Annotated in this window: 53 protein-coding genes, 1 tRNA gene and 3 pseudogenes (1 of these 57 cut by a window edge); 21 read left to right on the top strand and 36 right to left on the bottom strand. The window is 62.4% G+C overall.

From position 1 onward, the window contains the following. Together AC2FNS_RS16010 and AC2FNS_RS16005 are read right to left on the bottom strand one after the other, a co-directional pair. Window positions 1-465, bottom strand: the 5' portion of a protein-coding gene (locus AC2FNS_RS16010) for an alpha/beta fold hydrolase (RefSeq protein WP_496711269.1). The gene continues 348 nt to the left of window position 1, outside the view; the window shows 465 of its 813 coding nt (coding positions 1-465); its start codon is at window positions 463-465; the stop codon falls past the left edge of the window. Continuing rightward, window positions 462-1,064: a 2-hydroxychromene-2-carboxylate isomerase gene (locus tag AC2FNS_RS16005; protein ID WP_496711270.1), complete on the bottom strand. Its 603-nt coding sequence runs from the start codon at window positions 1,062-1,064 to the stop codon at window positions 462-464. Before AC2FNS_RS16005 ends, AC2FNS_RS16010 begins: the two co-directional genes overlap by 4 nt. Window positions 1,065-1,171: 107 nt before the next feature. Between AC2FNS_RS16005 and AC2FNS_RS16000 the strand changes: the two genes are divergently transcribed. Further along, window positions 1,172-2,191 (top strand): ribose-phosphate pyrophosphokinase, encoded by a 1,020-nt coding sequence (locus tag AC2FNS_RS16000; protein WP_496678622.1) that lies wholly within the window; start codon window positions 1,172-1,174, stop codon window positions 2,189-2,191. Between the two features lie 85 nt (window positions 2,192-2,276). Here AC2FNS_RS16000 and AC2FNS_RS15995 read toward each other — a convergent pair whose 3' ends face one another. The 7 genes from AC2FNS_RS15995 to AC2FNS_RS15965 form a co-directional block, all read right to left on the bottom strand. Next, on the bottom strand, window positions 2,277-2,627 hold the full coding sequence (locus AC2FNS_RS15995) for an H-type lectin domain-containing protein (RefSeq protein WP_496678624.1): 351 nt from the start codon (window positions 2,625-2,627) through the stop codon (window positions 2,277-2,279). Window positions 2,628-2,740: 113 nt separating this feature from the next. Beyond that, entirely contained in the window at window positions 2,741-3,151 is a 411-nt protein-coding gene (locus tag AC2FNS_RS15990) for a F0F1 ATP synthase subunit epsilon (RefSeq protein WP_170365421.1), read from the bottom strand. Window positions 3,152-3,163: 12 nt separating this feature from the next. After that, window positions 3,164-4,588: a F0F1 ATP synthase subunit beta gene (gene atpD, locus AC2FNS_RS15985; protein WP_490359724.1), complete on the bottom strand. Its 1,425-nt coding sequence runs from the start codon at window positions 4,586-4,588 to the stop codon at window positions 3,164-3,166. Window positions 4,589-4,608: 20 nt separating this feature from the next. Then, window positions 4,609-5,484: a F0F1 ATP synthase subunit gamma gene (locus AC2FNS_RS15980; protein WP_496678626.1), complete on the bottom strand. Its 876-nt coding sequence runs from the start codon at window positions 5,482-5,484 to the stop codon at window positions 4,609-4,611. A gap of 12 nt (window positions 5,485-5,496) precedes the next feature. After that, a complete protein-coding gene (gene atpA / locus AC2FNS_RS15975) occupies window positions 5,497-7,035 on the bottom strand; it encodes a F0F1 ATP synthase subunit alpha (protein ID WP_496678627.1) in 1,539 nt (512 codons plus the stop codon). Beyond that, window positions 7,036-7,596: a F0F1 ATP synthase subunit delta gene (locus AC2FNS_RS15970; RefSeq protein WP_496678628.1), complete on the bottom strand. Its 561-nt coding sequence runs from the start codon at window positions 7,594-7,596 to the stop codon at window positions 7,036-7,038. It lies immediately after the preceding gene. 314 nt (window positions 7,597-7,910) lie between these two features. After that, a complete protein-coding gene (locus AC2FNS_RS15965; protein WP_496678630.1) occupies window positions 7,911-8,645 on the bottom strand; it encodes a class I SAM-dependent methyltransferase in 735 nt (244 codons plus the stop codon). A 61-nt stretch (window positions 8,646-8,706) separates the two neighbouring features. Here AC2FNS_RS15965 and gloB point away from each other — a divergent pair, with 61 nt between their 5' ends. The 3 genes from gloB (at window position 8,707) to AC2FNS_RS15950 (ending at window position 12,255) form a co-directional block, all read left to right on the top strand. After that, entirely contained in the window at window positions 8,707-9,474 is a 768-nt protein-coding gene (gene gloB / locus AC2FNS_RS15960) for a hydroxyacylglutathione hydrolase (protein WP_496711271.1), read from the top strand. A 177-nt stretch (window positions 9,475-9,651) separates the two neighbouring features. After that, entirely contained in the window at window positions 9,652-11,976 is a 2,325-nt protein-coding gene (clpA, locus tag AC2FNS_RS15955) for an ATP-dependent Clp protease ATP-binding subunit ClpA (RefSeq protein ID WP_496678633.1), read from the top strand. Between the two features lie 141 nt (window positions 11,977-12,117). Next, a complete protein-coding gene (locus AC2FNS_RS15950) occupies window positions 12,118-12,255 on the top strand; it encodes a hypothetical protein (protein ID WP_496711272.1) in 138 nt (45 codons plus the stop codon). A 42-nt stretch (window positions 12,256-12,297) separates the two neighbouring features. Here the strand turns inward: AC2FNS_RS15950 and AC2FNS_RS15945 are convergent, their stop codons facing one another. The 3 genes from AC2FNS_RS15945 to AC2FNS_RS15935 all read right to left on the bottom strand — a co-directional run bounded on the left by AC2FNS_RS15945 (window position 12,298) and on the right by AC2FNS_RS15935 (window position 15,822). Continuing rightward, window positions 12,298-14,040: a peptidoglycan -binding protein gene (locus AC2FNS_RS15945; protein WP_496803911.1), complete on the bottom strand. Its 1,743-nt coding sequence runs from the start codon at window positions 14,038-14,040 to the stop codon at window positions 12,298-12,300. A 3-nt stretch (window positions 14,041-14,043) separates the two neighbouring features. Further along, window positions 14,044-15,222 carry a biopolymer transporter ExbB gene (locus tag AC2FNS_RS15940; RefSeq protein ID WP_496678638.1) on the bottom strand — a complete coding sequence of 393 codons (1,179 nt, stop codon included), beginning with the start codon at window positions 15,220-15,222 and terminating at the stop codon, window positions 14,044-14,046. Between the two features lie 69 nt (window positions 15,223-15,291). Further along, entirely contained in the window at window positions 15,292-15,822 is a 531-nt protein-coding gene (locus AC2FNS_RS15935) for a gamma-glutamylcyclotransferase (protein ID WP_496711275.1), read from the bottom strand. Between the two features lie 67 nt (window positions 15,823-15,889). Between AC2FNS_RS15935 and AC2FNS_RS15930 the strand changes: the two genes are divergently transcribed. After that, the gene (locus AC2FNS_RS15930) at window positions 15,890-16,891 is read left to right on the top strand and encodes a DUF2125 domain-containing protein (protein ID WP_496711276.1); all 1,002 of its coding nucleotides are present in this window, start codon (window positions 15,890-15,892) and stop codon (window positions 16,889-16,891) included. On the opposite strand, the gene AC2FNS_RS15925 is transcribed toward AC2FNS_RS15930, so the two are convergent. From AC2FNS_RS15925 to AC2FNS_RS15910, 4 genes are all read right to left on the bottom strand, one after another. Next, the gene (locus AC2FNS_RS15925) at window positions 16,888-17,745 is read right to left on the bottom strand and encodes an extensin-like domain-containing protein (protein ID WP_496711277.1); all 858 of its coding nucleotides are present in this window, start codon (window positions 17,743-17,745) and stop codon (window positions 16,888-16,890) included. The genes AC2FNS_RS15930 and AC2FNS_RS15925 overlap by 4 nt on opposite strands. Then, window positions 17,742-18,662 (bottom strand): prephenate/arogenate dehydrogenase family protein, encoded by a 921-nt coding sequence (locus AC2FNS_RS15920; RefSeq protein WP_496711279.1) that lies wholly within the window; start codon window positions 18,660-18,662, stop codon window positions 17,742-17,744. The genes AC2FNS_RS15925 and AC2FNS_RS15920 overlap by 4 nt, the downstream gene beginning before the upstream one ends. Continuing rightward, window positions 18,659-19,744, bottom strand: coding sequence for a histidinol-phosphate transaminase (gene hisC / locus AC2FNS_RS15915; protein ID WP_496678645.1), 1,086 nt, complete (start codon window positions 19,742-19,744; stop codon window positions 18,659-18,661). Before hisC ends, AC2FNS_RS15920 begins: the two co-directional genes overlap by 4 nt. Before the next feature lie 64 nt (window positions 19,745-19,808). Then, window positions 19,809-21,224, bottom strand: a complete 1,416-nt coding sequence (locus AC2FNS_RS15910; RefSeq protein ID WP_496803910.1) for an aminotransferase class V-fold PLP-dependent enzyme — start codon at window positions 21,222-21,224, stop codon at window positions 19,809-19,811. Between the two features lie 103 nt (window positions 21,225-21,327). Between AC2FNS_RS15910 and AC2FNS_RS15905 the strand changes: the two genes are divergently transcribed. Continuing rightward, the gene (locus tag AC2FNS_RS15905) at window positions 21,328-21,789 is read left to right on the top strand and encodes an Lrp/AsnC family transcriptional regulator (protein ID WP_496711281.1); all 462 of its coding nucleotides are present in this window, start codon (window positions 21,328-21,330) and stop codon (window positions 21,787-21,789) included. A gap of 55 nt (window positions 21,790-21,844) precedes the next feature. Here the strand turns inward: AC2FNS_RS15905 and AC2FNS_RS15900 are convergent, their stop codons facing one another. From AC2FNS_RS15900 to AC2FNS_RS15885, 4 genes are all read right to left on the bottom strand, one after another. Continuing rightward, complete coding sequence (locus tag AC2FNS_RS15900; RefSeq protein ID WP_496711282.1) at window positions 21,845-22,087, bottom strand: hypothetical protein; 243 nt, start codon at window positions 22,085-22,087, stop codon at window positions 21,845-21,847. After that, complete coding sequence (locus AC2FNS_RS15895; protein WP_496711283.1) at window positions 22,084-22,335, bottom strand: YqhA family protein; 252 nt, start codon at window positions 22,333-22,335, stop codon at window positions 22,084-22,086. The genes AC2FNS_RS15900 and AC2FNS_RS15895 overlap by 4 nt, the downstream gene beginning before the upstream one ends. Window positions 22,336-22,434: 99 nt before the next feature. Further along, window positions 22,435-23,055: a 30S ribosomal protein S4 gene (gene rpsD / locus AC2FNS_RS15890; RefSeq protein WP_005981478.1), complete on the bottom strand. Its 621-nt coding sequence runs from the start codon at window positions 23,053-23,055 to the stop codon at window positions 22,435-22,437. Between the two features lie 227 nt (window positions 23,056-23,282). Further along, the gene (locus AC2FNS_RS15885; RefSeq protein WP_496797482.1) at window positions 23,283-23,759 is read right to left on the bottom strand and encodes a hypothetical protein; all 477 of its coding nucleotides are present in this window, start codon (window positions 23,757-23,759) and stop codon (window positions 23,283-23,285) included. 408 nt (window positions 23,760-24,167) lie between these two features. Here AC2FNS_RS15885 and AC2FNS_RS15880 point away from each other — a divergent pair, with 408 nt between their 5' ends. After that, a complete protein-coding gene (locus AC2FNS_RS15880) occupies window positions 24,168-24,299 on the top strand; it encodes a hypothetical protein (protein ID WP_496711286.1) in 132 nt (43 codons plus the stop codon). A gap of 155 nt (window positions 24,300-24,454) precedes the next feature. Here AC2FNS_RS15880 and AC2FNS_RS15875 read toward each other — a convergent pair whose 3' ends face one another. The 11 genes and pseudogenes from AC2FNS_RS15875 to AC2FNS_RS15825 form a co-directional block, all read right to left on the bottom strand. Then, the gene (locus AC2FNS_RS15875) at window positions 24,455-24,604 is read right to left on the bottom strand and encodes a hypothetical protein (RefSeq protein WP_496727593.1); all 150 of its coding nucleotides are present in this window, start codon (window positions 24,602-24,604) and stop codon (window positions 24,455-24,457) included. A 202-nt stretch (window positions 24,605-24,806) separates the two neighbouring features. Continuing rightward, window positions 24,807-25,064, bottom strand: coding sequence for a hypothetical protein (locus AC2FNS_RS15870; RefSeq protein WP_496727594.1), 258 nt, complete (start codon window positions 25,062-25,064; stop codon window positions 24,807-24,809). A 12-nt stretch (window positions 25,065-25,076) separates the two neighbouring features. Continuing rightward, the gene (locus AC2FNS_RS15865) at window positions 25,077-25,358 is read right to left on the bottom strand and encodes a NapC/NirT family cytochrome c (RefSeq protein WP_496727595.1); all 282 of its coding nucleotides are present in this window, start codon (window positions 25,356-25,358) and stop codon (window positions 25,077-25,079) included. Then, entirely contained in the window at window positions 25,355-25,774 is a 420-nt protein-coding gene (locus tag AC2FNS_RS15860; RefSeq protein WP_496711293.1) for a NapC/NirT family cytochrome c, read from the bottom strand. Before AC2FNS_RS15860 ends, AC2FNS_RS15865 begins: the two co-directional genes overlap by 4 nt. Window positions 25,775-25,804: 30 nt before the next feature. Next, window positions 25,805-26,215, bottom strand: a pseudogene (locus AC2FNS_RS15855) (nitrate reductase cytochrome c-type subunit). A 39-nt stretch (window positions 26,216-26,254) separates the two neighbouring features. Continuing rightward, window positions 26,255-26,890: a quinol dehydrogenase ferredoxin subunit NapH gene (gene napH, locus AC2FNS_RS15850; RefSeq protein WP_496711294.1), complete on the bottom strand. Its 636-nt coding sequence runs from the start codon at window positions 26,888-26,890 to the stop codon at window positions 26,255-26,257. 20 nt (window positions 26,891-26,910) lie between these two features. Beyond that, window positions 26,911-27,159: a hypothetical protein gene (locus AC2FNS_RS15845; protein WP_496803909.1), complete on the bottom strand. Its 249-nt coding sequence runs from the start codon at window positions 27,157-27,159 to the stop codon at window positions 26,911-26,913. After that, on the bottom strand, window positions 27,156-27,575 hold the full coding sequence (locus AC2FNS_RS15840; RefSeq protein WP_496711296.1) for a 4Fe-4S dicluster domain-containing protein: 420 nt from the start codon (window positions 27,573-27,575) through the stop codon (window positions 27,156-27,158). The genes AC2FNS_RS15845 and AC2FNS_RS15840 overlap by 4 nt, the downstream gene beginning before the upstream one ends. Before the next feature lie 27 nt (window positions 27,576-27,602). Continuing rightward, a pseudogene (locus AC2FNS_RS15835) lies at window positions 27,603-29,836 on the bottom strand (molybdopterin-dependent oxidoreductase). After that, window positions 29,833-30,120: a chaperone NapD gene (locus tag AC2FNS_RS15830; RefSeq protein ID WP_496711297.1), complete on the bottom strand. Its 288-nt coding sequence runs from the start codon at window positions 30,118-30,120 to the stop codon at window positions 29,833-29,835. Before AC2FNS_RS15830 ends, AC2FNS_RS15835 begins: the two are co-directional and overlap by 4 nt. Next, on the bottom strand, window positions 30,117-30,332 hold the full coding sequence (locus AC2FNS_RS15825; protein WP_496683424.1) for a 4Fe-4S binding protein: 216 nt from the start codon (window positions 30,330-30,332) through the stop codon (window positions 30,117-30,119). Before AC2FNS_RS15825 ends, AC2FNS_RS15830 begins: the two co-directional genes overlap by 4 nt. A 593-nt stretch (window positions 30,333-30,925) precedes the next feature. Between AC2FNS_RS15825 and AC2FNS_RS15820 the strand changes: the two genes are divergently transcribed. Beyond that, complete coding sequence (locus AC2FNS_RS15820; protein ID WP_496711298.1) at window positions 30,926-34,213, top strand: adenylate/guanylate cyclase domain-containing protein; 3,288 nt, start codon at window positions 30,926-30,928, stop codon at window positions 34,211-34,213. Window positions 34,214-34,240: 27 nt separating this feature from the next. Further along, complete coding sequence (locus tag AC2FNS_RS15815) at window positions 34,241-35,413, top strand: hypothetical protein (protein ID WP_496687194.1); 1,173 nt, start codon at window positions 34,241-34,243, stop codon at window positions 35,411-35,413. Here AC2FNS_RS15815 and AC2FNS_RS15810 read toward each other — a convergent pair. Beyond that, on the bottom strand, window positions 35,410-39,069 hold the full coding sequence (locus AC2FNS_RS15810; RefSeq protein WP_496797801.1) for a flavoprotein: 3,660 nt from the start codon (window positions 39,067-39,069) through the stop codon (window positions 35,410-35,412). The genes AC2FNS_RS15815 and AC2FNS_RS15810 overlap by 4 nt on opposite strands. Window positions 39,070-39,380: 311 nt before the next feature. Here AC2FNS_RS15810 and speB (AC2FNS_RS15805) point away from each other — a divergent pair, with 311 nt between their 5' ends. Then, window positions 39,381-40,346, top strand: coding sequence for an agmatinase (gene speB, locus AC2FNS_RS15805; RefSeq protein ID WP_496711300.1), 966 nt, complete (start codon window positions 39,381-39,383; stop codon window positions 40,344-40,346). 17 nt (window positions 40,347-40,363) lie between these two features. Here the strand turns inward: speB (AC2FNS_RS15805) and AC2FNS_RS15800 are convergent, their stop codons facing one another. Then, a complete protein-coding gene (locus AC2FNS_RS15800; protein ID WP_496711301.1) occupies window positions 40,364-40,903 on the bottom strand; it encodes a ZrgA family zinc uptake protein in 540 nt (179 codons plus the stop codon). A gap of 228 nt (window positions 40,904-41,131) precedes the next feature. Between AC2FNS_RS15800 and AC2FNS_RS15795 the strand changes: the two genes are divergently transcribed. The 9 genes and pseudogenes from AC2FNS_RS15795 to speB (AC2FNS_RS15755) all read left to right on the top strand — a co-directional run bounded on the left by AC2FNS_RS15795 (window position 41,132) and on the right by speB (AC2FNS_RS15755) (window position 52,032). After that, window positions 41,132-42,403, top strand: a complete 1,272-nt coding sequence (locus AC2FNS_RS15795) for an imelysin family protein (RefSeq protein WP_496711302.1) — start codon at window positions 41,132-41,134, stop codon at window positions 42,401-42,403. A 193-nt stretch (window positions 42,404-42,596) separates the two neighbouring features. After that, window positions 42,597-43,081: pseudogene (bfr, locus tag AC2FNS_RS15790) on the top strand (bacterioferritin). A gap of 16 nt (window positions 43,082-43,097) precedes the next feature. Beyond that, window positions 43,098-44,588, top strand: a complete 1,491-nt coding sequence (locus tag AC2FNS_RS15785; protein WP_496711303.1) for a di-heme oxidoreductase family protein — start codon at window positions 43,098-43,100, stop codon at window positions 44,586-44,588. A gap of 3 nt (window positions 44,589-44,591) precedes the next feature. After that, window positions 44,592-45,602 (top strand): imelysin family protein, encoded by a 1,011-nt coding sequence (locus AC2FNS_RS15780; RefSeq protein ID WP_496711304.1) that lies wholly within the window; start codon window positions 44,592-44,594, stop codon window positions 45,600-45,602. A gap of 3 nt (window positions 45,603-45,605) precedes the next feature. Next, window positions 45,606-46,694 (top strand): DUF1513 domain-containing protein, encoded by a 1,089-nt coding sequence (locus AC2FNS_RS15775; RefSeq protein WP_496711305.1) that lies wholly within the window; start codon window positions 45,606-45,608, stop codon window positions 46,692-46,694. Window positions 46,695-46,793: 99 nt separating this feature from the next. After that, window positions 46,794-48,683, top strand: a complete 1,890-nt coding sequence (gene speA, locus AC2FNS_RS15770; protein WP_496683395.1) for a biosynthetic arginine decarboxylase — start codon at window positions 46,794-46,796, stop codon at window positions 48,681-48,683. A gap of 23 nt (window positions 48,684-48,706) precedes the next feature. After that, window positions 48,707-49,918 (top strand): saccharopine dehydrogenase family protein, encoded by a 1,212-nt coding sequence (locus AC2FNS_RS15765; protein ID WP_496711306.1) that lies wholly within the window; start codon window positions 48,707-48,709, stop codon window positions 49,916-49,918. 105 nt (window positions 49,919-50,023) lie between these two features. Next, window positions 50,024-51,193: a carboxynorspermidine decarboxylase gene (gene nspC / locus AC2FNS_RS15760; RefSeq protein WP_496711307.1), complete on the top strand. Its 1,170-nt coding sequence runs from the start codon at window positions 50,024-50,026 to the stop codon at window positions 51,191-51,193. Then, entirely contained in the window at window positions 51,190-52,032 is an 843-nt protein-coding gene (gene speB, locus AC2FNS_RS15755) for an agmatinase (RefSeq protein WP_496711308.1), read from the top strand. Before nspC ends, speB (AC2FNS_RS15755) begins: the two co-directional genes overlap by 4 nt. Here the strand turns inward: speB (AC2FNS_RS15755) and AC2FNS_RS15750 are convergent. From AC2FNS_RS15750 to AC2FNS_RS15740, 3 genes are all read right to left on the bottom strand, one after another. Continuing rightward, window positions 52,029-52,619: an HD domain-containing protein gene (locus tag AC2FNS_RS15750; protein WP_496711309.1), complete on the bottom strand. Its 591-nt coding sequence runs from the start codon at window positions 52,617-52,619 to the stop codon at window positions 52,029-52,031. The two genes, speB (AC2FNS_RS15755) and AC2FNS_RS15750, sit on opposite strands and share 4 nt — an antisense overlap. 82 nt (window positions 52,620-52,701) lie before the next feature. Then, window positions 52,702-53,841 carry an LPS export ABC transporter permease LptF gene (gene lptF / locus AC2FNS_RS15745; protein ID WP_496711310.1) on the bottom strand — a complete coding sequence of 380 codons (1,140 nt, stop codon included), beginning with the start codon at window positions 53,839-53,841 and terminating at the stop codon, window positions 52,702-52,704. Between the two features lie 127 nt (window positions 53,842-53,968). Next, window positions 53,969-54,044 (bottom strand) — tRNA-Trp (locus AC2FNS_RS15740). A gap of 142 nt (window positions 54,045-54,186) precedes the next feature. Between AC2FNS_RS15740 and AC2FNS_RS15735 the strand changes: the two genes are divergently transcribed. Next, complete coding sequence (locus tag AC2FNS_RS15735; RefSeq protein WP_496711311.1) at window positions 54,187-54,888, top strand: lysophospholipid acyltransferase family protein; 702 nt, start codon at window positions 54,187-54,189, stop codon at window positions 54,886-54,888. Window positions 54,889-55,309: 421 nt separating this feature from the next. After that, window positions 55,310-55,606: a hypothetical protein gene (locus AC2FNS_RS15730; RefSeq protein WP_496711312.1), complete on the top strand. Its 297-nt coding sequence runs from the start codon at window positions 55,310-55,312 to the stop codon at window positions 55,604-55,606. Window positions 55,607-56,182 lie beyond the last annotated feature (576 nt).

Below are 56,182 nucleotides of genomic sequence, written 5' to 3'. Positions count from 1 at the left end.
CAGGCGGGCGGCCCGGGGCGCGTCGCCTTCAGCAAGGGCGGCTTTGTAGGGCTGAGACTCGGCCGCGTGTTGCGCCGCAAGCGCAGGCGCGTCTTGGTGGGCGACGGCAAAGAACACGGGTTCGATCAGAACGGCGCTGCGCACCAGGTCCGGGTATTCGATGGCCAGCCGCAGCGCGACCATCGCACCGAAACTATGCCCGATCACGTCCATCGGCTCGCTCAGCTGCGCCCGCGACAGGGCTGTGGTCAGGTCGAAGAAATCTCCCTGCCCGTCCCAATCCGGGCTGCGCCCGTGCGACAGCATGTCGGGTGCGATCAGCGTGGCTCGGTTGCCCAAAGCGGCCGCCAGACCCGACCACGCACCGGAATGCGCGATCGTACAATGCAGCGCCAGCACCTTTCGGGTGCCCGCCCCAAGAGTGCGAACGTGAACGGGCGGCAGCACGGGCTTGGCCTTGGTCATGCCTTGAGCGTCGCCAGATGCTGGTCCAGATCCTCAAGCCGGTCCTGCCCCCAGAACCTTTGGTCGTCTTGCGTGATGTAGAAAGGCGCGCCAAACACGCCGCGGTCCACCGCTTCTTCGAGATTGGCGGCGTAGGTCTCGGCCCCGATCAGCAGGCCGCTGTCGGCCAGCGCCGGGTCAAAGCCCGCCCCGGCCAGACAGTCGCGGATCACGTCATCCTGCGCGATGTCCCTGTCCTCGGCCCAGCAGGCGCGCAGAAAGGAATGGCACAGTTTGCCCACGTCGCCCGATCCATCCTGAATGGCCGCGATGATGGCGTATGAGGACGGCGCTGCGTTGGTCGGCCAATGTGCAGGTTGCAGGTTGAACGGCAGGCCCGTCTTCTTGGCTTGGCGCACCAGTTCCTGCGCACGATACTCGATGCGCGACGGGTGGCGGTCCTTGGGGGGCACGCCGCCGGTGCGCCCGAACAGCGCTATGATGTCAACAGGCTTGTACGCGATAGTGGCGCCGTGCTTGGCCGCGATCTCCTCCAGCCGCAGTCCGGCGAGGTAGGAATAGGGCGACAGTGTCGCAAAAAAGTATTCAATGTCGGCCATGTGCACTTTCTCCACCCTGTTATCTTTGCGTGACGTTAAGGCCATGCTAAGCGGTGTCAACATCACGAATCTGTCACATTGCCACTGCTGCCCGGGGACCTCAGCCGATGCCGACACGTCACGAACCCAAGCTTATCGCTGGGAACGCAAACCTTCCGCTTGCCGAATCCATTGCACGCCGCATGAGCCTGCACCGCGGTGTCGAGCAGGGGTTGGTCGATGCCCGCGTCGAACGCTTCAACGACGGAGAAATCTTCGTCGAGGTGTTCGAAAACGTCCGCGGCGAGGACATGTTCATCATCCAGCCGACCTCGAACCCGGCCAATGACAACCTGATGGAGCTGCTGATCATCGCCGACGCATTGCGCCGGTCTTCGGCGCGTCGGATCACGGCTGTGATCCCCTATTTCGGCTACGCTCGTCAGGACCGCCGCACCAAGGCCCGCACCCCGATCAGCGCCAAACTGGTGGCCAACATGCTGACCGGTGCCGGGATCGAGCGGGTTCTGACCATGGATCTGCACGCCGCCCAGATCCAGGGCTTTTTCGACATCCCAGTCGACAACCTCTATGCCTCGCCGATCTTTGCGCTGGACGTGAAGAACCAGTTCAAGGACCGGCTGGACGAAATCATGGTCGTCTCGCCCGACGTGGGCGGCGTGGCCCGTGCCCGCGAACTGGCCAAACGCATCAACGCCCCGCTGTCGATCGTGGACAAGCGCCGCGAAAAGGCCGGAGAAGTGGCCGAGATGACCGTGATCGGCGACGTGACCGACAAGATCTGCCTGATCGTGGATGACATCTGCGACACCGCCGGGACCCTGTGCAAGGCGGCGCAGGTCCTGATGGACAACGGGGCCAAGGAAGTGCATTCCTACATCACCCATGGCGTCATGAGCGGCCCCGCCGTCGAGCGGGTATCGAACTCGGCGATGAAATCGCTGGTTCTGACCGACACGATCCAGCCCACCAAGGAAATCCAGGATGCCAAGAACATCCGCACGGTTCCGACCGCGCCGATCTTTACTCAGGCGATCCTGAACATCTGGAACGGAACCTCAGTGTCGTCCCTGTTCGAAGACAAAACCCTGACCCCGATCTACGAGACGCTGTACCACACGAGCTGACCGGGCGGTCGCCTGGACCTTCACGACCCCAAAGCGAAAACCGCTCAGCCGGTTTTCGCTTTTTTTCGTTGCCCGACAAAGCCGGTCACGAGATGTCCCAGTCATCCGGATGCGAAACCTCGCCGGTTGCCGTCCATGCGACCCGAATTCGGGCGATGCGGGTGTCGGACCATGTGCGAAACACAGCGTCAAAACCTTGCGGGGTGATGTTCTCGGCCAACAATTCGGCGCGCAGCGCCGAAGACGTATCGACATCCCAAAGAGAAACGCCAATCTGCACGACCGGGGCCGAGCGGAAAGCTTCGTTGAAGCGAATGGCGGCGCGCCGCTCGCGCGGCCCTTCGCCTGTCCACATATCGCCGCCGTCGGCGAATTCCGAAAACAAGACCGTCTCGCCTTGGTCAATTCCAATAGGGTGAGTCAGAAATTTCTTCATCATTCTTCTTTGGCTTGAATTTCCGAAGCTTAGCCCTGCACCCTGACAAAATCACGACAAAAAAACGGCCCCGCAGCAGCAGGGCCGTTTCCAATTCCGATAGTGCAGTGGCCTTACAGGCTCATATGCGTTCCCAGCGCTTCCATGTCGGCCAACAGCTTGGCTGCCTCGTCGACAATGGTCTGCTCGCCGTTTTCCTTCGCCGCCTCGTGCGAGGCGCGTGCCTCGGCAATCAGCTCGTCCAGATGGGTGCGGGTCACTTCGTCAACCGGGATGGCCTTTTCGGCCAGCACCGACAGGGCATCGCCGTTGATCTGGGCAAACCCGCCGGTGACCAGGTATTCGCTGGTCCCTTCGGGCGCTTCGACCTTCAGGATGCCCGGACGCAGCGTGGTGATCGTGGGGGCATGATCGGGCATCGCCGTCATGTCCCCGTCCGCGCCGGGAATCTGGACCGCGCTGGCCTGAAGCGAAGCAAGGCTCCGCTCCGGGCTGACGAGGTCGAATTGCATCGTGTTTGCCATCGGGGATACTCCTTAGGCAGCTGCTGCGGCCATCTTCTCGGCTTTGGCGATCACTTCATCGATGCCACCAACCATCAGGAAGGCCGCTTCGGGCAGGTGGTCGAATTCGCCGGCCACGACACGCTCGAACGAGTCGATGGTAACTTCCAGCGGAACCTGAACACCCGGCGAACCGGTGAAGACTTCGGCCACGTCGAACGGCTGCGACAGGAAGCGCTCGATCTTACGGGCGCGGGCCACGGTCAGCTTGTCCTCTTCCGACAGTTCGTCCATGCCGAGGATGGCGATGATGTCCTGCAGCGACTTGTAGCGCTGGAGGATCTGCTGAACGTCGGTCGCAACCTTGTAGTGACGCTCACCGACGATGGCCGGGTCAAGCAAGCGCGAGGTCGAGTCAAGCGGGTCCACGGCCGGGTAGATACCCTTTTCCGAGATCGCACGGTTGAGAACGGTGGTTGCGTCCAGGTGCGCGAACGAGGTTGCCGGCGCAGGGTCGGTCAAGTCGTCCGCGGGCACGTAGATCGCCTGCACCGACGTGATCGAGCCCTTCTTGGTCGAGGTGATGCGTTCCTGCAGGGCGCCCATGTCGGTGGCCAGCGTCGGCTGGTAGCCCACAGCCGAAGGAATACGACCCAGCAGAGCCGACACCTCGGAGCCCGCCTGCGTGAAGCGGAAGATGTTGTCGACGAAGAACAGAACGTCGGTACCGGACTGGTCGCGGAACTGCTCGGCTAGGGTCAGACCGGTCAGAGCAACACGGGCACGCGCCCCCGGAGGCTCGTTCATCTGGCCGTAGACCAGGGCCACCTGGCTTTCCGACAGGTTGTCGGGCTTGATGACGTTAGATTCGATCATCTCGTGGTACAGGTCGTTCCCTTCACGGGTCCGTTCACCAACACCGGCGAACACCGAGAAGCCCGAGTGCACTTTCGCGATGTTGTTGATCAGCTCCATGATCAGAACGGTCTTGCCCACACCGGCGCCGCCGAACAGACCGATCTTACCGCCTTTGGCGTAGGGGGCCAGCAGGTCAACGACCTTGATGCCGGTGACCAGGATTTCCGACTCGGTCGACTGTTCGTCGAACGAGGGGGCGGGCTGGTGGATGGCGCGGGTTTCAGTCGCTTCGACCGGGCCTTTTTCGTCGATCGGCTCGCCGACCACGTTCAGGATGCGGCCCAGGGTGGCGTTGCCGACCGGCACCGAGATCGGTGCGCCGGTGTCAACAACCTCGGCCCCGCGGACCAAGCCTTCGGTTGCGTCCATCGCGATGGTACGGACGGTGTTCTCACCCAGGTGCTGGGCAACTTCCAGCACCAGGCGCTTGCCGTTGTTTTCAGTTTCCAGCGCGTTCAGAATTTCAGGCAGCTGATCGTCGAAGTGCACGTCGACGACGGCCCCGATGATCTGTGTGACTTTGCCTTTTGCATTCGCCATGTTTCGTCTCCGGTTTGTCTCTACAGCGCTTCGGCGCCGGAAATGATTTCAATCAGCTCGTTGGTGATCACGGCCTGACGCGAGCGGTTGAACTGGATCGTCAGCTTGTCGATCATCTCGCCCGCGTTGCGCGTCGCGTTGTCCATCGCGGACATCCGTGCACCCTGTTCCGAGGCCCCGTTTTCAAGCAGAGCCGAGAAAATCGCCGTGGCGACCCCCTTGGGCAGCAAATCGGCCAGAATGGCCTCTTCGCTGGGCTCGTAGTCGAACACGGCGCCGCTGTCGTCCCCTTCGGCATCCTCGAACGAGGCGGGGATGATCTGCTGGGCCGTCGGGATCTGGGTCACGACGTTCTGGAACTTCGCGTAGAAGATCGTGGCAACGTCGAATTCACCCGCGTCGAAACGCGACAGGATGTCCTTTGCGATGTCCTGCGCATTGGCATAGCCGATGCGCTTGACTTCGCTCAGGTCGATGTGACCGACGAACAGGTCGCCATAGTCACGCTTGAGCGCGTCGCGACCTTTCTTGCCTACGGTCAGGATCTTGACCGTCTTGCCCTTGCCGCGCAGCTCGTCCGCCTTGGCGCGGGCCAGGCGGGCGATGTTCGAGTTGAAGCCGCCGCAGAGCCCACGCTCGGCCGTCATCACGACCAGGAGGTGGACATCGTCGCTGCCCGTGCCGCGCAGCAGCTTGGGGGCGCTGTCGCTGCCCCCGACCGATGCTGCCAGCCCCGCCATCACGGCATTGAACCGCTCGGCGTAGGGGCGCGACTGTTCCGCAGCTTCCTGGGCGCGGCGCAATTTCGCGGCCGCGACCATCTGCATGGCCTTGGTGATCTTGCGGGTCGATTTGACCGACTCGATCCTGTTTTTAAGGTCCTTAAGACTTGGCATCGCCGCGTCTCCTTAAGCGAAGGTTGCGGCGTATTCGTCCAGCGCAGCCTTGATCTTGTCGGCAGCCTCGCCCTTGATCTTGGGATCTTCGTCGGTGATCCACTGCAGCAGATCGGCATGCTTGCCGCGCAGATGCGCCAGCAGACCGGCCTCATAGCGGCCAACGTCCGAAACGTCGATCTTGTCGAGATAGCCGTTGGTACCGGCGAAGATCACGCAGACGATTTCCGCGTTGGTCAGCGGCGAGTACTGCGGCTGCTTCATCAGCTCGGTCAGACGCGCACCACGGTTCAGCAGCTGCTGGGTTGCGGCATCGAGGTCAGAGCCAAACTGCGCAAAGGCAGCCATTTCGCGATACTGGGCCAGTTCCAGTTTCACCGGACCGGCAACCGACTTCATCGCGTTGGTCTGAGCCGACGAACCCACGCGCGAAACCGACAGACCGGTGTTCACGGCGGGGCGGATACCCTGATAGAACAGCTCGGTTTCCAGGAAGATCTGGCCGTCGGTGATCGAGATCACGTTGGTCGGAATAAAGGCCGACACGTCCCCACCTTGGGTTTCGATGACCGGCAGGGCGGTCAGCGAACCGGCGCCGAAGTCCTCGTTCAGCTTGGCCGAACGCTCCAGCAGGCGCGAGTGCAGGTAGAAAACGTCGCCCGGATAGGCTTCACGCCCCGGCGGACGGCGCAGCAGCAGCGACATCTGACGATAGGCGACGGCCTGTTTCGACAGGTCATCGTAGATGATCAGGGCGTGGCGGCCGTTGTCGCGGAAGTATTCAGCCATCGCGGTTGCGGCATAGGGTGCCAGGAACTGCATCGGCGCCGGGTCGGACGCGGTTGCGGCCACGACGATCGAGTATTCGATGGCGCCGGATTCTTCCAGTTTCTTCACCAGCTGGGCCACGGTCGAACGCTTCTGGCCGATGGCCACATAGACGCAGTACAGCTTTTTCGATTCATCGTCGCCGGCGGCGTCGTTGTAGACCTTCTGGTTCAGGATGGTGTCCAGAGCCACGGCGGTCTTGCCGGTCTGACGGTCACCGATGATCAGCTCGCGCTGGCCGCGGCCGATCGGGATCATAGCGTCAACCGACTTCAGGCCGGTCGCCATCGGCTCGTGCACCGATTTACGCGGGATGATGCCCGGCGCCTTGACGTCGGCGACGCCGCGCTGCTTGGCATTGATCGGGCCCTTGCCGTCCAGCGGGTTGCCCAGGCCGTCAACGACGCGGCCCAGCAGTTCGTCACCAACCGGAACGTCCACGATCGACTTGGTGCGCTTGACGGTGTCACCTTCCTTGATGTCACGGTCCGAGCCGAAGATCACGACACCGACGTTGTCGGCCTCGAGGTTCAGCGCCATGCCCATGATGCCGCCGGGGAACTCGACCATCTCGCCTGCTTGCACGTTGTCCAGGCCGTACACACGGGCGATACCGTCACCGACGCTCAGCACACGGCCGATTTCGGCCACTTCGGCTTCTTGACCAAAATTCTTGATCTGGTCCTTCAGGATCGCAGAAATCTCTGCAGCTTGGATACCCATTTATCCGACCTCTTTCATTGCATTCTGTAGGGAGTTGAGCTTGGAGCGGATCGAGCTGTCGATCATCTGCGAGCCCACTTTGACGACAAGACCACCGATGAGGCTTTCATCGACGGTCGCATGGATGGTCACGTCCTTGCCCACGCGCTCGGACAGTGTCTTGGACAGCTTTTCAAGCTGGGTCTTGGTCAGCGATTTGGCCGACACGACTTCGGCAGTGATTTCCCCGCGCTCCTCGGCCAGCATCTCGCGCAGGACCTTGATCAACTGCGGCAGCACGAACAGCCGGCGTTTCTGCGCCATCAGCGCCAGCGTGTTGCGCAGGATCGGGTTCAGCCCCATCTTTTCGGCAACGGCAGTGATCGCCTTCTGCTGGTCGGCGCGCGAAATCAAAGGTGAAGAAATCACGTCGCGCAACTCGGCGCTTTCGCTCAGGGCCTCCGACAGGTCGTTGATGCCGGATTCCAGGCCCGCAAGGTCATTGTTCTCTTTTGCGATCTCGAAGATCGCCGTGGCATAGCGCTTGGCGATGCCCGTGGAAATCGAAGCTGGTTCGGACACGTCCACCCTTCCGATATTTTAGGCCCCGGATTTGCACGGCAACAGCCAGCCCGGGGGCGTGAAGAAACCCCGTCCTTGAAGGGCGGGGATCAAAATCACCGGGGATGTAGCAGAGCCAATCCAACCTAGCAATATGTTATGCCGGATGGCAGTTTATCCACAAAACCTTTGATTTCATGCACTTACGTCAAGTGCGACCCTTTGAACCCATCTAGCGCGGTGAAAAATGTTACCAGGTTGCGGGTTTTTGCGATTCCTGTGGCCGATTTCCCTCAGCTTTTCGCCTCTGTGCCTGACCTTCCGCGCCTAGGCCATCACGCCGGCTTCAACAGCCCGTCCAGCGCTTTGATCGGGCGTTTTTGCCGATCTTTCGTGACGCTGCCGCTGGGAGGAAACACCTGCTTGCCGGCCTCGACCATCAGCACCCCGCCGGCCATGATCGTCGGAATGCGCTGGCCGGCTTTCTCGATCAGACTGCCCGAGCGCAGCCAGAAGCGCCGAAACGACGGCGGCATGTAGAGGGCCGAGCAGTGTTTTTCGGGCAGGAAATGGTGAGCCCGCAGCTGTTTGTCCAACTGGGTCGCCGAGTACGGGTGGCCATACCCGAACGGCGTGCGATCGGTCCGTGACCACAGCCCGGCCCGGTTGGGCACTACGAATATGGCGCGTCCGCCGGGGCCCAGCACGCGCCAGCATTCCTCCAGCAACTGGCTGGGCCGTTCTGAGGTTTCCAGCCCGTGCATCACTACCAGCTTGTCCACATGTCCGGTCTCAATGGGCCACGCGGTTTCTTCGGTCAGCACCGACACATTGGGCATTCCCGCGGGCCAGGGCATCACCCCCTGCGGGCCGGGCATCAAGCCCACCACACGCCGCGCATCCGCCAGATACGGACGCAACAGCGGAACGGCAAAGCCGAACCCCGCAACCGTCTGTCCTTTGGCCTCGGGCCAAAACTCGACCAACCGCCCACGAATGGCGGCCTGCGCGGCCCGCCCCAACGTGCTGCGATAGTAGAAGTTTCTCAGATCCTGCACATCGAGATGCATTGCGGACACCTGGTCAATCGGCTTAGCTGGCCGCAGTCTAGCAACGAAAGGGCAAAAGGCCATGCCTCTTGAAATCGTCACCGTTCCGTGCCTCAGCGACAACTACGCCTTTCTGGCCTATGACGCGACCACCGGCGAAACGGCCCTGATCGACGCCCCCGATGCCGGCCCGATCTTGTCCGAACTCGACGCACGCGGCTGGCGCCTGACCCATGTGCTGCTGACCCATCACCACTGGGACCACGTCGATGGCTTGGCCGACATACTGGACCGGCACCCAGCCCAGGTCGTCGGCGCCGCGGCCGACGCGCATCGTCTTCCCAGCCTGGATATGCAGGTGGCCGAGGGCGACCTGTTCGAAATCGGCGGCGAACCTGTCGAGGTCTTTGACGTTTCGGGACACACGGTGGGCCATGTTGCCTATTACATGCCGCAAAGCCATGCGGTGTTCACCGCCGACAGCCTGATGGCGCTGGGCTGCGGCCGCCTGTTCGAGGGCAACGCCGAGCAGATGTGGTCCTCGTTGTCCAAACTGGCCGCCCTGCCCGACGATACGCTGGTCTGTTCCGGGCACGAATATACCCAGTCCAACGCGCGGTTTGCCTTGACCGTCGATCCGGAAAACCCCGCCCTGCAACGACGCGCTGCCGAAATCGACGCGGCGCGGGCGGCAGGCCGACCGACCGTTCCGTCATCATTGGGCCTGGAAAAGGCAACGAACCCGTTTCTGCGCGCCAGGGATCCCGCGATTCAGGCGCATCTGGGCATGGTCGGCGCAGACCCCGTCCAGGTTTTTGCCGAGATCAGGGCTAGAAAAGACCGTTTTTGATGCCTAAATGCCCTTCATCACGGACACGGTCGCAGTAAATGTGACTGTCAAGTGAAAGAAAACCCTTGAAGCGTCGGCCTGATCAACCAAACTCTAATAGTATGAGGTCATGGTTGGGATGGGGATCCGACCCATTCTCGAACCCCCTGTCCGGCCCAATACTAGAGGAGCACCCGCGTGCCTTCATTCTCGAGCACACTTGAACAAGCCATCCATGCGGCCCTGGCGGCGGCGAACGAACGGCGTCACGAATTCGCAACACTGGAACACCTTCTGCTGGCGTTGCTTGAGGAGCCCGACGCGGTGCGCGTCATGAAGGCGTGCAGCGTGGATCTGGAAGAATTGCGCCGGTCTTTGGTCGAATTCATAGACGAAGACCTGTCGAACCTCGTCACCGACATCGACGGGTCCGAGGCGGTGCCGACCGCGGCATTCCAGCGCGTGATCCAGCGAGCGGCGATTCATGTCCAAAGTTCGGGTCGGACCGAGGTGACCGGTGCGAACGTGCTGGTGGCCATTTTCGCCGAGCGTGAAAGCAACGCCGCCTATTTCCTGCAAGAGCAGGACATGACCCGCTATGACGCGGTGAATTTCATCGCGCATGGTGTGGCCAAGGACCCGGCCTATGGCGAAAATCGCCCGGTCACCGGGGCTGATCAGGGCGAAGAGGAAACCCAGTCCTCTGCCGGCGAAGCCGACCAGAAGGAAAGCGCGCTGGGCAAGTATTGCGTGGACTTGAACGCCAAGGCCCGCGCAGGCGATGTCGATCCGCTGATCGGTCGCGCCGACGAGGTCGAGCGCTGCATTCAGGTTCTGTGCCGCCGACGCAAGAACAACCCGCTGCTGGTGGGTGATCCGGGTGTGGGCAAGACGGCGATTGCGGAAGGACTGGCCTACAAGATCGTTCAGGGCGACGCGCCCGAGGTGCTGTCGAACACGACCATCTATTCGCTGGACATGGGCGCGCTGCTGGCCGGCACGCGCTATCGCGGCGATTTCGAAGAGCGGCTCAAGGCCGTGGTGACCGAGCTTGAGGACCACCCCGACGCCGTGCTGTTCATCGACGAGATTCACACCGTGATCGGTGCGGGTGCCACGTCGGGCGGGGCCATGGATGCCTCGAACCTGCTGAAACCCGCGTTGCAGGGCGGCAAGCTGCGCACCATGGGCTCGACCACCTACAAGGAGTTCCGACAGCACTTTGAGAAGGACCGCGCGCTGTCGCGCCGGTTCCAGAAGATCGACGTGAACGAACCCTCGGTCGAGGACAGCGTGAAGATCCTGCGCGGCCTCAAACCCTATTTCGAAAAGCATCACGACATCAAATACACCGCCGACGCGATCAAGACCGCGGTCGAGCTGTCCGCACGTTACATCAACGACCGCAAGCTGCCCGACAAGGCGATCGACGTGATCGACGAGGCTGGTGCCGCTCAGCATCTGGTGGCCGAAAGCAAACGGCGCAAGACCATCGGCGTCAAGGAGATCGAGGCCGTGGTGGCCAAGATCGCACGCATCCCGCCCAAGAACGTCACAAAGGACGATGCCGAGGTTCTGAAGGACCTTGAGAACTCGTTGAAACGGGTGGTGTTCGGGCAGGATCAGGCAATCGAAGCTCTGTCCAGCGCGATCAAGCTGGCGCGGGCCGGTCTGCGCGAACCGGAAAAACCCATCGGCAACTACCTGTTCGCTGGTCCGACCGGTGTCGGCAAAACCGAGGTCGCCAAGCAGCTGGCCGACCAACTGGGCGTGGAACTGCTGCGTTTCGACATGTCGGAATACATGGAGAAACACGCGGTCAGCCGTCTGATCGGCGCGCCTCCGGGTTATGTCGGCTTCGATCAGGGCGGACTGCTGACCGACGGCGTCGACCAGCACCCGCATTGCGTGCTGCTGCTGGACGAGATTGAGAAGGCCCACCCGGACGTGTTCAACATCCTGCTGCAGGTGATGGACCACGGCGAGCTGACCGATCACAACGGCCGGACGGTGAATTTCCGCAACGTGGTTCTGATCATGACCTCGAACGCGGGCGCGCAGGAACAGGCTAAGGCCGCCATCGGCTTTGGCCGCGACCGGCGCGAGGGCGAGGATACGGCCGCCATCGAACGGACATTCACGCCCGAATTCCGCAACCGTCTGGACGCGGTGATCTCGTTCGCCCCGCTGCCGAAAGAGGTCATCCTGCAGGTGGTCGAGAAATTCGTTCTGCAGCTCGAGGCGCAGTTGCTGGATCGTGGCGTGACCATCGACCTGACCCCGAAGGCTGCCGAATGGCTGGCTGACAAGGGCTATGACGACAAGATGGGCGCCCGCCCATTGGGTCGCGTGATCCAGGAGCACATCAAGAAGCCCCTGGCCGAAGAGCTGTTGTTTGGCAAGCTGGCAAAGGGCGGCGTGGTTCGCGTGTCGGTCAAGAAGGGCGAGTTGGATCTGGAGATTCTCGGCCCTGAAAACCCGCGGATTTCCGGCAACAAACCGCCACTGTTGACAGCGGACTGACCCCGATGGGACATCAGACATGGGACCCGGCAGCGCTGCTGCCGGGTTTTTTCATTCGTTGCTCCCGTTTGGCGGGCCCAGCGACGGATCGGCACCAGCCAACCGTATAATCCGAAACAGCCATCCAATTCGGAAAACGGTATGACCCGCCAAATCGCAATTATCTGGACAATTGCCCTTGCGACCACAGCCATAGGCTGCATTGCCATGGCAGGAACCGGCCCAGGCGATGCGCCTGGGACCATCGCGACTTTTTTCTTCGATATGCAACTGCATTGAGGCGGACAACCGGCTGCCGACGTCCGTTCGAAATTCGCCGTGTCAGCGTTCGGTCAGCTTCAGCTCGATCCGGCGGTTTCTTGCGCGGGCTTCGGACGTGTCGGCGTTATCCACGGGCTGAAACTCACCAAACCCGTTGGCGGCAAGCCTATTGGGCGGGATTCCCAGTTCGTCGACCATGTAGCGCACGACCGACAAGGCCCGCGCCTGACTGAGCTCCCAATTATCGCGATACCGCCCGCCGGGCGTCACCGGAACGTTGTCGGTATGACCGTCCACACGGATCACCCAGTTTAGTTCCGATGGGATTTCTGCCGCCACGCCGCGCAGGATGTTGGCAACCTTGGCGACTTCGCGCTTGCCGTCTTCCGACAGGACGGCCGACCCCGGCGGGAACAGAACCTCGGAAGAGAACACGAAACGGTCGCCCTCGATGCGCACACCCTCCTGGTTGCCCAGAACGTCCCGCAGCCGGCCGAAGAACTCGGAACGATAGCGTTGCAGATCCTCTGCCTGCCGCGCAAGCTCTTGGTTCTGGCCGGCCAGTTTCTCGGCCTCGGCCTCAAGGCGGATCCGTTCCGCCTCTTCCAGAAGCCGCCGTTTCCTCTCCTCCGAAGCAGCCCGCGCCAGCGCCGCGTTCAGGTCCTGCCCAAGCGTCTGAATCTGCACCTCGGCGGCAGCGTTGCGTTCCTTGTAGTCATCCAACAGAGCCTGCAGCGACCCCAATTGATTGCGCAAAGCGGCTATCTGCTGGTTCAGCAGAGCCGTCTGGCGCTGCGCCTCGGTCGAAATGGCCTTTTCCTCGGCCAGCGTCTCACGGGCTATCTCCAACAGGGCCACGCGCTCAGCGGCCAGCCGCCGTTGTTGGTCGGCCTCTGTCTCGGCCTCGGTTCGGGCGGCCAGCGCCGCCTCCAGCCGGGCCTTGAGTTCCTCGGGGTTCAATTCACCGAATTGCCGCTCCAGCTCGGCCTTGGCGGCCTCGGCCGCCGCCAGCAGAGTCAGGGTTTCTTCGGCCTCCTTCCGCTGCGCCTCGAGCGCCAGCGTCATCGCCGTGAGTTCGGCATCCGCGTCCTGCAGTTTCTCACGCAACGCTTCGGCGGCCGCAGCCTCGGCCAAGCGGGCGGCTTCTTCGTTGGTCAACCGGGACTGCAACTCGGAAATCTGTGCCGCCTGCTCATCGCCGGCCTTTTCCAGATCCGCCACCATCGCCTCGAGCGCCTCGCGCCGCGCCGCCGCCAGCCGCGCGGCCTCGGTCTGGGCGTCGATCTCGTTTCGGCTTTGCGCCAGCGCCAGGTTCAGCGCCTCCTGTTCGGACAGCAACTGTTGACGTTGATCTTCCAACGCGCCGATCCGGGCCTGCGTGCGCTGCTGTTCGGCCAGCAGGGCGGCCACCTGCGCCTCGAACCCGGTGATCCGCGTCTGGGCGGCCTCCAGTTCGGCGGCGCGCTGGTCCCGCTCGGCGGTCAACGAAGACACCAGCGCCTGTGCCTGTGCCAGATCCTGTTCCGTCTGCGACAGGGTTGCATTCAAGGCGCCCAGGCGGGCCTGAAGGCGACTGTTTTCCCGCTCTTCCAGCCCCAGCGCGTCGGCCAGCGCCGCAACCTTGTCCGACAGCAGGGTCAGTTCATCCTCCTGCCCCGAAATCGTTTCGCGCAGAACGAACTGCACCACCATGAAGATGGTCAGCACGAAGGTCAGCACCATCAACAGCCCTGTCATCGCATCAACGAATCCGGGCCAGACCGAGCCCTGAAAACGCTGACCGGTGCGGCGGGACAGGGCCATGATCTAGTCTCCTCCCGGGGCCGGTCGCACCCCCCCGCGCGAGGAGGTCAGCGCCTTGATCAGTACCTCGAAATCCTTGCGCAACTCGTTCATGCTGTCCTGGCGGCCGGCCGAAATCTCTTCAAGAATGCGCAGCAACTGCACGTCCATCGACCGCAGGCGCATGCGGCTTTCAGCATCGATCCCCTCGCCCGCGCCATGTTCGCGCATGTGGTCCAACAACGCCTCTTGCCCCAGCGCCACACGTTCCAGCGCGGCGGTTACGTCCTCGCCCTGCGCCTGGCGCTGGTTCATCTCGGCAATGACCTCGACCAGGCTGCTCAACCTGGCCGAGACCTCGGCCCGGTCTTCCTGCTGGGCGACGAACAGATCCTGCAGCGCGTCCATCTGTTCTGACATCGCATCCAGAACCGGCGTCAGAACGGCCAGTTCTGCGCCGCCTTCGTCGCCGGCAGCAAACCCCACCCGGGTGATCGAGGACAACCACTCCTCAAGCTCGCGGTAGAACCGGTTCTGGCCGTGGCCCGCAAACAGCTCGAGCAGCCCGACGATCAACGACCCCGCAAGCCCCAGCAGCGATGATCCAAAGGCCACGCCCATGCCCTGAAGCTGGCTTTCCAGACCGGACATGAGACGGTTGAACACGGCCAGGCCTTCTTCACCTTCCTGCGGGTTCAGGCTGCGGATCGTATCGACGATGGCCGGAACGGTCGTGGCCAGACCGAAAAAGGTGCCCAACAGCCCCAGATAGATCAGAAGGTTGGTGATGTAGCGGGTGAACTCGCGCTCTTCCTCGATCCGCACGGCCACCGAATCCAAAATCGACCGGGCCGAGCTGGCATTTAGCTGGGACCGCGCCCCGCGTGACCGCAGCAGCGACGCCAACGGGGCCAGCAATTGCGGTGTCTGGGCGTCCTCGCGGACGACGCCGCCAACGAAGGCCTCGATCCAGCGAACCGAACCGATCAACTGCGTCACCTGATAGAAACAGGCCAACACCCCGATGACAAAGACCAGAAGGATGAATCCGTTCAGATAGGGGTTCGCTTCGAAGACCGGCCGCACATAGGGAAGCGCCAGGAACACGCCCAGCCCCGAAAGACCGATTGCGATCAGCATCATCACGATTTGCCGGATCGGTTGCGAGAAATGTGGTCTCGCGCCGTGCTGTGCCTGCGCCATGCGCGTTGTTCCCGGTTTTTGCCTGCTTTGTCGAGAATCTACAGAATTTCCGCCGGCGACGCCAAGGCTTTATGCGGTCAGGCTGCGCACGCGTCGCGACAACCACTCGAGTTCCGGGTCGTGCAGGCCGATCTCGGCCAGATGTGCGGCGGTGTTGTACAGATATTCGGTGTTGGGGCCGCGCCCGCCGACGGCCACGGCTATGATCTGCGCCTGCTCTTCCAACGGCAGACCGCCGCAATACTGCACATGGTCGGGGTCGATCACATAGGTCACCGCATTCACGGTTCCTCCGGCATCCAACTGTACGTCCAGCATCTTTTCCACATAGGCCGACGAGATCAACTCCCGCTCGCGCAGTTCGTCCAGCGTGCGCGCCTCGTGGCCCCGCTCGACCGCCAGCGCCAGGCCCTTGCAGTGCGCACTGGGATGTTCATCCAGCGCCAGGACCAGCCCGGGGTTTTCTTCGGTTCCCCGGTGGTGGATCGACCGCATGCAGAACGACCGGGCATAGCCATGCAGCGTCGCGTGTTCGCGCCGGGCTACCGGAAAGCCCGGATTCCACAAAAGCGACCCGTATCCGAATACCCACATCGTCATAGTTCTGGCCCTTGCCCGTTTGGGCCTATAAACATCAATTCCGAGGCAGGAAAAAGGGCCATTCCCCATGCGCCGACTGATACGAGTTCTGATTTTTCTTGCGGTCGTCTGGAGCGCGTATTGGGCCATCGCCGGGTACGGGTTGCGCAGCGCGATCACCGGATGGTTCGACCATCAGCAGGCCCGGGGCTGGCTGGCGGATTTCGCACAGGTCCATACCTCGGGCTATCCACTGCATCACCGCACCCGGTTGGACAGCCCGGCGCTGGCGGATCCGGCGACAGGCACGGCCTGGAGCGCCGACTGGATCGAGTTTCAAAGCCCCGCCATCTGGCCCGGGCGGCAAGTGTTGCGGTTTGCCGACACGCCGCAGAGGCTGTCGTATTTCGACCAGACGGCGACCATTCAGGCCCGGGACCTACAGGCCGAACTTCACCTGCGACCGGGCGTGGCGTTGGAGTTGGAACGGATGGCCCTGTCAGCGGGTCCGTGGTCGGTCATGCGCGATGGAACCGAGTCCGCGGCCGCCGGATCGCTGCATCTGATGATGGAGCAGGTCGAGACACCTGAGAGCTATGCCGTCAAGATCAACTCGGATGCGTTCTCGCCCGGGGACGATCTGCGCGCACTCATGCGCTCGGCCACGTCCCTGCCGCAGGCGTTCGAGACGCTGAAGCTGGACATGAACGTAACCTTCGACAAAACCTGGGACCGTTCCGCGCTGGAGCAACGCCGTCCGCAACCCCGCCTGATCGACCTGCACCTTGCCGAGGTGCAATGGGGCGAACTGCGGCTGCTGGCAACCGGCGCGTTGGAGGTTGATGAACAGGGTATCCCAGTCGGCGAAATGGCGATCAAGGCCGAGAACTGGCGCGACATGATCGCCATGGCCAATGCTGCGGGTGCCCTGCCCGATCAAGCCGTTGATCCGGTCACGCGGGCACTGAACCTGCTGGCCGGACTGGGGGGTAATCCAAATGCGCTGGATCTGCAGCTGAATTTCCGCGACGGGTTCGTGGCGCTCGGCCCGTTGCCGTTGGGGCCTGCTCCGCGCCTGATCCTGCGTTAGCGGCAGTAGGGGCCGCGGCGGTAACGGGCGGTATCCAGATGGAAATGATCCCGGTGATAACGGTCGGAATTCGGCCCCAGAACCGTTCCGAACGGCCCGCACGCTCCGCGCCAGATCTTGGTCAGCTGCTTCTTCGAGGGGTTCTTGCGCCACCCGTCCAGAACTGTCACCACCTCGCCATCGGCCATTTTGAACCCCGAGATATCAATGGCCCGACCCTTGCCATGTTCCGAGATCCTGGCGCCTTTCCGGTTGTTCCGGGTGCGGCAAGCGTAGTGTGCGGCAACCTGCAGTTCGACCACTGGACCGCGCCGTTTGAACGTCGGTTTGACGGTCTTGTCGACCCATTTGTTCAACGCGATGGCCGTGCCGCAATCCATCTTCGACGGCCGGCTGAGCGCCACGCCCGACACGGACGTGATTTGGACCGCTTCCTTGATCCCGCAGGCCTGGATCTTGCCGGGTACGGTGCCGACCGGCTTGCCCTGTATGGCAATGTCGCCGCACACCGATCCCTTTTGCAGTTTGCGTTTCCTGAAAAGGATTTCCTGTTCCAGCGTTTCGGGTCGCAGATAAGGTTTCAAGGACGAATCCGGCGCGAGGAACGGCAGTGCAGCCGGGCGCGCGGCAACAGCCAGAAACTGAGCGGAAACGGGCCGCAACACGGGTCGCGTCCTTTCTGAAACGGTGATCGGGGTTGCGGTCCCTGCCGGGACATAGGCCGCCGTGACCAGGTTCGTGTCGGGCACAGGCCGTGCAATCGGAACCAAGGAAGAATCGGGCGCCGCGGCGCTGGCAGCCTGGGCCAGAACCGCCGCCACCATCGACAAGATCGTTCCCCGAGCCGCCCTCATGACTTGGCCTTTACCCGTCCGAAATCGGGGGCGTCGGTGTCCTGACCCGCGTCGATGATGCCGCGCCGGATCGCCCTGGTGCGGGTGAAATAGTCGAACAGCTGCTGACCATCGCCCGTGCGAATCGCGCGCTGGAGGGCAAACAGCTCTTCGGTAAAGCGACCGAGGATTTCCAACGTCGCGTCCTTGTTGGTCAGGAACACGTCGCGCCACATGGTCGGGTCCGAGGCCGCGATCCGGGTGAAATCACGGAAACCGGCGGCAGAGTACTTGATGACCTCGGAGTCGGTGACGCGCCGCAGGTCGTCGGCCACACCCACCATCGTATAGGCGATCAGGTGCGGCGCGTGGCTGGTGACGGCCAGAACCAGATCGTGGTGATCAGCATCCATCTCGTCGACATTGGACCCCATCCCTTCCCACAAGGCGCGCAGGCGGGCGATGGCGCCGGTGTCAGACCCTTCGACCGGAACCAGCAGGCACCAGCGGTTGTCGAACAGCTCGGCAAAGCCGGATTCGGGGCCGGAATGCTCGGTCCCGGCCAGCGGGTGGGCGGGGACGAAATGCACGCCTTCGGGGATATGCGGACCGACATCCTGAATAACGTGCCGCTTGACCGAGCCGACATCCGACACGGTCGCGCCGGGCTTTAGCACCGGCGCGATGTCCTTGGCGACGGCGCCCATCGCCCCGACCGGAACACACAGGACAACCAGATCGGCGCCCTCGACCGCCTCTTGCGCGGTGTCGCAGACCCGGTCGCAAAGCCCGATGCGCCGCGCAGTGTCGCGGGTGGCCTCGGACCGGGCATAGCCTGTCACCTCGCCCGCCAGCCCAGCGCGCTTGATCGCCCAGTACATCGAAGAGGCGATCAGGCCCAACCCGATCAGCGCCACGCGATCATAGATCTGGCTCATGCGGCGCCCCCTTTGAACGCGGTGATGGCCGCAACCACGCGGCGACAGGCCTTTTCGTCGCCCACGGTGATCCGCAGTGCGTTGGGCAACTTGTAGCCCGCAACCCGGCGCACGATCAAACCTTTCGATTGCAGATAGGCGTCGCAGGCCTCAGCCTCGGCCTGATCCACGAACCGCGCGAGGATGAAATTGGTGCAGGACGGATCAGACGGAACGCCGATCTTGGCCAGTTCGGCCGACAGCCATTCGCGCAAGCGCGCGTTCTCTGCCCGACAGAACTCGACATATTCCACATCGGCCACGGCGGCCTCCGCTGCTGCGATGGCCGTCAGCGACAGGTTGAAGGGCTGGCGAACGCGGTTCAGCACGTCGATGATTTCGCGTTGCGCATAGCCCCAGCCGACCCGCATGCCGCCCAGCCCGTAAATCTTCGAGAAGGTGCGGGTCATGATTACGTTCTCGAACCGGTCCACCAGACCGGCGCCGCCGTCAAAGCCCGGTACGAATTCCGCGTAGGCGCCATCCAGGACCATCAGGCAGGTCTGCGGCAGGCCCTCGGCCAGGCGCGTCAGTTCGGCGTCCGAGATCATGGTAGAGGTCGGATTGCCCGGGTTGGTCACGAAAACGATCCGGGTGCGGTCGGTCACCGCGGCGAGGATCGCATCGACATCGACCTTGCGGTCGCGCTCGGGCACCTCGACCGGGGTCGCGCCGGCCATACGGGCGATGATCGGGTACATCGAGAATCCATGCTCGGTATGGATCACCTCGTCCCCCGGCCCGGCATAGGCTTGGGCCACGAATTGCAGCACTTCGTCACTGCCCACGCCACAAATGATCCGGTCGGGGTCCAGCCCGTGCCGCTCGCCGATCGCGGCGCGCAGGTTGTAGTGATCGGTCACCGGATAGCGATGCAGCATCGTGGCGCTGTCGCGCACGGCTTCGATCGCCTTGGGGCTGGGGCCAAAGGGGTTTTCGTTGGAACTCAGCTTGATGACGTTTTCCACGCCCTCGACATGCGACTGGCCGCCCTGATACAGCGCGATGTCCATGATGCCGGGTTGTGGGGTGATCTTGTTCATGAGGGGCTCCGTTCGTTGCGCCCCTCATACAGGTCTCAAGGCCTTGGGAAAAGCGGCAATTCCGTCACGCCGCCTTGAAGCGGGCGGTTGCCGGATCGGCGGCGTAGAACGGGGCGTATTCCTGCGTGCGGCGCGACAGGTCATTGACGCTGTCGATGATGAACTTAACCGTGTCCTCGGTCATCATGTACGAGAAGTTCAGCCGCACCCAACCCGGTTTCTTCATCTCTTCCCCGGCCGACAACGCCGCATGCAGCGCCTCCGAGGCCGCCTTGTCGATACCCAGCAGCCGATGCGCATAGGGGCCGGCGCAGGCACACCCGCCGCGCGCCTGAATCCCGTAGATGTCGCTGAGCATCCGGGTGAATAGCTGTTGGTGCACCGGTTGCCCGGTGTTGTCGCGCACCAGGAAGGAAAAGATCGGCAGGCGGTGCGGGTGATCCACACCCAACAGTGTCAGGTTCGGGTTGTCACGCCATCCCTCCAGCGCCATGCGGTTGTACAGCGCCTCGCGCCGGGCGATCTCGTCGGTGCCCACGGAATCCTTGACGATGAAGGCCAGGGCTGCGCGGATGTCGCCGATCACGTTCGGGGTTCCCGCCTCCTCGCGGGTGGCCAGATCGGAGCTGTAGTCGTGGCGCCAGGGCGAAACGAAGCTGACCGTGCCCCCGCCCGGCCAGCTGGGACAGGTGCGGCGCACGGCGCTCTGGGTCACGATCAGAACACCCGAAGCCCCCGGCCCTCCCGGAAACTTGTGCGGAGAACCGACGATGGCATCCTTGCGCGCTTCGTCCGGCCCCATATCCATCGGCAGATAGGGCCCACCCCCGGCGTAATCCCAGACCGCGCGCGCCCCGTGCCGTTTCAGCAGCCGCGTCACCGGATCGGGGTCGGTGATCACGCCCGTAACGTTCGACGCCGCCGAAAATGACCCGATCACCAGATCCGAATCCGAATGCTCGATCAGCGTCTGTTCCAGCACCGCCATGTCCGGCCCGCCCTCGGGGCCTTCGGGGATCTCGATGACCTGCGCCTTGCTCTCGCGCCAGGGCAGGATGTTCGAATGGTGCTCGTACGGGCCGATCAAGACAACCGGCCGGTCAGCCTCTTGCACTCCCATCAAACTGACCAGCCGGTTGAGCCCCGCAGTGGCACCGGACCCGGTGAAGATCACCGCGTCATCTCCCCTCGCGCCAACGATGCGGGCTATTTCCGCGCGCGCCTCGCGGCGCAGTCGCGTCATGTAGGAACCGCAATAGGAGGCCTCAGTGTGGCTGTTCGCATAGAACGGCAACACCTGCTGGGCCACAAAATCCTCGACCTGCCGTAATGCGCGGCCCGAGGCAACGTAATCCGCGTACACAAGCGGCACGTCCCCATGCAGACCCGGGATCAGAACGTTCTCTCCGATCAGCCCGTCGCGCAGGGTCGACTTGCGAGTGGCGGCTTGGATTTCTGCACGAAAATGGGACAGGGTCATGTCATTGGCTCCATACTGCGCCTCTGAATATGATCGGGTTTTCGCGAGAAAACTTCACCTTTCTTTGCTTGAATTACCGCGATTATGGGTCATATGATCCATTATGTTCGGAAAAATAGATCAAATTGACACACGCCTTCTTCGCGAACTGCAAAAGGACGCGACTCTGTCCCAGCGGGAACTGGCCGAGCGTGTCGGCCTGTCTCAAAACGCGTGCTGGCGACGCCTCAAGGCGCTGAACGACGCGGGTGTGCTCACGGGCTCAACAGCCCGGATCGCGCGCGAAAAACTGGGGTTGAACCTGGTGGTGTTCGTGATGCTGCGCACGCGTCACCACTCGGCTGAGTGGCTGAAGGCCTTTCGCAGCCATGTCCTCACCATTCCCGAGGTTGTGGATTTCCACCGGATCGGCGGCGACTATGACTATCAGCTCAAGGTCGTCACGCAGGATATGGCGAGTTATGACAAGGTTTATCAGCGCCTGATCGAGAAGGTCGAGTTGGACAGCGTGACCTCGTATTTCGCGATGGAGGCCATTGCCGAAGGACGACCGCTGCCTCTGTAAACTCTGCGTGGCCGAGGCCGGGCCGACATACGGCCCCGCCGGCCCGCGCGGGGTGTCAGTGATCCGACGCCCGGCCGTTCTTGATTGTGCCGTGATTGGCCGGGACGGCCCGCTCCTTCAGCCAATCCATACCCCCCAGCAGAAGGCCCGAAGCGACCAGAACCGCATGAATCGCAGAAAACCACCGGATCTGCTTGGCATCAACAGGCGCATCCTTTTCCTTGCTGATCTCCATCAGCAGCTTCAGAAGATGGATCGCCGAAATTTCCACGATCGAGCCCAGAAGTTTGATCTTCAAGCTCGGAAAAATCGATCTTGTCCAACCAGGCCGACCAGACACGGGTCGATCAACGTCAGAGTCGTCAGGATCGCGGTTTCAGCGCTCATCTCCATGGCCTGCGGCAGATAGTGGGCAAGCTCGCGCAGGAACACGACCATCAAAAGACCGATGGTTAGGCCCAGGCCTAGATAGAGCGGCGCCATGAACCAACGCAGCGCACAGATAGTTCGTTCGAGGATATGCTCGATGCTGAGTTTGGCGGGCACGGGACCCCCTTTCCTTGACAGGAAGCGCGCACGGACTTGACAACGAAAAGGGCCGCACGCCTTGCAGCGTACGGCCCCAAATTCGCGAATGCCGCCGTCTTAGTTCTTGGCGTAGAATTCGACGACCAGGTTGGGTTCCATCATGACCGGGTACGGCACGTCGCCCAGCGACGGGGTGCGCACGAAGGTCGCGGTCATCTTCGAGTGGTCGACATCCAGGTAATCCGGCACGTCACGCTCGGCCAGGGCAACCGCTTCCAGAACGACGGCCAGCTGCTTGGACTTGTCGCGGACCTCGATCACGTCGCCTTCCTTGACGCGGTAGCTGGGGATGTTCACCCGCTTGCCGTTCACCTTGACATGGCCGTGGTTCACGAATTGACGTGCGGCGAACACGGTCGGCACGAACTTGGCGCGATAGACCACGGCGTCCAGACGGCGCTCGAGCAGGCCGATCAGGTTTTCACCGGTATCGCCCTTCACACGCTCGGCTTCGGCGTAGATGCGGCGGAACTGCTTTTCGGTCAGGTCGCCGTAGTAGCCTTTCAGCTTCTGCTTGGCGCGCAGTTGCAGGCCAAAGTCCGACAGCTTGCCCTTGCGGCGCTGGCCGTGCTGGCCGGGGCCGTATTCGCGGCGGTTGACCGGGGATTTCGGACGACCCCAGATGTTTTCGCCCATCCGGCGGTCGATTTTGTACTTGGCAGACGTGCGTTTGGTCACGGCTGATCTCCTTCGTTAGGTCGAGGCCCAGCGGGCCACTATGAAGGGCGTTGTCCTCTTGAGGTCTCCCCCATGACAGGCATCCCCTTGCGGGGGCCACCAACACCAATGGAGCCGCGCTTATATCTGCCGAACCTGCAGAGTCAACACGCATGCGTAACAATTCCGCCAAAAGGGTGAACGGCCGGTCTCGGCGGACCAAGGAAATCCGCGCCGAAAACTGCAACCTATTTCGCGCAAGCCCGCCCCCGGCCCTTTGCCGCATTCGGCGGGAAAGCAAGCACGTTCGCTTGGGTCGCGCCGTGCGCATCGGTCCGGGTGACCGCGTTCACCGCGCTGACCCAGAATTCCTGACCACGGGCGGGGCATCCGTTTTCGAAGAACAACACCGGCTCTTTGGCGCCATCGACAAGCGCCAATTCCGCCTCGAAACTCTGAGCGCCATTTGTCAGCACAACCCTGGCAATCGGCGCGTACGGTTCAAACCCGGACAGCTGCGAAGCCGACCGTGACTGCGCCGCCCTGCTTGCTGATGCCACCGCTTGCGCGGACATCACGTGCCCGACATCGCGCAGATAGGTGACCCGGCCCATCAAAGACCAGGCGGACCCGACGGTCAAATCGGCCAAGGGCGCCGCTTCTAAACCGTCGATTTCCGTCTGCGACCAAAAAACCGCTGCGCGATTGTCATACTTGGCGTTCATCTGCCTGCCCAAACCTTTTAACGTATCACCCCTTACGCGGGCACACCTATCAAGGAAGAATCGGGCGGAAAAGAGACGGAAATGCAGCTATCACGAAAATGTTGCACCTCTGTCAAATCAAGATGATAATTCCCGCTGCGAAAAACGGATTTTCAGCCCGGGGCGTGCTGCTGCTTGCCCGATGTCTCAACATGGGACTGTCGCGTAGTCATAAATTCCACCGACACGGCGACGCACCCCTCGGACAGCAGAAAGAAAGACCCATGGTCACCAAGGCCGAGCTTGAAAAGCAGGTCGCAGATTTGAAACGCCAGCTCGAAGAAAGCTCGGAACAACAGCCCCCCGGCCTCGTTAGAGTCCGACGCGAAGGCCGCGAAAAGCGACCTCTCCGAGAAGCTGCCGGAAACGTTGGACGAATGGTCCAGCGAGCTTGATGACGTCCTGACCGAACTGGATTCGCTGCCCCACAAGAAGGCGATCCTGTTCGCCCTCGGGGTCTGTGCCCTGCGCTACATGATAGACCGTGCGCTAGGAGGGTGACAGATGAGCCGCATTTCACGAAACGCGTCCATCATTCTGCGAACCGAACGCCTGATAGCCCAGCGCAACCTGACGGTTCTGGCGAAAAGTACGGGCTTTTTCGCAGCCGCGGGGCTGGCGGCGGCGCTGGCCGTCGTGATGCTGAACATCGCGGGCTATCTTGCCCTGACGACCACCATGTCGAAACCGGTGGCCGCTCTGGTCGCTGGGGTGGTCAATCTTGGTGTGGCGCTGGTTTTTCCGGTCGTTGCCAATTCGATCAGCGCCGAAACCGACACCGCGCCGGTGGCCAAGCTGCGCAACATGGCGATCGCGGATATCGAGGCCGAATTTCAGGACACGCCGGCCGAAGCCCGCGATACGGTGCAGGGCCTCAAGGCCGTTTTGCGCGACCCGCTTGGCACCATGACCCCGGGGCTGGCCCGACTGCTTGCCATGCGATTATCCGGCACCTCAAGAAGCGCTAGGACTGAGACTTGGTCGCCGCCCCCGCGCGCGCCCCGAACCTCAGACCGTGGCGCCCTTGATCCGGATGGCGCTGCCCACGGTGCCTGCCAGCAAACCGACCAGAACTCCGATCGACAACTCCAGCGTTTCGACATTGCTGAACTGCCAATTGGCAAAGGCCAGGGTTTCCAGCAAACCCACGGCCGCACCCAGAACCGCACCCAGCCACAGCTTGCGCGTCATCATGCCCAGTGCAAGGCCCAGAATGCCGGGCAGGCTCAGGATGTTGCCGCCGATCGTCCCCAAAATCTCAAGCATGTCGTACCACTCCTAGTCGGATGTGCTGTTCAGGAATGACCGGATCTCGGCCGCGCCGGTACTTTGCACCACCTCGGTGCCAGTCACCGGCTCCAGCGATGCGACCACTTTCTGATACTCTTCCAGATAGCCCGGCGGCAGGCTGTGCGCGATGCCCTGGTGGCAGTCGATGCAGGTCATGTTCTCGTCGATCGCACGCTGGTGCTCGTTGGCGGCGCGCGTTTCCTGAATGGTGAAGTCCATGTATTCGAAATTGTGACAGTTGCGGCATTCGCGGCTGTCCGAAGTCTTCATCTTTTTTTCAAGACAGCCGAGGCCATCTGCAGGCGGTGATCCTCGTATTTCTCGGGCGTGCTGATTGTGCCGACCAGCTCGTGATAGACGTCTTTGACCGTTATGATCTTGGCTTCGATCTTGAAGCTCCATTCTTTCGGCACGTGGCAATCTGAACAGATGGCCCGTACGCCGGAGTGGTAGTTGTAGTGGATCGTTTCCCGGTATTCGCCAAGGTTGGTTTCCATCGTGTGGCACGAGACGCAGAATTCTTCGGTATTCGTCATCTCAAGCGTCCAGTGGAAACCACCCCAGAACAGGATGCCGGCCAGAAAGCCCGCCAAGACCAGAAAGCCTGCGCTGAACGCAGTGGCCGCTGTCCAGATCCACGCCCAGATGCGGCCAATCAAGCCGCGCTTTTCAGGTGAGTCTGCCATTTCGGGTGCTCCTTTCAGTCCGAAGCTGGATCAGTTTCCGGCCGAGGGCTGGAACAGGTTGTCGACCAGGGCTGGCACATCCGCCTGCGGCACGTGGCACTGGTTGCAGAAATACCGAGTGCCCGCGATCTGATCGAGCTCATTGCCTTCGCGATCCAGATAGTGGGTCATCGACAGGGTCGGCGCGTTGCGCTCACCGGCCTTGGTCCAGTCGTGGCAAGACAGGCCTTGATTGGTGCGGATGTCGATCTGCTACTGGACGATCTTGTGCGGGATCAACGCCGGCTGCTGGCGATAGTTGCGCTGCATGCGGCCCTCGACGTTGCGGTGGACCTCGTCCAGGATGACGGGCTCCTTCACATCCGCACCGCGCAAGCTCGACACCTGGGCGGATTGCGCAAAGGCAAGCCCACCCACAAGAAGCACCGGGATCAGGGCCATTGCGCCTGTCGCTATCGATTTTCTCATCTTGGCACTCCCTTACACAGGTCTGGCGGCACGCGCCTGAGGCGCGGCGGCCGGATCGGGTGGCGCGACGTCGGCGTCATTGAACCGGTGGGTAAGTTTGAAGACATCGACCGAGCACACATTGATGCAGCGGCCGCATGTTGTGCAATCGGGCGACAGGATCAGCGGGCTGGATCCCGGCTTGCCCTTCAGCGCGGGCGAGATCCCCTGGTTTTCCGGGCAGACCGCATAACAATCCATGCAGTCATCACAGGCGGCGCGATTGGTGGCGCTGACCCGCAGCAGGCTTTTGGCGCCGATCAGGCCGTAGAAGGCGCCGACCGGGCAGATGTGGCCGCACCAGCCTTGCCGGGCCACAAACAGGTCAAAATCAAAAATCGCCACGACCATCGCCCAGAAAAAACCCATGCCAAAGACCAGCCCGCGGTGCAGCATTGTGATGGGGTTCACCAGTTCCCATGCGATTACGCCGGTCAGGGCCGACACGATCAGAACCCTCACCAGTATCAACAGCCGGGTGCTGCGTTTGGGCTGCCAGCCCTTGGGCAGGTCCAGCCGACGGTGCAGCCAATGCGGGGCGTCCGTAACAGGTTTGATCGGGCACACCCAGGAACAACAGACCCGCCCGCCAATCAGCGCATAGGTCACCAGAACGATCAGCCCGCGGATCAGCGCCAGTGGCCAGCCATCAGCTCCTGCAGCAGGATGAACGGATCGGTCAGCGGCAGCAGGTCCAGCGTCAGCGATCCGGCCAGCGTGCCCTTGACGATCCAGATGCCGAACCACGGCCCCAGCAGTAACAGCACCAGAAAGAAAACCTGACTGAAGCGCCGCAGCAGCAGGAACCCATGCGCGCCGACCCATCCTTTGACCTCGCGGGTCTCGTGCCCGACGGGCATATGCGCGCGCGCCGTCATTGGCCTGCCCCTGGAAGGTTGTAACCCGGTTCGTACCCGCCCGGTGCGGCAAGGTTGTCCAGCGCCCCGGTCGGGCAGGCCGCGACACAGGGGATGTCTTCGCACATCTCGCAGGGCGCATCGCGAGCGATGAAGTACGGCGTGCCGGTCGCCACCGCATCGACACCCAACTCGGCCAGCTTCAGCGTTTCATAGGGACAGTCGCGGACGCACAACCCGCAGCGGATGCAGGCGTCCAGAAAGCCATCTTCGGGCAACGCCCCCGGCGGCCGCAGGGCCTCGGCCGGCAGGGCGCGGGCGTCGCGGGCCAGAAAGGCCAGCAACGACCCGGCGACCAAACAGCCACCCGCCGCGCGCGCCGAATCCTGCAGGAACCGGCGCCGTTGCGGCGAAAGAGGTTTGCCGACCAAAGACATCACACCCGACCTTTGCGACCCCTGCCCTTACGCCCGCTCAACGTTGCAGGCGCATTTCTTGAAGTACGTCTCTTTCGACAGCGGACAGGTCGCATCCAGTGTCAGCTTGTTGGTCAGCTGGCCCTCGCCGAACCACGGCATGAACACGAGGCCACGCGGCACTTTGTTGCGCCCGCGGGTCTCGACCCGGCTGATCACCTCGCCGCGGCGGGTGGACAGCACGATCTCCTGCCCGCGGCGCACGCCGCGTTCCTTGGCGTCCTCAGGGTGCATGAACACCACGGCGGCGGGGAAGGCGCGGTGCAACTCGGGCACGCGGCGGGTCATCGACCCGAAATGCCAGTGCTCCAGCACCCGGCCGGTGCACAGCCACAGATCGTATTCCTCGTCCGGCTCCTCGGCCGCCGGCTTGTAGCGCGCAAAGATGATCTTGGCCTTGCCGTCCTTGTGGCCATAGAATTTCACCTCGGCGCCTTCGGGCACATACGGGTCATAGCCTTCGCGGAAGCGAAAGAGCGTCTCTTTCCCGTCCACGACCGGCCAGCGCAGCCCGCGCGCCTGATGATAGGTTTCGAACGGTGCAAGGTCATGCGCTTTGCCGCGGCCAAAGCTGGGATATTCCTCGAACAGGCCCTTCTGGACTTAGAAACCGAAATGCTCGGATTCGTCGTTGTGGACCCCTTCAGCGGTCTCCGACACCGGATATTTGTCGACCTTGCCGTTGGCGAACAGCACCTCGAACAGGGTCTTGCCGCGATGCTCGGGCATCTTGGCAAGCAGTTCTTCGTCCCAGACCTCCTCGACGGTGAAGCGTTTCGAGAACTCCATCTGCTGCCACAGGTCCGACTTGGCATCGCCCGGGGGCCTTGACCTGCTTACGCCAGAACTGGGTGCGGCGTTCGGCGTTGCCATAGGCGCCCTCCTTCTCGACCCACATGGCGGTGGGCAGGATCAGGTCGGCCGAAACCGCGGTGACGGTCGGGTACGGGTCCGACACGACGATGAAGTTGTCGGGGTTGCGATAGCCGGGATAGCCCTCTTCGTTCATGTTGGGCGCGGCCTGCATGTTGTTGTTGCACGGCACCCAATAGACGTTCAGGTCGCCATCCTTCAGTTTGCGGTGCTGCAGAACCGCGTGGAAACCCAGCTTGGCCGGGATGGTGCCTGCGGGGATGTTCCAATTGGTCTCGGCGATCTTGCGGTTCGGATCGGCATATTCCTTGGCCAGTCGCTCGAGCTGGCTCGCCGGCACGCCCGACAGCTCGGACACGTATTCCAGCGTGTAATCCGCGACCGAGGCAGAATATTCCTCGAACGAGATCGGCTCCAGCTTGCCCGAGTCCGGATGCGCCGCGGCCTGTTGCAGCGGGTGGGTCTCGCGCAGGCCGTAGCCGATGTCGGTGGCGGTCTTGGTGATGTTGACGTGGTTCTTGACGAAGTCCTCGTTCACCGCGCCGGTCTGGATGATGAAGTTGGCGATGTAGTTCAGGATCGCCGGGTCGGTCTGCGGCTTGAAGATGATGCCGTTGTCGGCCAGCTCGAACGAGCGGTGCTCGAAGGTGGACAGCACATGCACCTGCGCGCCGGCTTGGTCAGGCGCGTATCAGTCAGGCGCGACCACCGAATCGGGTGCATCTCGGCCATGTTCGAGGTCGTCATAGCAGCCTATGGGTTCGTCGATGCCGAAGGGCGCATGAAGCCCACCACGGCCGAGGCCATGCAGTGCCGCGCGTTCGGGTCGATGTTGTTCGATCGGAACCAGGCCTTCATCAGCTTGGCCGCGGCATAGCCCTCCCACACGGTCCACTGCCCTGAGCCGAACATGCCCACGCTGGTCGGACTTTTCTTGACCAGCGCCTCTTTCCACTTCTGGGCCATCACGTCGAAGCCTTCGTCCCAGCTGACGGGCTAGAACTCGCCGTTCTTGTCGTAGACGCCGTTCGACTTGCGCAGCAGTGGGTGGTCAGACGGTCCTTGCCGTACATGATCTTGGACAGGAAATAGCCCTTGATGCAGTTCAGCCCCCGGTTCACCGGCGCGTCAGGGTCGCCCTGGGTGGCGACCACGCGGCCATCCTTGTTGCCCACCAGAACCGAGCAGCCCGTACCGCAGAACCGGCACGGTGCCTTGTCCCAGCGGATGTCAGCATTGGCGACTTGGGCCGCAGCCTGGCCCGTTGCCAGCGGGATACCGGCCGCGGAAGCTGTCGCGGCGGCGGCAGTTGCTTTCAGAAACGTGCGGCGAGATTCGGTAATGGTCATGACGAGGGCCGCCGGCTGGAATCTTGGCTGGGAGTTTCAGGACGCGGGCGGGTCTCCGCGAGATCTTCGAAATGGTGATAGGTCAGGGACACGACCCCGGGGATCTGGTGCAGGTCCATGATCGTCTCCGAGGCTAGGCGTTCGGGCGTATCCTCGACGATCACCACGAACCGGCCATCCTCGGCCTCGGCATGGATTTCGACCCCGTCGAACCCGGCAATTGCCGACCGGGCCGAGGCGGTGTAGGTCGGCGCGAGATGAACCAGGCATCCGCAGATATTCATTCGGCGGCCTCCAGATGTTGTGCCCGCTGCAACGTGATCGCGCCCGCAGGACATGCGGTGGCGCAGGCTCCGCAGCCGATGCAGGCGTCTTCGTTCAGGACGGGGTCGGCCAATCCGCCGGTCTTCAAACGAAACCCGATGGCGCCCTGGTCGCAACAGTCCTGACAGATCCGGCAGCTGACCGCGTTCATAGACAGGCTGGTAGCGGCCACCTGCGCGCTCCACGGCCATAAGCAAACCGGGCCAGGTCCAGCGCCTTGGTCTTGCACACATTGGTGCAGTCGCCGCAGAAGGTACAGCCCGCATCCTGCGGCTGGAAAACCGGCAGGCGCGGGCGTTCAGCACCAGACCCTTCTCGGGGCAAGCCGCGACACAGTCGCCGCAACTCGTTCAGAGATCGGGGAAATTGTCGCGGTCCGCTCCCGGCGGCCACATTGCTCCGTCGTCTTCGCAAGACAGGCGCACCGTCAGGAACACCCGCCTGCTTGCGACTGCAGACATTTGCCGCCCACCAGTTTGTTCAACATGCGTGGTACTCCGTTCGTGCTGCGTGCATAGTCTGCGCGAGTCAATGTCGACTTAATCTGGATCAAGTCGCAGCCGGTATTGCCCTGACGAATCGACAGACCTGCACTCAGGTTTTTGCAAGGCTGAGAGCTTGGAATCTGCCTGTAGGTATGGCTCGGTCTCGGGAAGGGCGCCCCAGTAAATGCATAGACATCATACGCCTTTGGCACGAAAAATGCAGACTCGGCCCTGTGTTCTGGTCTAGGCTGCGCTTGGGTGGATGCTTCTGAGGGCCCCGATGTCTGGCGACCTGAAGGAATGGCTGAGCGCGCTTGGGTTGTCGGACTACACCCAGGCGTTCACGGACAACAAGATCGATCTGGCGATCCTTCCCGAATTGACGGGAGAGGACCTGCGCGAGATCGGCGTCACCGCCGTGGGCGACCGCCGGCGGCTGCTGCGCGCCATCGCCGAACTGGATGAACCCGAAACCGTTACCCCCTACCAGCCTGCGACCGCGCCGGAACCGGCGAGACGGCAGGTCACCGTTCTGTTCGCCGACCTGACCGGGTTCACGAAACTGTCCAGCGAGCGCGACGCCGAGGACATCCACGCCCTTTTGAACGCATTCTTCGGCAAGGTCGATCGCGCGGTCGAAAAGTACGGTGGCCGGATCGACAAGCATATCGGCGACGCCGTGATGGCCGTGTTCGGAGCACCGATCTCGCATACCAACGACACCGAACGGGCCGCACGCGCCGCGCTGGAGATCCACGCCGCCTTGCCCACGCTGGACCCGCCGCTGTCGTGCCATATCGGCATCGCCTCGGGGCAGGTCATCGCCAGCAACACCGGCAGCGCGGCCCATACCGAATACACGGTGACGGGCGACGGCGTGAACCTGGCCTCGCGCCTGACCGATATCTCGGCCCCGGGCGAGACACTGGTGTCGCACGACATCCAGAGGGCCCTGGGGCCGCTGTTCGTCGGCGAGGCGATCGGCACGAAGGCCATCAAGGGCCTGAACAAGGATGTCGAAGTCTGGCGCCTGGATCGCCTGACCCGGAACATCCGCGCGCGCCGGCACAAGTTCATCGGACGCGCCCGCGAGCTGTCGCTGTTCTCGGCCACATTCGACCGCTGCAAGCAACACGGCAAGGGCGAGGTGCATATCGTTCTGGGCGAACCCGGCATCGGCAAGACCCACTTTTCCGAACAGGTGGCGGACCTGGCCGAAAGCCTGTCCTACGCCGTGCATTCCGGCGTGGTGATGGATTTCGGGACCCGCGAAGGGCATTCCGCCATCCAGTCCATCGCCCGAAGCCTGATGGGACTGGACCCATCGGACGCCCGCGGTGCAGGAGCCGACGCCGTCCGGCAAGCCATCGACCGGGGCTGGGTCAGCCCGGCCGGTTCGGCCCATCTGAGCGCCCTGCTCGACCTCGAACAAGAGCCCGGCCTGGCCGAGGTGTATGCTGCGATGGACAACGCCGCGCGCATGCGCGGCCGGCGTCAGGTAATCGAAGATCTGCTGAGGGCCCGCAGCCGCGAGACCCCCCTGCTGATCCAGGTCGAGGACATCCACTGGGCCTCGCCCGAGATCCTGACCCAATGCTGCCAGATCGCTGCGGCAACGCGGGATCTGCCCTGTGTCCTTCAGATGACAAGTCGGGTGGAAGGCGATCCGATTGATCGCGATTGGGAAATGGCCACCGACGGCGCGCTGATCTCAAAACTGGAATTGTCCCCGATGGGTGACGCGCAGGCCCGCATGCTGGTCGAGGAATTCACTGCCATCGACCCCGCGCTTCTGGAAACCTGCGTTCAGCGTGCGGGCGGCAACCCCCTGTTTCTTGAACAATTGCTGCGCAACATCGATGCCCTGACCCGCGAAACCGTTCCGGGCAGCATCCAGGGTATCGTGCAATCGCGGCTGGACGGGCTGGACCGGAGCAGCCGGGCGGCGATCCAGTCGGCCTCGGTTCTGGGGCAACGGTTCTCGCCCGAGGTTCTGAGCTTTCTGCTGGGCGAAGATCAACTGGACATCTCGACCCTGACCCGCACCGCGCTGATCCGCGAAACCGGGTCCGATCTGATGTTCGCTCACGCCCTGATCCGCGACGGCTCGTACGCGACGCTGGTCAAATCCGAACGCGCCCGGCTGCATGAACAGGCCGCCCGGTGGTACGAAGGCAAAGACGCCACCTTGCGGGCAAGGCATCTGGACCGGGCCGGCGCCCCGAATGCGGCCCTGGCCTATCTGGAGGCGGCAGAAAACCTGATCCAGTCGTTCCAGTTCGACGATGCCAATCCCCTGATCGAGCGCGCCCTCGAATTGCCTGCCTCGCCGGACGTTCGGCTGGACCTGTACTGCGCACGCGCCGAAATCCACCGGCTTCAGGGGCTGTCCGACGACGCCCTGCGGGAATTCAGCGAAGCGGCGGCGCTGGCCGACAGCGACGAACAGATCTGCCGGGTCCATATCGGCCTGGCCCAGGCCGCCCGTCAGGCTAGCCGGTATCAGGATGCGCTGAACAGCCTGGACATTGCCGAAGACGCCGCCAGACGCAGCGGTCTGGAACGGGATCTGGCGCAGATCAACTATGTGCGGGGCAACATCTATTTCCCGCTCGGCCGGGTTCAGGACGCCATGGACAGCAACGAAATCGCCCTGAAGCTGGCCCGCAAGCTGGGATCGGCGCGGCTGGAGGTCGGTGCGCTCAGCGGCTTTGGCGACGCCAATTTCATGAACGCGACCATGCAGACGGCTGCCACATTTTACACGCAGGCGGTCGAGCGGGCACGCGAACACGGTCTGGTGCGCGATCTGGCAGCCAACCTGCACAATCTGAGCGTTGCCCGCAGCTACTCCGGAGACGTCGCCCAGGGCCGCGCCGACGCGCAGGAAGCCATCGAGATCAGCCAGAAATACTTTGCCTTCGTCCCCGAATGCGTGGCCCAGACCTGTCTGGGTGTGGCCTGCACTTTTCAGGGAGACCTCGACGGCGCGCGTGACGCATTCGCCCAATCTGCCGCGATCGCCCAGCGCGTTGGGGCCAAACGGCTTGAGGCGCAGGCGCTGGAGCATCTTGCCCGGACTCAGGCCTATATCGGAGAGGTCAGCGCGGCGCGCGAAACGGGGGGACAGGCCGTTGACATCGCGTTGGAACACGGACGCAACTTCGTCGGCCCCAAAGCCCTTTCGGCACTGGCGCTGGCGCTGGATGATCCCGATCGGCAAGACGATCTGCTGGCGCAGGGCGCCGCCATCATCGCCGAGGGTTGCGTGGGCCACAGCCACCTGCATTTCTATTCCGACGCCAGCGCGGTGATGCTGGCGCGGCACGAGTGGGACCGCGCGGTTGCCTTCGCCGACGATCTTGCGGCCTTTACCGCCTCGGAACCCCTGCCGATGGTCGATCTGTCCATCCGCCAGACCCGTATCCTGGCCGAGGCCGGACGCGCCGGGATGGACCCCCGCACCCATGCGGAATTCGACGCGCTGCAATCCGGGTTCGCACAGATGGGCATATCGCGGTCGTTGACTGGCAGCCTGGATTTCCTGGCGCCGGAACCCGCGGAGTGACAGATACATCAGACCGAAAGGGCCCGGATGACGATCGAAAAAAAGGTTTGGCTGTTGTCGGGCATCCTGTCCGCCGTCTTGATGCTGGTTCTGTTCAAGCTCTGGGTCGCGTTGAACCGGTTTGACAACGATCCAACGCAATTGCCGGATGTGGCCGCCGTCGATACCTTTCTGGCCGGGCTGGACAACGCGCCGGACCTGCGGGTCAAGACCGGCATCTTCATCAAGAGCTTCAGCTTCGAAGGCGCCAGCGACGTGCGGGTCTCGGGCTATGTCTGGCAGCACTATCTGGATGGCGAACACGATGCGATCCGGCCGGACCGGGACGAGGTGGGCTTTCTCCTGCCCGAAGCGGTCGATGTCGCGAATGGCGTGATCCAAGAGGCCTACCGAATGAAAAGGGACGGCAGTACGCTGATCGGGTGGTATTTCGAACAGACCCTGCGCCAGTCTTTCGACTACACCAGCTATCCGTTCGATCACAAAACCGTCTGGGTCCGGTTCTGGCCGGGGCGCTTCGACGTCAACGTGGCATTGGTACCGGATTTCACCGCCTACCCCGCCACGGGACCGCAGGACATCTTTGGCATCGACAACCGCATCGTCATGGGGACGTGGGAGCGTGAGAACACCTATTTCGACTACAAATTGTCCGATCTGGATACGACGCTGGGCATCGGCGAGAACGAGTTTCAGACCAATCTTCCGGAACTGCACTATAATTTCGTCATCAAACGCAATTTCGCCAACGCTTTCGTGGTGCACATGATTCCGCTGATCGTGGTGACGATGCTGCTGTTCGGCGCGGTGATGACCGTTACGCGCAAGCCCAGCCTGGTCGAGCGGCACGATTTCAGCACATCGGGCGTGATCGGAACCTGCTCGGTCCTGTTCTTCGTGATCCTGCTGGCCCATGTGCAACTGCGCGAAGGCTTTGCCGGGTCGCCGGTCATCTACATGGAATCGTTCTTTTTCCTGATGTATTTCATGCTGCTGGCTGTCTCGGTGAACACATATCTGTTCGCCTCGGAATCCGCGCCGTCGCTGTGGGTCATCCACTACAGGGACAATCTGATCCCAAAGGCCGCCTTCTGGCCCTTCGTCCTGATCTGCATGATCGCGATCACCGGCTGGAACCTCAGCGTGAAGGCGCGACCGGCCACCGGCGCGCCCCCGGCAGTGGCGCACCAGAGCGGTTAGGTCACCGCCTCGTACCCCGGCTTCAGTGTGCCCGTCGCCATGTCGATCGTATACTCGTCCACCAACTCGGACGCGCCGCGCTCCAGATCGGCCAGGTATTTTTCCGGATTGGCGATGACATAGACATAGGCGGGCTTTTTCACGCCATCCATCAGAACGTTGATCCGCTTGCGGACATAGACGTTTTCGGCCGCGCCCGGCCCGTGAAAGCCCTCGAGCTTGTCCAACTCCTTCAACCCGCCCGAGGTGACCCGATAGACCTCGCCCTTGATCGGACGCCCGGTGCCCTTGCGGTCGACCAGCGTGGCCATGCGGTGCAGATAGGCACAGTTCGGGTTGTCACAGAACGGCTCCTTGGGAACGATCAGGGGCATCGGCTGCCGGGTGATCGCAGGCCCGACCAGATCATCCAGCACATCCGCATGCGCGTCGTGGTTCGGAAATCCTTTCTTGAGCGATCCGTAGGTGAAGTACAGATAGGTCTTCTCGCGGTCTTCGATCAGGTCGTCTTCGTCTTCCACTTCTTCCGGCTCTGACAGACCATGGGTGTTGGCCCAGTTTTCCAACATTGCGCGGATCTCGTCCGACACCCTGATGCCCCTGGAACGCACCGGATCCTGCAGGAAATGGATCAGCGGGCTTGCATCGATGCTATCCGCCGCCAGCAGGGTTGCGACCATCTCGGCCGAGTTGTTCATCGCCGCCACATGCAGGCTGGTAAAGCCGTGATCGTTGGTTGCGTTCACGTTGATACCGCGGGCGATCAGAGCCTTGGCGGCCTCGATGTCCGGCTTGCCCAGGTCCTGCCCGTTCTCGGTCAGTTCGCCCTCGCCGCCGGCTGCATAGTGCAGCAGCGTGTCGCCATTGTTGTCGTCCACGATGTCGATGCCGGCAATCCCGTCGTCGATGGCCTTGAGCACGGGTTCCCACCGCTTGAAATCATCCGAAGCCGCGGCCTCCTGCGCCCATTTGCAGATGTTGTGTTCGTGGTTTTCCAGCTCTTCGAACGCTTCTTCCAACACCTCCATGATCTGGTCGGGCGTGGCCATCATTCCGATGCCCATCATCCCGTTCGAAAGGCGCCCTTTGCGGGGACCGACAAGATCGATCCCCAGATCGCGCAGCTTTTCGACGTTTTTCTGGGTGGTGACGTTGTTCCACATGTTGGTATTACAGGCCGGGCAGAGGATCGCCGGCTTGTTGCGGTACTGCCAGGCCACAAAAACCGAGGTCAGCAAGTTGTCTGCAATGCCGTTGGCGATTTTACCCATCGTGTTGCAGGTGACCGGCGCGACGATCACGCAATCGGCCCAGTCGCACAAAGCCAGATGCGAGGCGCGCAACGGCATGGCAAACTCGGTATAGCGGAAATTCCACTCGTCATCGTCACGGTAGTAATCGTTGTGGGTGATGTAGTCCTCGACCTTCTGGGTCTTGGACTTTTTGCGGTTCCGCTTTGCTTTCCGGGCCTCGGCGTCCTTGTCGGATCCGATGTCGCGAAAGAATTTCTCGGCGGCGACCGAGGGGATCAGTTTCACGTTGTGGCCCGCCTTGGTGATCCGGGCGACAAGTTCCGGCACCTTGTCGGCCGCGGACGAGCCGCAGGCGCACAACAGAACGTTCCGCCGCCCGTTCGGCGGCGCGGTCAACCCGCCCTTGGGGTAGCCGAAGATGTTCTTGTCGAGGCTCGGCGACTCTTGGCGCAGCAAGACCGGCAGACCAGCCTTCTTCATCTCTTCCTGCAGGCTGCCGTCCAAGATCATGTCGACGATGTCGCTGCGCTTGCCCAGACATTTCCCCTTGAAGAAAAGATAAGGCACCTTTTCCTTGCCACTTTCCGCCACCAGTTGCCGGCGCATTTTCATGGCATTGGCCCCGTGCCCAGCGACATCGACAAGCCTAACGGAGGTCGCGCCGATATTGGCCAGGATGTTCTTCAACATATGCGACCACGGGTCCTCGTCCTCGTAAAACAGAACCAGCGGGTTCTCTCGGACAATCCGCGCCACGTCGCTGGGGTCTTCCGGGGGCTGGGTCTCCTCGATCACCAGCATGGCCGGACTCTTCAGGTCGCGCAGCCCGCGAAAGATATGCCCCCGCGGCGCCTGCCAGACCTGCGACGTGGCCGGGCTCATGTCGACGACGGTGACAAGGTCGGCCTTTTCGTCATAGGCGATGCACAGGCACCAGAACTCTTCCAGCAGCGCCGTCTCGCGGAACACGTTTTCAGGCGGCCGGATCACCTCGAACCCCAACACGCGGTTGAAGTCGATGTTGATCATCAGGTGGCGCCCCTCATGTTCGTTCAGACTGCGCAGCTGATCCCGGAACCAGTCTTGCGGCGATCTTTTGTCCTTGCCGGGTCGCTCCGCATAGCTGCGGAACGTGCTGCCGATATGCACCTCGGAAGTGCCGGCCAGATACCGTTGGGCCATCTCGCTCATCTTCTTGGCGGTCGATACCCGGCTCAGCGCCTCGGTGTACGAGGTCTGGGTCGCGATCAGCAGCTTGTCTTCGGTGACCTGGACATCGCCAAGAATCTGCAGGCTTTCGGCCAGAACGCCTAGACTGTTCATGTTCGGGCTGGCCCGCCGGAACAGGTTGCGGCGTTTCTTGGGGTCTCGGGCCAGATACCGGGTGCTGTCCACGTAGTTGCAGTCCTGACGGAAGGTCTGCAACGTGGTCTTGACCGCCTCGCGCGCGGAAAACCGCAACAGACCGCGCGCCCGCATCGACGTGCCGTCTCGGTCGGACATGGCTGCGTACAAGCGGTCGATCGTGGTGACCCACAGCTTGCCGTATTTTTCGGGATGCACGTCCATCATGTGCACCAGACCGGTGCTGGGGTTGCACTTGGCGATCACCGCGAAATGGCCGCCGGGCATGGTGGGCTTGCCATGCGCGACCCCAACCTGAAAATTCGCCACCAGAATGTCGTTGTCCCCGCCCAGGCGATTGGATTCGTCAATCGCCTCAAGCAGCAGCGGCACTGAGGTCGTGGCCTCGTCCATGAAATAGGCCTGGACCTGCACCAGGTCGCGCAGACCCTGCGAATGGATATAGGTGCAGGCCACGTCGAACAGTTCACCCAGCGAGATGCCGTCATTGACGACAAAGCTGGTGGGTAGTTCGCAGACACGGAAAATGTCGTTCACCTCGCAACTGAAGCCCAGCGCGGACATGCTCAGCGCGGCCGCGGTCACGCTGCAGCAGTTGATCGGCTGCTGGAAATTCTGCAGGTGCACACTGACCAGATCGCCGAACAGGGTCGCGAAACACTCGGCGCGGATCTCGGACGGAATTTCATGCCACTTGCCGCGCGAGAGATAGGCGATCCGCGTCCCCGGCAGCGCGACGGCCTGCAAGCTGACAGGGAGATCCGGGATTTCAAGATGTTCCTCATAGAAATAGTCACCATCATCGGCCGTCGCCAGGTCGACCCCGCCCTGCCGCAGCTTCACGATCCCGTCCAGCACGACATACATTCCGTCCGGCGCAAGGACCGCATCCTCGGTCACCTCGAACAATTCAAAACGGCTCTGCAACTGGTCGGGGTTATTCTTGGCCAATTCGCTGGGCAGAACGGCAAAGATCTTGCCCCAGTCTTCCGCAGTGGCGTTGATCGGCTTAGAATTTGAAATCGCTTCCGTGGTCATGGCCGTTCCCTTCCCCAAACAAATGGCGCAGTCTCTTGTGTCGGGTTTTCACGTTCCAGAAATCGGAAACGGCGGATCTGCCCAATCGTAAGGCCCAGACCCGCGGACCGGCAAATGAAAGTGCCACCTTCAAATTACGCACAGGCTAAATGAGCCATATCGCGCTAGATTAATGCATAATGGCAGCAAAATCACTGATATTTGTTCCTTATATGTCTGCTCAGGATCCGCCCGCGACAGGCGTGTTGATTGCGCCAACGTTGCTGTTAGCCTCGTGATCGCCGCCAGCGCACGCAACAAACGGAGCCAAGATGTCAGATCACGGATACGAGACCGGTCGCCTGAACCTGCCTTTCGTGGGCATTCCGACCTTTGCGAAGAAACCCTATGTGCAGGATTGGGACCGGATCGACGCGGATGTAGCCATTCTGGGCGCTCCTTTCGACTTTGGATGCCAGTACCGCAGTGGCGCCCGTTTCGGCCCGAGGGCGGTGCGCGAGGCCTCGACCCTGTTCAGCTTTGGCCATGCAGGCGCCTATGACCACGAAGACGACGCCACCTATCTGGGCAGCGACGTGCGCATCGTCGATCTGGGCGATGCCGACATCATCCACACGCGAACCGAAGCCAGCCATGCCAACATCGAACACGGGGTGCGCAAGATACTGAAGGCAGACGCGCTGCCGGTCGTGATCGGCGGCGATCATTCGGTCAACATTCCCTGCATCAACGCCTTTGCCGATGATTGCGCCCGCAACGGACCGATCCATGTGATCCAGATCGACGCCCATCTGGACTTTGTGGACGAGCGGCACGGCGTGACGGCCGGACACGGCAACCCGATGCGGCGCGCGATCGAGAAGCCCTATGTCTCGGGCATGACGCAACTGGGCATTCGCAACGTCTCGTCCACCGCTCGGGACGGATACGAAGACGCACGCGCCCGCGGGTCCGACATCCTGTCGGTCCGGCAAGTGCGCAAGTTGGGAACACCAGCAGTTCTCGACCGCATTCCCGCCGGGGCACGGTATTATGTGACGATCGACATCGACGCCTTCTGCCCCTCGATCGCGCCAGGCACCGGAACGCCCAGCCATGGCGGATTTCTGTACTATGATGTGCTGGAACTGCTTCAGGGGCTGGCCCGCCACGGCGATGTCGTCGGCATCGACCTGGTCGAGGTTGCTCCGGCCTATGACCCAACGGAAAGCACCCAGATTCTGGCCGCGCAAATTCTGCTGAACTTTTTAGGCTTCATCTTTCACGAAAGGACCTAGAACCCGAATGGCTGGAGTCAGGTCAACCCGGACAGATCGGCTGCCGGGCTCTGGCGCGTCAGGTCGAACCGTCGCGTGCCGGTTTCGGACCGGACGAGCACAACCAGACGGCGGGCCTTGGGGAATCGGTCGAAATAGGCGGTGCGCAGGGCGCTGATCGCGCTGATGTCGCGGCAACGGATCAGATACTCGGCCTCGAACTCGGGCGCCTTGCGGCCCTCGCCGCCGGGCGTTTCGACAAGCGCCACATTGGCGGAAACTGTGACGCAGTCCGCCTCGGGCGCCACGACAAAAAGTTTTAGCGGCAGCGAGAGTTCCGAGACCGCCGCCGCCACCTGGGCCCGCTGGGCATTGTCGCCCGCGGGCAGGTCGAAGCCGACGATATCCAGACCGGGCACCGAGAGAGACAGTGTAAGGTCCATGGCGTGGATGCCGATCTTAAGCGTTGCGGGACCCGTCTCGCTTTTGGCCTCCTGCGCCCGGGATGCGGTGGACAGAACCAGCAAAGAAACCACCAGATACTTGAACACGACCGGCACCACCCACCCCGAAATCACCGTGTCATTCTACCCGGCCCGGACCGTCAGGCAATAAAGAACGGCGGGTCTCAGCCTCGCCGGATATGGGGAGGCGAGTGAGGCGGGCCATGCAAAGCCCAGGCATCGCCGCGCCCGAAAAGCTGACAAAAAAACTCAGATTGACATACCTGACAATTTAACTCAGTAATTCGGTGCCGCGCATCGACTTCGCGCGCCGAATTTTCATTGAAACAGGACTCCGAAAATATGCCCCGTTTTCTTTCCGCCGCCAGCACCTTGACCTTGCTGATCGCCTCGGCCGCATCAGCCGCAGGCGCTCCGGCGACCTCAGCCGTGCTGGACACCTATGCCGATATCGCCCAAGCCACTTACGAAGACAGCCTGACCGCAGCCAACCGCCTGCGGGCGGCCGTGGGTGCGTTGATCGAACGCCCTTCGGCCCAGACCATGCAGGCCGCCCGCGCGGCTTGGATCGCGGCTCGGGTGCCCTATCAACAATCCGAGGTCTTTCGGTTCGGCAACCCGATCGTCGATGACTGGGAAGGCAAGGTGAACGCTTGGCCGCTGGACGAAGGCCTGATCGACTATGTCGATGCGGCCCATGGCGGGGCCACCGACGAAAACGCGCTTGCGGCCCTGAACGTGATCGCCAACCCGACCTTCCAACTGTCGGGAGAAACCATCGATGCAAGCGAGATCACCCCGACTCTGCTGGCCGAAACCCTGCACGAGGCGGACGGGATCGAGGCCAACGTGGCCACCGGATATCACGCCATCGAGTTTCTGCTGTGGGGACAGGACATGAACGGCCATGGTCCCGGTGCCGGAAACCGCCCGTGGACTGACTATGCGCAGGGCGATGCCTGCACCAACGGGAACTGCGACCGGCGTGCGCAATACCTTCAGGCCGCAACCGATCTGCTGGTCAATGACCTGGAATGGATGGCCACCCAATGGCACGATGGCGGCGCCGCCCGCGCAGCCCTGTTCGAAAATGAAGGCGCTGGTCTGACCGCGATTCTGACCGGGATGGGGTCGCTGTCCTACGGCGAACAAGCCGGTGAGCGGATGCGCCTGGGCCTGATGCTGAACGACCCGGAAGAGGAACATGACTGTTTCTCGGACAACACCCACAACAGCCACTACTATGACGGGCTGGGCATCCAGAACGTGTATCTGGGCAGCTATGTCCGCATCGACGGCACGTTGGTTTCCGGTCCCTCCCTGTCGGATCTGGTTCTGGCCTCGGCCCCTGAACTGGACGACGAGATGAAGACCAAGCTGGCCAACACGATGCAGGCCCTGGGCCGGATCAAGACCACGGCCGAAGCCGGGCTGGCCTATGACCAGATGCTCGAACGCGGCCATGCGGGTGGCGAAGCGCTGATCATGGGGGGCGTCAACGCCCTGATCGACCAGACCAAGACCATCGAGCGGATCGTGACAGCGCTGGATCTGGACCAGATCGCGTTCGAGGGGTCTGACAGCCTCGACAACCCTGATGCCGTTTTTCACTGAAACGCCACCAGCCAGAGCGCGGCAGATCCGCAAGCGATCTTCACGCCGGGAAAAATCTACCACGCTCTGGGGAAATCGGCAGATTGCGGCGGCTGCATTCCACTGTTTCTCGACACGATACGCACAACCGATACCCTTGGGGCACCCATGCAACTCCGTACTCTTCGTGCGGGGTCAACACAGGAGAGCGTAAATGAAAGGCGATCCAAAGGTCATCGAATACTCAACACGTCCCTGCGGCATGAACTGACGGCGGTCAACCAGTACTAGCTGCACTACCGCCTGCAAGAGGACTGGGGCCGGGGCCACATGTCCAGGAGAAGCCGCGAGGAAAGCATCGAAGAGATGCAGCACGCGGACAAGCTGATCGCACGGATCATCTTCCTGGGCGGCCACCCCAACCTGCAGAAGCTCGACCCGCTGCGTATCGGTCAGACGACCAAGGAAACGCTGGAATGCGACCTGCAGGCCGAGATCGACGCTCGGGCCTTGCACAAGGAAGCGCGCGAATACTGCCAACAGGCCGGCGACTTTGTGTCGATGGCGCTGTTTGAACAACTCATGGCGGACGAGGAAGGGCATATCGATTTCCTCGAAACCCAGCTTGACCTGTATGAAAGGCTTGGCGAAGCAAATTATGCGCAACTCAATACATCGAAAATGGACGAGGCCGAATAAGGCGGGCCTCTTCGTGGTGGCCGTTCTTGCAGCCACCCCCTCCCTGTCTCAGGATCTGCGGGACACCCACCTGACCCCTCTCCCCCGAACCGACGCTGAAAGGGCACGTATCGCCGCAGCCACCGCGGTGCCGTCGGATTTCTCGCAGTCCCAGCGCTACGAAGACCTGCCGGCAGGCGCCGCGACGGTGCGCGCTCGTACCAATGCGGATGCGTTCTCGCAACCCTCGGCCAACCTGAGCTTTGAGCAGGAGCTGGATTTCAAGGTCGGCAACGGGCTGTTCAAGAAGGTCTGGGTGTCGGCCCCGTCCTCGACCGTGACCTCGGACGGGCTGGGGCCGCTGTTCAACGCGCGGTCGTGCCAGCGCTGTCACATCAAGGACGGGCGTGGCCACTCCCCTGCCGGACCCGAGGACAACGCCATTTCGATGTTCCTGCGCGTTTCCATCCCCGGGACGCCCGCAGACGCGCCGGAAGGGATCGAGGGTTATCTCGCCACCCTGCCCGAACCCACCTATGGCGGCCAAATGCAGGATTTTGCCCTACCCGGCCACAAGGCCGAGTACCGGCTGGACATCACCTACGAGGAGATACCGCTGGAGTTGTCCGGCGGCGAAACCGTGTCGCTGCGCAAGCCCACCTACAGAGCGGCCGATCTGGGTTATGGGCCTTTGCACCCTGACGCGATGCTCAGCCCGCGCGTTGCGCCGCAAATGATCGGTCTTGGCCTGCTCGAGGCGATCCCGGCCGAGGACATCCTGGCCCAGGCCGACCCGGAAGATACCGATGGAGACGGGATCTCGGGGCGGCCCAACATCGTGTGGTCGAGGGAATTCGGCGAACCCATGCTGGGCCGGTTCGGGCTTAAGGCGGGCATGCCGACGATCATGGAGCAGTCAGCCGCAGCCTTCGCCGGCGATATCGGCATTTCCAGCCCGCTCTACCCCGCGCCCTTTGGCGACTGCACCCCGGCGCAGGCCGATTGCCAGGCCGCCCCGCATGGTGACGGCGACGAACGCAGCTTCGAGATCGACCAGCAGGGCATGGATCTGGTGGCCTTCTACAGCCGCAACCTGGGCGTTCCCGCCCGGCGCGATGTGGATGACCCGCAGGTTCTGCGCGGGAAAGAGGTGTTCCACACCATTGGCTGCGCGTCCTGTCACACGCCCGCTTTCGTCACCCACCGCCTGCCCGACCGGCCCGAGCACAGTTTCCAACTGATCTGGCCCTACACGGACCTGCTGCTGCACGACATGGGCGAGGGACTGGCCGACAACCGCCCCGAGGCCCGCGCCACGGGCCGCGAATGGCGCACCGCGCCACTATGGGGCATCGGCCTGACCGAACGGGTTTCGGGGCACACTCAGTTCCTGCATGACGGCCGCGCGCGCTCGCTTCTCGAAGCGGTCCTGTGGCACGGGGGCGAGGCCCAAGCCGCGCGCGATGCGGTCGTTTCCATGCCCAAGCCCGACCGCGATGCGTTGATCCGGTTCCTCGAAAGTCTGTGACCGATGCGCCTGATTGCCGTGATCCTTTCCGCATTGATCCCGCTCTGCACGGTGGCACAGAACCGCGATGCGGTCCTGGTCGACGTAACCAAGGCCCATGTCCTGCCGCGTTTCGACCACCTTGTCGAAGCGACGGCCACGCTGGATGCCACTGCTCGCGCCGACTGCGCGCCGGGGTCCGCCGATCTGCGCGCGGCCTATCACGCCGCCTTCGACGCCTGGATATCCGCCAGCCACCTGCGGTTCGGCCCGACCGAAGTCGGTAACCGTGCCTTTGCCCTGGCCTTCTGGCCCGACAGCAAAGGGTTCACGCCCAAGGCGCTGTCGGCGATGATCGCGGCCGAAGACCCGGCCATTGCCGACCCCGATGCCTTTGCCGAAACCTCGATCGCCGGGCGCGGATTCCTCGCGCTCGAGAGGATGCTGTACGACCCGGCCTTTGCCGATCAGGGCGATGCGGCCTATCGCTGCGGGTTGATCCGCGCCATCGCCGCCGACATCCATCGCACCACCCGGGCCATCGACCGGGACTGGCACGGCTATGCCCGCATCATTACCCAACCCGGGCCGGACAGCCCCTATCGGTCGTCCAACGAAGCCCTGCAGGAGCTCTACAAGGCCCTTGTCATCGGGCTCGAATTCACGGCCGATACCCGTCTGGGCCGCCCGATGGGCAGTTTCGACCGCCCCCGCCCCAACCGGGCCGAGGCCCGCAGGTCGCTGCGGTCTCTGCGGCATGTGGAACTGTCGCTGGTGGCGCTGCGCGATCTGGCGGCGCGACTGGCGGCCGACCACCCGCAGATTGCGGCCTCGCTGGACGATGCCTTTGCCCGCAGCATCGCCCGGGCGCAGGCGCTGGATGATCCCGCGCTGGCCGGCGTGGCCGAGCCACAGGGGCGGTTTCGGGTCGAGGCGCTACGGCAGTCGATCAACGACATCCGCAGCCTTGCCGCCGCACAGCTGGGTCCGACCCTGGGTATCAGCGCCGGGTTCAATTCGCTGGACGGAGACTGACCCATGACCAGCCGCCGAGGATTTCTGGCCGGTCTGGCAGCCGCCGCTCTTGCCCCCCTGCCTGGCTGGGCGTCGGTCGGCTCGCCCGACTTTCTGTCAGCCGCCTTGTTGAAAGATGGGTTGTACCGCTTGGTCGGGTTGACCAGTTCAGGGGAGGTTCGGTTCTCGATCCCCCTGCCCGGCCGCGGGCACGCCGCCGCCGCCCATCCGCATCTCGCGCGGGCCGTTGCATTCGCGCGCCGTCCGGGGCGGTTTGCGCTGGTGATCGATTGCGCGACCGGGGACCAACTGGCCCGGCTCAAGGCGCCGGACGGGCGTCATTTCTATGGCCACGGCGCGTTTTCGCCCGACGGCCGCCGTTTGTTCACCACCGAAAACGACTACGAGGCAGGCACCGGGGTCATCGGCGTCTGGGACGCGGCCGAGGGCTATGCCCGGATGGGCGAGTTTTCTTCGTCTGGGGTCGGCCCCCATGACGTGGTATTGATGCCCGACGGCAAGTCTCTGGCCATCGCCAACGGCGGCATCGAAACCCATCCGGACACAGGGCGCACCAAGCTGAACCTGCCGACCATGCGCTCGAACCTGACCTATGTCAGCCTCGACGGATCGGTTCTAGAGCAGGTCGAACTCCCCGCGGCGCTGCACAAGAATTCGATCCGACATCTGGCCGTTCGCGCGGATGGCCTGCTGGCCTTTGCAATGCAGTGGCAGGGCGACTTCTCCCACAAGCCGGCCCTGCTGGGGCTGCATCGGCGGGGTGGCCGTTACCACCTGCTGTCTGTGCCGGAAGACATACAGGCGACGCTGGCCGGCTATGCGGGCAGTGTCGCCTTTTCCGCCGAGGGACGACAGGTCGCCATCACCTGCCCGCGCGGCAACGCGCTGCTCGTCTTTGATGCCGAGGCGGTCCGTTTTGACCGCGCCCATTCGTTCAGCGACGTGTGCGGGTTGGGCCCTGGGCCATCCGGCTTTGTCTTTACCACCGGGCACGGCGATGTGGGGCATTTGGCTGGGTCAACCCCGGCGGTATCGCCCCATCCTCGGGTCCACTGGGACAACCATCTGGTTCCCATTCGACCCGTGATCTGAATTGGGCTAACCTCCGAAACAGATTACACTTGGAAGAATCGAACAGCTGCCGTATTGGCGGGCGAAATTTTCACGCCTGCAACGCAAGGACTGACTGGATTGAAACAGACGCCCGTCGCACCGCATTCCATCTACGGAGTTGAAAAATGGGGCAAGGGTCTCATCGAGGTGACGGAGGACGGCGAGATCGGTCTGCGCAATCCCATGGCACCCGATGCGGCGGCAATCAGCCTGCCCGGCATTCTGCACGACCTTGATCAGCGCGGGATCAAAGCGCCGATGATCCTGCGCATCAGCTCGTATCTGGAACGCGAGATCGCGCACATCAACGAAAGCTTCCGCGATGCGATCGCGCGTACCGGCTACAAGGGGTCCTATCGCGGCGTGTTCCCGATCAAGGTGAACCAGCAGGCGCAGGTCGTCGACCGGATCGTCGAGTTCGGCAAGCAATACAATTATGGGCTCGAAGCCGGTTCGAAGCCCGAACTGGTGATCGCCCTGGCGCACCGTCTGGCCCCCGAGGCGCTGATCGTGTGTAACGGGGTCAAGGACGCAGAGTTCATCGAGCTGGCCATTCTCAGCCGCAAGATCGGGTTCAACACGGTCATCGTTCTGGAAAGCCCGAAAGAGGCCGACACGGTCATCGAGGTTTATAACGAGTTGGGCATCGAGCCGCTGCTGGGCGTGCGGGTGAAACTGACCAACCAGATCAGCGGCAAATGGCAGGAAAGCTCGGGGGATCGGTCGACCTTTGGCATGAACACCGATCAGCTGGTCGCGGTCGTCGACAAGCTGCGCGATGCGGGCCTGCTGCATTGCCTGAAGCTGCAGCATTCGCATCTGGGCAGCCAGGTGCCCGACGTGAACGACGTGCGCCGCGCCGTGGGCGAGGCCTGCCGTTATTACACCGAACTGACCCGCGAGGGCGTGCCGCTGACGCACCTGGATCTGGGCGGCGGCATGGGCGTCGATTACACGGGCGAGAAGAAGGCGACCGAGAACTCGATCAACTACACGGTCGAGGAATACTGCGCCAATGTGGTGGAAACCGTGGCCTATGCCATGGACGAAGCCGAAGTGGACCATCCCACGCTGGTGACCGAGAGCGGCCGCGCGGTGGTGGCGACCTCGTCGATGCTGGTGTTCAACGTGCTGGAAAGCACGCTCTATGACGCACCCAACGGCCCCGAGGTGGAACCCGACGACCACCACCTTGTGTCAGATCTGGCGGCGGTGAACGGTTATCTCAGCCACGACCGCCTGCAGGAATGCTGGAACGACGCTACCTTCTACCGCAACGAGTTGCGGGCCCTGTTCCGCCGCGGTTACGTGGACCTGCGTCAGATGGCCCGGGCCGAGCGCATCTACCTGTCGCTGATGGCACGGATCAAGGCGCTGGCGGCCTCGGACGAGGTCGATACTGATGTGGATGACCAGTTGGAGAAGCTGGCCGATATCTATCACTGCAACTTCTCGCTATTCCAGTCGCTGCCCGACGTCTGGGCAATCGACCAGCTGCACCCGATCGTGCCGCTGCAGATGCTGGATCAAGCCCCCGACCGCCGCGCGGTGCTGTCCGACATCACCTGTGATAGCGACGGCAAGATCGACCGGTTCATCTTGGCTGACGGCGTCTCGCCCAGCCTGCCCGTGCATTCCCTGCCCGAAGATCGCGACTATTACATGGGCGTGTTCTTCGTCGGCGCCTATCAGGAAACCCTTGGCGACCTGCACAACCTGTTCGGCGACACCAATGTCGTCACCATCGACCTGCGCGCCGATGGCGGGTTCGACCTGCTGCACGAGCAAGAGGGCGACACCATCAGCGAAGTCCTGTCCTATGTCGAGTTCGACCCCAGCGATTGCATTGCCGCCTTCCGCAAGATGGTGGACGAGGCGATTTCGACCGGCACGCTCAAGGCCAAGGACCGCAAAACCCTGATGAGCGCTTACCGCGACAGCATCAACGGCTATACCTATTACGAATAACCCCGGCGAAAGGAGATTTTCCCATGGGCAAGACACTGGTTGTTGGCGCAGGTGGCGTCAGCCACGCCGCCGTGCACAAGATGGCGATGAATTCCGACATCTTTACCGAGATCACGCTGGCCAGCCGCACCAAGGCGAAATGCGACGCCATCGCCAAGTCGGTCAAGGAACGCACCGGCGTCGACATCAAGACGGCCGAGCTTGACGCCTACAAGGTCGCCGACACCGTCAAGCTGATCAAGGAAACCGGTGCCGAGATCCTGGTGAACCTTGCCCTGCCCTATCAGGACCTGGTGCTGATGGATGCCTGCCTCGAGGCCGGGTGCCACTACCTGGACACAGCCAATTACGAGCCCGAGGACGAGGCCAAGTTCGAATACCACTGGCAATGGGCCTATCAGGACAAGTTCAAACAGGCCGGCCTGACCGCCATTCTGGGGTCGGGGTTTGACCCGGGCGTTACATCCGTCTTCGCCAAGTGGCTCAAGAAACACAAGCTGGACACGATCCGCCAGATCGATGTGCTGGACGCCAATGGCGGCCAGAACGATCAGGAATTCGCCACCAACTTCAACCCCGAGATCAACCTGCGCGAAGTGCTGGCCGACGCCCGCCACTGGGAAGGCGGCGAATGGAAAGTGACGCCGGCCATGACCCACAAGGTCGAGTTCGACTTCCCCGGCATTGGGCCGAAGAACATGTACCTGATGTATCACGAGGAACTCGAGTCGCTCTCGACCCACTTCCCCGAGATCGAGCGTGCCCGTTTCTGGATGACCTTCGGCGATGCCTACATCACCCATGCCAAGGTGCTGCAGAATGTCGGTATGACCCGGATCGACCCGGTGGTGCATAACGGGGTCGAGATCATCCCGATCCAGTTCCTGAAGACGCTGCTGCCCGACCCCGGCGATCTGGGCGCCGAAACCAAGGGCAAGGCCTGCATCGGTGACATCGCCACCGGCCAGGCCAAGGACGGCTCGGGCGAAAAGACCTACTACATCTACAACATCTGCGACCACGAGGAATGCTACCGCGAGGTCGGCAGCCAAGCCGTCAGCTACACCACCGGCGTCCCGGCCATGATCGGCGCGGCACAGGTGCTGAAGGGCAACTGGCGCGAGCCGGGCGTGTGGAACATGGAACAGCTCGACCCGGATGATTTCATGGACATGCTGAACAAGCACGGCCTGCCCTGGCAAGTCCACGAACTCGACGGCCCCGTCGATTTCTGATCCCTCGGGGCGGTCCGCGCGACCGTCCTGCTTCATCTGGCCCAAAATATCCCGGGGGTCCGGGGGCAGCGCCCCCGGCCTCTCCACTTTCAGGAGATGCCGGACATGACCCAATTGATGCAGACACAGGCCGGAGATGCCGGCGCCTTCCGCCACTTCGACCTGACCCGCGTCCCCTCCCCCTGCTTCGTCGTCGACGAAAAGGCGGTCGAGCGAAATCTGGCGGTTCTGGCCGATATCGGCGAGCGTTCCGGCGCGCATATCCTGTCCGCGCTCAAGGCTTTTTCGATGTTCGCGCTGGCGCCACTGGTGCGCCGGTATCTCGGCGGGACCTGCGCCAGCGGCATCTACGAGGCCCGGCTGGGCCGCGAGGAATATGGCGGCGAGGTCGCGACCTTCTGCGCGGGCTACAAGGATTCCGACATCGACGAAATCCTCGCCCTGTCGGATCACATCATCTTCAACAGCCCCGCGCAGAAAGACCGCTTCTTGGCCAAGGCTCAGGCCGCCGGGCGGCAGGTCGGGCTGCGGATCAACCCCGAACACTCCGAAGGCGAGGTTGCGAAATACGACCCCTGCGCTCCGTGCTCGCGCCTCGGCACCCCGGTCAGCCAGTTGGACGCCAAGGCGCTGGAAGGCGTGGATGGCCTGCACATGCACACGCTCTGCGAACAGGGGTTCGAACCGCTGGCGCGCACCTGGGCCGCGGTCGAACCGAAGCTGGCGCCTTTCCTGAACGACCTGGAATGGCTGAATTTCGGCGGCGGCCACCACATCACCCGCAGCGACTATGACCGCGACGGGCTGGTGGATTTCATCAAACACATCCGCACAAAATACGGCGTCGAGGTCTATCTGGAACCCGGCGAGGCGGTGGCGCTGGATGCGGGCATCCTGGTGGGGGAAATCCTGGACCTGCCACACAACGGCATGGATCTGGCGATCACCGACATCTCGGCCACCTGCCACATGCCCGACGTGATCGAAGCCCCCTATCGCCCCGCCCTGATGGACGAGGCCGAAACCGGCCACACCTATCGTCTGGGCGGCCCCTCGTGCCTGGCGGGCGACGTGATCGGCGATTACACCTGGGCCGAGCCGCTGCGGATCGGGCAGCGCTTTGCCTTCCTCGATCAGGCGCATTACTCGATGGTCAAGACCAACACGTTCAACGGTGTGCCCCTGCCCACGATCGCCCTGTGGAACAGCGAAACCGATGAGCTGAAGATCATCAGGCAATTCGGCTACGACGACTTCAAAGAGAGGCTTTCATGAGCATTTTCCTCGACAGCGAACTGACCGAGGCCGAACGCAGCGAAGACGCCCGGTTCCGCGTGATCCCGGTGCCTCTGGAGCGCACGGTCTCCTACGGCTCGGGCACGGCAGGCGGACCCGCCGCGATAATCGAGGCCAGCAATGAGCTCGAACGCATCAGCGGGCATGCCGAACCCTGTGTCGAAGGCATCTTCACCGAGTCCCCGTTGGATTGCGACGGCCCGCTGCCGGACGTCATGGAGCGTCTGGCCCTGCGCACCGAGGTGGCCGTCCGCGCCGGCAAGGTGCCGGTCACGCTGGGCGGCGAACACTCGCTCAGCTACGGCGCGGTCATGGGTGTAGCCCGCGCCTTGGGTCAGCCTCTCGGCATCGTGCAGATCGACGCCCATGCCGACCTGCGCAATGCCTACCAAGGCGAAAAGCATAGCCACGCCTCGGTCATGCACCTGCTGGCCGAGGAAGGTATCCGCCTGGCCCAGTTCGGCGTCCGCGCCTTCTGCGAGGAAGAGGCCCAGAGCCGTTTGCGCCACCATGTCTTTCACGTCGATGCCGAGGAACTGGTGACCGGCAACATCCATGCCGTCGATCTGCCCGAGGATTTCCCCGAACTGGTCTATGTCAGCTTTGACGTCGACGGGCTGGACCCGTCGCTGATGCCCGCAACCGGCACGCCGGTTCCGGGCGGGCTGGGATACTATCAGGCGCTGCACCTCGTCGAGCACGCCCTGAAGGGCCGCCGCTGCGTCGGCTTCGACGTGGTGGAACTGGCCCCGGACGGCAACGCGGCGTGGGATTTCACCGCCGCGCAGATCGTCTATCGCCTTATGGCCTCCTGCTAATCTTCGGCGGTTTCGTTGAGCTCCATGTGCCCCTCGCCCCTGTTCAGGATGCGGCGCAGCATGGGCTCGAAGAACTCCAGCGGCTTGGTCGGATAGTCCGGGTCAAACGCCTTCTGATCGTATTCATGGCAAAAATGGCGGCAGTCCTCCCAATAGGGGCTGTCGCGATACTTGTCGCGCGCATTGCGGTCTCCGCCCAGATGGTGGTTATAGTAATAACCCTGAAACACGCAGTGATGTTTCAAAATCCAATAAGCCTTTTCGCTCACGTAGGGCTTCATCATCGCCGCTGACAGCTCGCCGTGATTGTAGGGCGACAGGATGTCGCCCACGTCATGCACCAGTGCCGCAATCACGATTTCCTCGTCCGCGCCGTCCTCGTAGGCGCGCGTCGCGGCCTGCAGGCAATGCTGGTAGCGGTTGATCGGATAGGGCGTCCAGTCCTCGTCCAGTGACCGGATGGCGTCAAGGATGCGGTCCGGCAGGGCAGCGTTGTAGGCGTCCTCGTAGGCCATGACCGCATCCCAATCGGCCTTCGTTGCCTCTTCGAAACTGGTCCAGTTGGGTGTGTGGCGATTGTCTGGCATGGCGCGCCCCTCGGTTGGATATTGCCCCTAGAGTAGCGCGGCGGATTGCATCCTCAAAGCGAAATGACCCGCGCAGTATCCGTCAGGCCGCCGCCTGACAAGCCGCATCGGACCGGCCGCGTCTACGGGTCAACGGCCGGCCAGCCAGGGCCAGAAACACTCCCGACACAATCACGCCAAGCGCCGCTGGCGCATAGAGAAGCGGCCACAACTGCGGGTCGCCGATGACGATCGGCGAAACGAACCCACGCACGCCTTCAAGCAGAACAAGGATCGTGAAGGCCCCGAATATCTGCGGCCAGAGACCGAAACGCGAAAAACTGCCCAGCATCAGCGTTGCATATCCTACCATGGCAACGGCCACGCAGATCGCAACCCACGAGAACCGCTGATGCAGCTCATCCACCAACTGCCCGATGGAATGGCCCTCTTGCGCGGCCAAGGTATCCAGGTCGCCCAGAAGTTCGGCCGTCGAGATGGCTTCGATGCTGCGCTGTCCCAAGTCCGATTTTCGCGTCAGCTCCGAGATGTCATAGGCGGCATCCTCGAACCGCGTCGATGCAAGCGTTCGGCCGGCCCGGTTCAGCCTTAGTGCCAGCCCGTCAACCATGACCAGATGCACGCCCGACCCATTGTTCACCAGATAGGCCGAGGTGCTGGAATAGGTAGCCGGATTGGCCCTGTCACGCCGGTCCGACACGAAGACTTCGTGCAACGTGCCGTCCAGATCGATTCGGCCGATATAGACCGTGACGCCCGGCACCGGATGCATGAATTCGCCTTCGTTCAGCAACTGCGCAGTGACATCGGCGGCCACTTCGGATTCGCGCCGTTCGAGCTGATCGACCGAAGCGGGGCGCAGGAACACGCTGATGATCGCCATCATCACCCCTGTGACCACCCCGAACAGGAAAACCGCGCGCCCCAACCGCCATGGGCTTGAGCCCGTGGCCAGCATCACCGTCAGCTCGCTTTCGCGGGTCAGGCGGTTGGTGACATATACGGCCGCCGCGAACACGGCCATCGGCATTACCGTGCGGATCAGCGTCGGCAAAGTCAGCGCGGTGAACTCGAGGAACACCATAGCCGACTGACCGCCGCTGATGACCCGCTCGAACAGGCTGACCGAGCGGGTGATCCAGAAGACCCCCACCAGCACCAAGGTGAAAAAGCCGAAAAGCACCAGCAATTGCCGCAGGAAATATCCGTCAAAGCGCGACATGTGACCTCGTTCAGCTGTTCCTGCGATCACGCGGACAATAGGCCATTTGCAAGGCGGAAGAAACCATGATTGCACGTTCGTTGCGCGCGTGGGTTCGGCGGCAAAGCAACGGTCGATGTAAGGGAAATGGCAGGGGCAGCAGGGTTCGAACCCGCGACCTACGGTTTTGGAGACCGTCGCTCTACCAACTGAGCTATACCCCTATACTGCGCCTCAGATATGCCAGCCACGCGGCGGACTCAAGAGGCTTTTTGCAGTTTCCCGCGCCTTCCGGTTTCGACAAACAAGTTGCGCAGGCCGTGCAGTTCGCTAAGACAGGGCTCGGCCAGAAAGAGGATACCCGCCGTGAGCCTGCGCAAGAAGATTGCAGACAGCGAAGCCGTTCTGAACTGGTTGGCTCGGCGCATCGCCGGATATATTCGACTGGTCCATCGCAACACTCGGTGGCAGCGGATCGGCTACGAAGAGCTGGACAAGCTGGCCGAACAGGGCGAGCCGGTCATCGTGGTGTTGTGGCATCAGCGTCTGGCGCAGTCCCCCTATTTCTTCCCCCTGGACAAGGGGCGCATCTGTTCCATCACCTCGGCCGCGCGCGCCGGCAGCATGGTGGGGCGGGTGCAGAAACTGTTCGGAATGGACACCATCGCCATGTCCAGCCACAAACGTCATGTGGCGCTCTCGCGCGAAGTGTTGGGCAAGATGAAGCAGGGCATCTCAATCGGCATAGCCGCAGACGGCCCACGAGGACCCGAGCGGATTTGTTCAACTGTTCCGCTGGTATGGGCACGCAGTTCGGGCAAACGAGTGTTCGGGATCACATATTCCGTGCGCCATGGCCGTGAGGCCGGCACTTGGGATCGTCTCCTGCTGCCTCGCCCCTGGCGAAACGAAGGGGTGTTCCTGTGCCGCGAATGGACTGAAACCGTCCCGCGCAAGGCGACGGAACAAGAGATCGAATCGCTTCGTCTCAGTCTTGAACAGCACATGAATGACATCACCGCCGAAGCAGACCGGATCGTCGATCGAGAACCCTGGGCGCCGGAATAGGGCTGTCCGGTTTGCCTTGGGCAGCGTTTCCTCCGCGACCACGGCCGTCGACCTGATATCGGTCATGCTGCTCCAAGCCCCATGGAACCCAAACGCTGCGCATGCCGCCGCCTCTACGTTCTGCATGAGAACGCGCACCAGAGGCTGGGAAGGATTTGTCGCGTTCGTCAGCCGTCTCTCATCAATATGAAACTGATCGCAAGGCGGTCTGCTGAGAAAGCCGCCGGGTCTCGACGGCACTATGAGCTGTCTTGATCAATACCAGCGCCCTTGACACACTCATATCTACCTTAAGTAGAATGCAATAATTCCTACAAAGCTTTTTATTGTTGCGCTGGGGGGGGCAATTTGCGCCGCACTTTTTGTTGGTCCATTTCTCCCAAGCCAGAAACAGAAAGCACCGGCGGCTCAGATTTAGCGCATGGTGAAGGGCAAGGCAGACCCCTACGACGCATCCACATTCGAGCCATCTGATTTCATTTACCCGACCGTTCAGTCGGACAATATAACCGTTTTCCTGGAATTTCAGCCGGACATCGAAAAGGTTTGCTTAAGCACCCCGCGCGGTTATTTCGATCCACGACTTAAATTTCGAAACAACGCGACGCGGCAAGACCAAGTTTTACTGATTCAAGGTGAAGCTTTCACCCCCTGGCAACCTGAGCTTTTGCCCAAAAACCTGGAGGGGCCCTATGTCGAAACGTTGTCGACCGACTAAGTCCCGATGGATGACCTCACTGCATATCATGTCACCCCCGTTCGCGGGTATACAGCCACTGATGTACCAGCGTTTTATGCGGTCGAGTCTATCACTTGGGCTGAAAACGTCAGTGTCTGGTGCGCCGCCTTTCCGAGATCCAAAAAACCAGCGCCTACGGCGATACAGAGCTGAATATTTCCCGCAATTCCAGCGGTCCAATCACCAACGTGAAAACGTGCAAAAAACCGGGTTCTGTACTGTATCCGGGCTGTCGAATTTACATGGAGTCGCCGCTGGTCGACTTCGATATTGGTTAATTTCTGAACCTTCTACCCCATTGGCAAGACATGTCATGCAATGCACGGGCGATTGTGTCCTGCATAGCCATTAATTCTCTCTGGTACCCGGGTCGAAGCGGTCGTTTTCCGAGCCCCAGACGCAAAAAAGGCCGCCCCTTGTGGAGCGGCCTTCTTTGATTTCCTAACCGTGTTGCTTTCGGCAGATTTTCCTTTGGAAAATCACCTGCCGCAACCAGGCGCGGCAAGCGCGCCTTGCGCGATGATTTTCGACACACTTTTTGTGCGCGTCTCGTGA

The sequence above is a fragment of the Ruegeria sp. BHSA191 genome (assembly GCF_059613325.1).
This window is presented reverse-complemented; position numbering and strand designations above follow the sequence as displayed.

What these genes read in the sequence shown, in the direction of transcription:
- AC2FNS_RS16005 (WP_496711270.1), bottom strand. Translation starts at nt 1,064, where the DNA reads ATGGCCGACATTGAATACTTTTTTGCGACACTGTCGCCCTATTCCTAC.
- AC2FNS_RS16000 (WP_496678622.1), top strand. Translation starts at nt 1,172, where the DNA reads ATGCCGACACGTCACGAACCCAAGCTTATCGCTGGGAACGCAAACCTT.
- AC2FNS_RS15995 (WP_496678624.1), bottom strand. Translation starts at nt 2,627, where the DNA reads ATGAAGAAATTTCTGACTCACCCTATTGGAATTGACCAAGGCGAGACG.
- AC2FNS_RS15990 (WP_170365421.1), bottom strand. Translation starts at nt 3,151, where the DNA reads ATGGCAAACACGATGCAATTCGACCTCGTCAGCCCGGAGCGGAGCCTT.
- atpD (WP_490359724.1), bottom strand. Translation starts at nt 4,588, where the DNA reads ATGGCGAATGCAAAAGGCAAAGTCACACAGATCATCGGGGCCGTCGTC.
- AC2FNS_RS15980 (WP_496678626.1), bottom strand. Translation starts at nt 5,484, where the DNA reads ATGCCAAGTCTTAAGGACCTTAAAAACAGGATCGAGTCGGTCAAATCG.
- atpA (WP_496678627.1), bottom strand. Translation starts at nt 7,035, where the DNA reads ATGGGTATCCAAGCTGCAGAGATTTCTGCGATCCTGAAGGACCAGATC.
- AC2FNS_RS15965 (WP_496678630.1), bottom strand. Translation starts at nt 8,645, where the DNA reads ATGCATCTCGATGTGCAGGATCTGAGAAACTTCTACTATCGCAGCACG.
- gloB (WP_496711271.1), top strand. Translation starts at nt 8,707, where the DNA reads ATGCCTCTTGAAATCGTCACCGTTCCGTGCCTCAGCGACAACTACGCC.
- AC2FNS_RS15950 (WP_496711272.1), top strand. Translation starts at nt 12,118, where the DNA reads ATGACCCGCCAAATCGCAATTATCTGGACAATTGCCCTTGCGACCACA.
- AC2FNS_RS15945 (WP_496803911.1), bottom strand. Translation starts at nt 14,040, where the DNA reads ATGGCCCTGTCCCGCCGCACCGGTCAGCGTTTTCAGGGCTCGGTCTGG.
- AC2FNS_RS15940 (WP_496678638.1), bottom strand. Translation starts at nt 15,222, where the DNA reads ATGGCGCAGGCACAGCACGGCGCGAGACCACATTTCTCGCAACCGATC.
- AC2FNS_RS15935 (WP_496711275.1), bottom strand. Translation starts at nt 15,822, where the DNA reads ATGACGATGTGGGTATTCGGATACGGGTCGCTTTTGTGGAATCCGGGC.
- AC2FNS_RS15930 (WP_496711276.1), top strand. Translation starts at nt 15,890, where the DNA reads ATGCGCCGACTGATACGAGTTCTGATTTTTCTTGCGGTCGTCTGGAGC.
- AC2FNS_RS15925 (WP_496711277.1), bottom strand. Translation starts at nt 17,745, where the DNA reads ATGAGGGCGGCTCGGGGAACGATCTTGTCGATGGTGGCGGCGGTTCTG.
- AC2FNS_RS15920 (WP_496711279.1), bottom strand. Translation starts at nt 18,662, where the DNA reads ATGAGCCAGATCTATGATCGCGTGGCGCTGATCGGGTTGGGCCTGATC.
- hisC (WP_496678645.1), bottom strand. Translation starts at nt 19,744, where the DNA reads ATGAACAAGATCACCCCACAACCCGGCATCATGGACATCGCGCTGTAT.
- AC2FNS_RS15910 (WP_496803910.1), bottom strand. Translation starts at nt 21,224, where the DNA reads ATGACCCTGTCCCATTTTCGTGCAGAAATCCAAGCCGCCACTCGCAAG.
- AC2FNS_RS15905 (WP_496711281.1), top strand. Translation starts at nt 21,328, where the DNA reads ATGTTCGGAAAAATAGATCAAATTGACACACGCCTTCTTCGCGAACTG.
- AC2FNS_RS15885 (WP_496797482.1), bottom strand. Translation starts at nt 23,759, where the DNA reads ATGAACGCCAAGTATGACAATCGCGCAGCGGTTTTTTGGTCGCAGACG.
- AC2FNS_RS15875 (WP_496727593.1), bottom strand. Translation starts at nt 24,604, where the DNA reads ATGTTGCGCAGCTTGGCCACCGGCGCGGTGTCGGTTTCGGCGCTGATC.
- AC2FNS_RS15870 (WP_496727594.1), bottom strand. Translation starts at nt 25,064, where the DNA reads ATGCTTGAGATTTTGGGGACGATCGGCGGCAACATCCTGAGCCTGCCC.
- AC2FNS_RS15865 (WP_496727595.1), bottom strand. Translation starts at nt 25,358, where the DNA reads ATGAAGACTTCGGACAGCCGCGAATGCCGCAACTGTCACAATTTCGAA.
- AC2FNS_RS15860 (WP_496711293.1), bottom strand. Translation starts at nt 25,774, where the DNA reads ATGGCAGACTCACCTGAAAAGCGCGGCTTGATTGGCCGCATCTGGGCG.
- AC2FNS_RS15845 (WP_496803909.1), bottom strand. Translation starts at nt 27,159, where the DNA reads ATGACGGCGCGCGCGCATATGCCCGTCGGGCACGAGACCCGCGAGGTC.
- AC2FNS_RS15840 (WP_496711296.1), bottom strand. Translation starts at nt 27,575, where the DNA reads ATGTCTTTGGTCGGCAAACCTCTTTCGCCGCAACGGCGCCGGTTCCTG.
- AC2FNS_RS15830 (WP_496711297.1), bottom strand. Translation starts at nt 30,120, where the DNA reads ATGAATATCTGCGGATGCCTGGTTCATCTCGCGCCGACCTACACCGCC.
- AC2FNS_RS15820 (WP_496711298.1), top strand. Translation starts at nt 30,926, where the DNA reads ATGTCTGGCGACCTGAAGGAATGGCTGAGCGCGCTTGGGTTGTCGGAC.
- AC2FNS_RS15815 (WP_496687194.1), top strand. Translation starts at nt 34,241, where the DNA reads ATGACGATCGAAAAAAAGGTTTGGCTGTTGTCGGGCATCCTGTCCGCC.
- AC2FNS_RS15810 (WP_496797801.1), bottom strand. Translation starts at nt 39,069, where the DNA reads ATGACCACGGAAGCGATTTCAAATTCTAAGCCGATCAACGCCACTGCG.
- speB (WP_496711300.1), top strand. Translation starts at nt 39,381, where the DNA reads ATGTCAGATCACGGATACGAGACCGGTCGCCTGAACCTGCCTTTCGTG.
- AC2FNS_RS15795 (WP_496711302.1), top strand. Translation starts at nt 41,132, where the DNA reads ATGCCCCGTTTTCTTTCCGCCGCCAGCACCTTGACCTTGCTGATCGCC.
- AC2FNS_RS15780 (WP_496711304.1), top strand. Translation starts at nt 44,592, where the DNA reads ATGCGCCTGATTGCCGTGATCCTTTCCGCATTGATCCCGCTCTGCACG.
- AC2FNS_RS15775 (WP_496711305.1), top strand. Translation starts at nt 45,606, where the DNA reads ATGACCAGCCGCCGAGGATTTCTGGCCGGTCTGGCAGCCGCCGCTCTT.
- AC2FNS_RS15765 (WP_496711306.1), top strand. Translation starts at nt 48,707, where the DNA reads ATGGGCAAGACACTGGTTGTTGGCGCAGGTGGCGTCAGCCACGCCGCC.
- nspC (WP_496711307.1), top strand. Translation starts at nt 50,024, where the DNA reads ATGACCCAATTGATGCAGACACAGGCCGGAGATGCCGGCGCCTTCCGC.
- speB (WP_496711308.1), top strand. Translation starts at nt 51,190, where the DNA reads ATGAGCATTTTCCTCGACAGCGAACTGACCGAGGCCGAACGCAGCGAA.
- AC2FNS_RS15750 (WP_496711309.1), bottom strand. Translation starts at nt 52,619, where the DNA reads ATGCCAGACAATCGCCACACACCCAACTGGACCAGTTTCGAAGAGGCA.
- lptF (WP_496711310.1), bottom strand. Translation starts at nt 53,841, where the DNA reads ATGTCGCGCTTTGACGGATATTTCCTGCGGCAATTGCTGGTGCTTTTC.
- AC2FNS_RS15730 (WP_496711312.1), top strand. Translation starts at nt 55,310, where the DNA reads ATGGTGAAGGGCAAGGCAGACCCCTACGACGCATCCACATTCGAGCCA.